This window comes from Campylobacter estrildidarum (assembly GCF_005406205.1).
In the GTDB taxonomy this organism is placed as follows: Bacteria; Campylobacterota; Campylobacteria; order Campylobacterales; family Campylobacteraceae; genus Campylobacter_D; species Campylobacter_D estrildidarum.
Window position 1 is genome coordinate 1 of record NZ_NXLZ01000004.1, and the last position, 56766, is coordinate 56766.

Here is a 56766-nt window from a genome sequence, read left to right on the forward strand (position 1 = left end):
ATCTCCTCTTTCTACTGTTTGAACTGTAGAGACTGATTCTTTTACAGCTTGGTTATCTTGTTCTAAACCTTGTTTAGTAGCAAGGATGTTTTCATTGATGATTTTTCCCATTTGTCCCAATTCATCATTATTATGAACTTCTATAGTTTTGACATCATTTCTTTTATGATTTAAGAAAAGGAAGAAATTTTCCAAAGAATGAAGTGTAGTTCCAATTCTTACAGTTACTAATTTCCTAACACAGATGTAAATAATTGCTAAGATAATAAATAAAAATACAATTGCTACTATTATTATTGCAAATTGAAGTTTATATAAAGGGGCCAAAACAGATGCTTTAGGAGTTGTTACTAGTATGCTCCAGTGACTTGAATTATTTATCGTACTAAAAGATACTACAGAAGCATAGCTTTCAAATCCTGTTGAAGTTAGAAAATTATCTAATAATAAATCTTTATTTGATCTTACAGCTTCTGCAATAGTTTTTGCAGTAGGAGCATGATTATATTCATCTAATTTTTGCAAAAGTGCTTTAGGATTTTCATGTATTACAAATTCAGCATCATTTGATAATAGTATTCTTTGATCTCCTTTATGAAAATCCAAAGATGGATCGAGTAAAACTTTTGCTATTTCTGAAAATTCTAAAGAAAATCCTATTGCTCCAATGTATTTTCCAGTTTTATTAAAAAGCGGCATAGCAAAATTTATACCTATAAATTCTCCGTTTCCAAAATTTAATTTAGTAACTTTGCCAAATGCAACTTTAGGATTATTTGCATTAGCTTGCTGTTGAATTGTTTCCAAAACGGAAATTTTTTGATAAGCATTGTCAAGGCGTATAATTTTAATACCACCAGTAACTCCTGGAGTTGTATCGTTTAATACCATTGAAAAAACACCATCTTTGCACATAAATTTTTCTTTATCGCCACCTGATATCACAGAAGGATCATTTAAATATAAGAAGGCGTATGTAGTATGCATACTACCATCTAAAGTATCCTTAACAAGATTTGTTAGAATATTCATGTCAATAAAACCATCATCTTTTATGGAATCTGTTATAGACATACCAACCGCTCTAGATAGCATTATAGGCTCATTTAATGAACCTTCCATATAATTTACGTATCTTTTTGAAGCTAACTTAACAGATTCTTCAGCTTGATATCCCATATTTGAAGAAACTTGAAAAGATATAAAAGCAATCATAATAGCTAATCCTAAAACAATACTTATTGCTGTAAATAAGATCAGTTTCGTACCAATGCTTAGAGATTTAAACATAATTTAACCCTTTCTGAAATTTAATAGTTTTTATATTCTAAAAAAATGAAAGAGTATATAATATCAAAAAAATTTTTAAAAATAAATAATTAAAAAGTAATAATAAATACATAATGTTTTATATTTAATTTATGGGTATTTAAAGATCAAAAATTTATAATATTTTTAAACTAAAAATTAATTTATTTTTTAGTAAAAATATTACGGTATTTATTATAGAGGTTTTATGCTAGATTAAATACATTTTAGAGTATGATAAAATTCAGCATTATTAAAACTTGGGGGAAATGGAACAGAAGCTGAAAATTCTTTGTAGGTATTTCCAGGAAGTTTATCTATGATTTCTATGGTATAAGAAACGCTTGTGTTTTTCATCTTAGCGTCACGGATGTTTTTGTCGTTGAAAATTTCTCCACCAATACGTTGTTTGTTGAAAATATTTAACATTAAATAGCATTTTCTAATATCAAATTTAGTAAGATTTTGAACTTTGCCTGCAACTATAACACTTTCATTTCTTAAGTCTCTTGTGAAGGTAAGATTGCTAAGATTGGCTTGAATGGTAAATTGATTGATAGTTAAAAAAACAGAATAGATTAAAAGTGCTGTAAAAATTGTTGATATACTATATGCGGTTAAAGCAATCTCTCTTTGTTTGATTTTTAAAAAAATTAATACGCAAATTAAAATAAAGCAAATAACTAAAATAATAAAAGCTATAAAATGATAGATGGTAAGTTGCATTAAAAGCACTCCGAAACTATACCTACAGTATAGTTGTTTTCATAATTAAAATTCTCAAAAGCAATTCTTTGAAATTGTGTTGTATTTTTTTTCAAATCTTTAAGCTCTTGACTCTTTTGTCTAAAAGGCACAAATTGATCTTTGTATTTATTGATAATATTATCTTTTGATAGGGGATTTTTAAAAATTTTAGCCGTAACTTTGCATTCTTTAAAATTATTTTTTGAAGTATTGGTTATATTAAAATCGACTATTAGATCCCCAGAAGTTTGCATCATTCTTTGAGCTATGATTTCTATTTTCCTACCTCTTACTTCGCGATCTATTAACTTATATCCAAAAATATAAATTACAAAGCAAAAGATTAAATTTATAGCAATGATAAAAAGTGCTATAACGGGTCTATGCCTTAGAAATACGCACAAAAAAGTAATACAAACAAAAAGGAAAAAAACAAATAAAATAAGCATAAAATCTACTAAATAGAGATGTGTAACATAAAAAAGCACAATTTCTCTTATTTTTTCCAAATTATTTTTTCCTTGATTTTAATTAAAATTTGTCGAACTTTGTTTTTTTGTATCTTTTGTATCTACCCAAATATTTGGAACTGCACCGCCTGGAGTTAGAAAGATTTTAGCATCTTTATTGATCTTTAAAGCCTCGTTAAATTCTTTTTGCGTTTCTATTTGTTTTAAGTTTAGCAAAGAGTTGTTTAAGCTATTGGCAATTTCTTTATTGGAATAAGCTTGTGCATCTGCTTCTATCTTAACAGCCATAGCCTTACCTTTTGCACTGATAATAGTTGCATTTGCTTCACCTTCAGCTAAAGCTGCTTTTTTTAAAGCTTCTTGGTTGGCTCTTTCGACTTCATATTTGGTTCTTTCTGCTTCTTGTTTGGCAATTTGAACTCGTTCGATTTGCTCTTTTACCTTCGAAGGCAGGATAATTTCTCTTAATTGGACTGCACGGAGTTCTACGGGCTCATTAGGTTGAGTTGCTATCGTTTTTCTTATACCTTCTTCGATTTGAGCGGCTATAGCATTACGATTAGTCGGTAATTCTTCAGCCGTATATTTTCCTACAACACTTCTTACAATATCTCTCACGACAGGATCGATGATTTTATTTTCCCAGTTTAAGCTCCAAGTAGCTATAGTTTGTGGCACTTGAGAAGGATTTAAGCGATATTGAACTGTTACATCTATAGATACAGGAAGTCCCCTTGAATCTAAAACAGAGATACTATTTTTATTGATGACACCTGATCCAAGGTTGAGATTTTCATTAGCTCCTTCAAAGGATGCGTAGTTGATTTGTCTTACTCTTGTGTCAATAATTGTGATCTTTTGTATAAAAGGTAGGAAAAAATGAAGTCCTGGCCCCAAAGGAGTAGGATCGTATTTACCTGTAGTTGATTTGATACCCATTTCTCCAGAATTAACTATGGTAAAGGGTTTTGCAATGGTTATAAATAGTACAAGTACTAAAATAGTGTAAATTATAGGAGAGAATTTCCCAAAACCCTTAAAATTAAATTCGGTTTTAAAATTAAAATTTTTGCGATTATTATTTTCAGAATTTCCATTTTTTTTATTAAAATAATCATTTAAATCAGCTGGCATTTTTATCCTTTAATATAAGTTAGCATAGATGTATATTTTTGATTACGTCCATAAACTATATCAAAATATGCATCTTGAATTTTTTTAGTTATAGAACCTCTCATACCACTACCTATGACTCTTGCGTCTATATTATTAATCGGAGTGATTTCAGCGGCTGTTCCAGTAAAAAATGCTTCATCGGCAGTGTAAGCTTCATCTCTAGAAACTCTTTGACGCAGTACAGTTATACCAAGATCTTGAGCAATTTTAATTACTGTATCTTGAGTGATGCTTTTTAAAGAAAAATCATTTGGAGGTGTAATTAAAGCTCCATCTTTTATCATAAAAAAGCACTCACCTGTTCCTTCTGCAATAAAACCTTCTTCATCAAGCATTAAAGCTTCTTCATATCCTGCTTCAATAGCTTCAAATTTTGCAATTTGTGAATTGAGATAATTTGCGCTTGCTTTAGCTTTACCCATACAAGATTTCACACTATTTCTTATAAAAGATGAAATTTTTACTTTTATGCCTTTTTCTAAGCTTTCTTCGCCAAGATAAGCACCCCATTCCCAAGCGGCTATGCCAACTCTAACAGGAGCTTTGGCATGATATAATCCCATAACTCCATCCCCTAAGAAAATCAAAGGGCGAATATAAACATTATTTTTAAATCCATTTACTTTTAAAAGCTCGATTTGCGCTTCTTCAAGCTCTTTTTGAGTAAAAGGGCAATTTAAAAGAGTGATTTTTGCAGACTCTAAAAGTCTTTTAGTATGATCTTCAAGTCTGAAAATCGCTAAACCTTTATCGGTTTTATAAGCTCTAGTCCCCTCAAAAATAGCATTGCCATAATGCAAAGAATGGGTTAAAAAGTGCAAAGTTGCGTCTTTAAAGTCAATTAATTTTCCATCCATCCAAATTTTATCTGCCGAGATCATTTTTGACCTTATTTAAGTTAAATTATTTTTATTTTAAAAAACTCTATAATTTTATCAAAAGTAGATTAATGATTAATTTTTTATATTGTTTTAATATTGAAAATTTTAAAACCATCAAAACATTAAATTAAGGTTTAAGTTATAGAAAGTTTTTGATTAAAGTTTTAAATTGAAACATATATTTTTGTTATAATTTTAAAAATTAAAAAAAAGGAGAAATGATGCCACTAGTAAATATAAAATTAGCCAAACCCGCATTGAGTAAAGAGCAAAAAGCTGAACTTATAGCCGATGTTACTCATCTTTTAAGTACAAAATATAATAAAAATAAAGAAAGAGTAGTAGTGGTGATAGAAGATGTGGAAAATTATGATATAGGATTTGGTGGAGAAAGTGTGGAGCAAATTAAAGCAAAGGCTGCAAAATGAGTGATTTAAAAATAGGAGATAAAGCTCCAGAATTTGAGCTTTTAAATCAAGATGGAATCAAAATAGCGCTTAAAGATTTTATCGGAAAAAAAGTAATTTTGTATTTTTACCCAAAAGATAATACCCCAGGTTGCACGACAGAAGCTTGTGATTTTAGTGAAAATTATGATCGTTTTAGCGATAAAAATGCTGTGATTTTAGGTATAAGTCCGGATAGCACTTCTAGTCATGAAAAGTTTATTTCTAAATTTGGTTTAAAACATATTTTATTGAGTGATAGTGAAAAAGAAGTAGCAAAACTTTATGGAGCTTGGGGGCTTAAAAAAAACTATGGCAAAGAATATGAAGGCATTATTCGTTCAACTTTTGTGATCGATGAGAATGGAAAAATTACACAAATTTATAGCAATGTGCGTGTAAAAGATCATGCTTTAAAAGTGCTTGAAAGTCTTTAATGCTTGTGCATATTTGTTGTAGTGTAGATAGTCATTATTTTATAGAAGAACTTAGAAAAGCTTATCCTGAGGAAGAAATTGTAGGTTATTTTTATGATCCTAATATCCATCCTTTAAGTGAATATGAATTGCGATTTTTAGATGTTAAAAGAAGTTGCGATAAGCTTAAAATTAAGCTTTATAAAGGGGAGTATGAGTATGAAAAGTGGCTTAATGCTGTGCGTGGATTTGAAAATGAGCCAGAAAAAGGTGCAAGATGTAAGATTTGTTTCGATTTAAGAATGGGATCTAGTGTAGAATTTGCTGCTAAATTGGGACAAAAAAAACTTACAACTACACTTTTAACGAGTCCAAAAAAAGATTTAGAACAGTTAAAAAATGCTTTACAAAAAGAATGTGAACCTTATGGAATAGAATTTTTAGCTCCAGATTTTCGTAAAAATGGAGGGACGCAAAGACAATTTGCTTTGGCCAAAGAGCAAAAACTCTATCATCAAAATTATTGCGGGTGTATTTATGGACTTAAAAAACAAAAACAGGATAAAAATTTTATTGATGAATTGATGTCCCCGATAAATAGACAAATTTTACCTGCAAGTATAGAAGCTAGAATTAAACTTTATAAAAAAGTGAATTTATTAGAAAAAAAAAGCATAAAATTTGAAATTATAAGGCAAAAATTTTTAAATTATAGGCTTTTGAGCGCCTTAATAAAGCTTGATAAAAAAGTAGTTAAAAGCTATATTTTGTTTTATTCTCATTTTAAAAATCATTACACAAGATTTTCTTTAGATGAAAATAATTTGAATCAAAATTTAAAAGATGGTTTTTATAAAAGCACAAAAGATGAAATGCTTTTTGTAGAATTTAAAAAATTTAATTCTTATTTTAAAAACAAATGGAAAAATTTTGAAGATTTTTTAAAAAATCCTTTAAGGGTGGAAGAAGAAATTAAATGGAGAAATAAATTTTTTGGAGCTTATGATCTTTCACCTATTATCATCCTTGAAAAGATTTTTCCTGCACGTTATGAAATCAGCGCCAAAAGTGAAATTTATTATGATACGAAAGAAATTTTAATTAAAAATTGAATTTTTAGTGTTATAAAAATTTTTTTATTAATACAATTTTTAATGATTTTTTTATATAATTAAGTTTTTAATTGTTTTTAAGGCTGATTTAATGATAGATGTAATGCAAATTCAAGAAATTTTACCCCATCGTTACCCTTTTTTACTTGTGGATAGAATCACGGACTTAAAAGTCAAAGAAGTGATTCGTGGATACAAAAATATTAGTATTAGTGATTCAGTTTTTACAGGCCATTTTCCAGGCCATCCTATCTATCCAGGTGTTTTAATTTTGGAAGGTATGGCGCAAACTGGTGGAGTATTAGCCTTTGAAAGTATGGATGATAAAGTAGATCCAAAAAGTAAAGTTGTTTATTTTACCGGCATTGATGGAGCAAAATTTAGAAATCCAGTACGTCCAGGAGATCGTCTTGATTACGAGATGGTTGTTATAAAGAATCGTGGAAATATGTGGGTTTTTAAAGGTCAAGCTTTTGTAGACGGAAATTTAGCCACAGAAGCTGAATTAAAAGCTATGATCGTGGATAAGTAATGAAAAAAATTCATCCGAGTGCAGTAGTAGAAGAAGGTGCAATTCTTGGCGACGATGTTACAATCGAGGCTTATGCTTATGTAAGCAATGAAGCAAAAATTGGAAATGCGGTAACCATAAAACAAGGTGCTAGAATTCTTTCAGATACTACTATAGGGGATCATTCTAGAATTTTTTCTTATGCTATTGTAGGAGATATTCCTCAAGATATTTCTTATAAGGATGAGCAAAAAAGCGGCGTTATTATAGGTAAAAATGCGACAATAAGAGAATTTGCAACTATAAATTCAGGTACAATTAAAGGAGATGGTTTTACACGTATAGGTGATAATGCTTTTATTATGGCATATTGCCATATTGCACACGATTGTATTTTGGGAGATAATATTATTTTAGCTAATAGTGCTACTTTAGCAGGCCATGTAGAACTTGGAGACTTTTGTGTTGTAGGAGGATTAACTCCTATTCATCAGTTTGTAAAAGTAGGGGAAAGCTGTATGATAGCAGGTGCGAGTGCATTATCTCAAGATATTGTTCCTTTTTGTTTAGCAGAAGGAAATCGTGCAAGTATTAGGAGTCTAAATTTAGTAGGAATTCGTCGTCGTTTTGAAAAAGATGAGATAGATAATCTTAATAAAGCTTTTAAATTTTTATTCAGACAAGGAGATTTAAAAGAAAATGCTAAACAAATGTTAGAAAATTACCAAAGTGAAAATGTAAAAAAGATGTGTGATTTTGTTTTAGCTACAAAACGAGGTATTCCAGTATATAGAGGTAAAAATAATGCCTAGAAAATGTAGCTTTTGTAACGAATTTGAAAATCCGCAAAGAAGAATTTTAGCCAACGAAAATGACGATTCTTTTATTTGTGAATGCTGTGTTGAAGGAGCTTATAGTATTATTTTTGGTGAAGAAAAAGATTATAAGGAAGCAAAACAAGATTGTAATGTAGACTTTAAAAATATCACACCAAAAATTTTAAAAGAATATCTTGATCGTTATGTTATTGGCCAAGAAAGAGCGAAGAAGGTTTTTAGCGTAGGTGTGTATAATCACTATAAAAGATTATTTAAATCAGAGTCGATTTTAGATGATACTGAGCTTTTTAAGTCTAATATTTTACTTGTAGGTCCAACTGGTAGTGGTAAAACTTTGCTTGCGCAGACTTTAGCAAAGTTTTTAGATGTGCCTATAGCAATTTGCGATGCAACTTCTTTAACTGAAGCAGGTTATGTTGGTGAAGATGTTGAAAATATACTTACACGTCTTTTGCAAGCTGCTGATGGAGATGTTGAGCGTGCACAAACAGGTATAGTTTTTATAGATGAAATAGATAAAATTGCTAGAATGAGTGAAAATCGTTCGATTACTCGTGATGTGAGTGGAGAAGGGGTTCAGCAAGCTTTACTTAAAATCATAGAAGGAAGTCTTGTTAATATTCCTCCAAAAGGTGGAAGAAAACACCCAAATCAAGATTTTATCCAAATAGATACTTCAAATATTTTATTTGTCTGTGGTGGAGCATTTGATGGTTTAGATCTTATATTAAAACGCAAATTAGGTGATAAGGTTGTGGGATTTTTTGATAGCACTCAAGAAGAAAAAAAAGCTTTGCTTGAAAAAATAGAACCAGATGATTTGGTTCATTTTGGTCTTATACCTGAATTAATTGGACGTTTGCATGTTATAGCATCTTTAAATGAACTTAATGAAGATGATATGGTGAGGATTTTAACCGAACCAAAAAATGCTATTATAAAACAATATCAAAAGCTTTTTGCTATTGATGATGTGAATTTAAAATTTGAAAATGAAGCCTTAAAAGAAATTGCTAAGTTAGCTTTGGAGAGAAAAACTGGGGCTAGAGGGCTTAGAAGTATCATAGAAGAAATGATGGTAGATTTAATGTTTGATTTACCAGAATATAAAAATTATGATATTATTATTACTAAAGAAGTGGTAAGAGATAATGCAAAGGCATTATTGATCAAAAAGAAAATAAGTTAAATCAAGAAAAAAGGGAGAAAATGATTTTAGATCAACTTATAGGATTTTTTTCAAGTGATATGGGTATAGATCTTGGAACAGCAAATACTCTTATTTTGGTTAAAGATAAAGGTATTGTTATTAACGAACCTTCTGTTGTTGCAGTTGAGCGTGAGAAATATGGTGCTAAAGCTAAAATTTTAGCCGTAGGAAAAGAAGCTAAAGAAATGGTAGGAAAAACTCCTGGGAATATAGAAGCAATTCGTCCTATGAAAGATGGAGTTATAGCGGATTTTGACATTACTGAAAAAATGATTCGTTATTTTATAGAAAAAACTCATAGAAGAAAATCTTTTTTACGTCCGAGGATTATTATTTCAGTCCCTTATGGTTTAACTCAAGTGGAAAGAAAAGCCGTTAGAGAAAGCGCACTAAGTGCTGGAGCTAGAGAAGTGTTCTTAATAGAAGAACCTATGGCTGCAGCCATAGGAGCAAATTTACCTATACATGAACCTAAAGGAAATTTGGTTGTCGATATTGGTGGCGGAACAACTGAAATTGGAGTGATTTCTTTGGGTGGTCTTGTTATTTCAAAATCAATTAGAACAGCTGGTGATAAACTTGATATGAGCATAGTAAATTATGTTAAAGAAAAGTACAATTTAATTATTGGCGAAAGAACAGGTGAAGAGATAAAAATAACAATAGGAACAGCAATTCAACTTCCAAAAGAACTTTCTATGGTGGTTAAAGGTAGAGATCAAGTAACTGGACTTTTAAGCCGTATAGAGCTTACAAGTGAGGATGTAAGAGAAGCAATGAAAGAGCAACTTAAAGAAATAGCAGATGCCTTAAAAATGGTTCTTGAAATGATGCCACCTGATTTAGCAAGCGATATTGTTGAAAATGGAGTTGTTTTAACCGGTGGAGGAGCTTTAATCCGTGGTCTTGATAAATATCTTTCAGAGATAGTTCGTTTGCCAATATATATTGCAGATGAGCCACTTTTAGCTGTAGCTAAGGGAACAGGTAAGGCATTGGAAGAAATTTCATTGTTGCAACAATTAACAAATGAAGAATAAACTTATTTTTGTTCTTATTTTATTTTTTTTAATATTTTTATCTTTTTATTATGGAGGATTGATTAAAAAAAACGTTCTCCTAATAAATGATGTTGTTATAGAAGAATTTTATGGAGTTAAAGATTTTATTTCCGAAGAATTTTCTAAACATTTTGATCAAGTGGAACAAATTGAGAAGTTAAAAGCTAGAAATCAAGAATTAGAATATATGGCGGTTTTAACTACAACTTTTGCAAATCAACTCAATCGTATCTTAGAAGATAAAAATTCAACTAAGTATTTACCTCAGGTTTCTTTAACTAGAGCTATTTCTTATGTGCAATTAAATGATTATAAAAAATTATGGCTTGATTTTGTTAAAGTTCCTCCTAATAAAAATAGAGGCTTAATTTATAAAGGATATACTGTAGGAATCGCTATAAATAAAGACAATAGGCCTATGGCAATTTTACAAGGAGATGAGCAATGTGTTTTTGCAGTGTATATAGGGAAAAATAAAATTCCTGGACTTATTAAAGGAGAAAATGGAAAAATATTGGTTAAATTTATTCCAAAATCTTTCAAAATACATATAGGTGATGAAATTTTAACTAGCGGACTTGATAATATATTTTTTTCTGATGTTCCTGTAGGTAGGATAATTCAAATTTATGATGGAGATATTTATCAAAGTGCTGAAGTAAAACCCTATGCTCAAATCAACATACCAGCTTATTTATATATGGTTGATAGTTTATAATTTATTCAAATATCAAGAAAATTTAAAAACCTCAAAGCTTGTCTAAAACTAAAATTTGTTATACTTAGTCCAAAATTTTGTTAGGAATATTTATGCCAAAGCGAACCGATATAAAAAATATTTTACTTATAGGAAGTGGACCCATTGTGATAGGTCAAGCTTGTGAGTTTGATTATTCTGGGACTCAGGCAGCTAAAACTTTAAAAGAATTGGGATATCGTGTAATACTTATTAATTCTAATCCTGCAACGATTATGACAGATCCAGAATTTGCCGATGCAACTTATATAGAACCTATTACAAAAGAAAATATCTTAAATATTATTAAAAAAGAAAAAATTGATGCCATTTTGCCTACTATGGGTGGACAAGTAGCGCTTAATGTCGCAATGGAAGTTTATGAAAGCGGACTTTTAGGGGATGTGAAATTTTTAGGGGCAAATCCTGAAGCGATTAAAAAAGGCGAAGATCGTCAAGTTTTTAAAGAATGTATGAAAAAAATTGGCATGGATTTACCAAAATCGATGTATGCGTATAATTATGATGAGGCCTTAAAAGCTGTTGATGAAATTGGTTTTCCTTTAATGATCCGTGCTTCTTATACTTTAGGTGGTGCTGGAAGTGGCGTTGTTTATAATATGGATGAATTTAAAGAGCTTGCTAATATGGCTTTAGCTTTATCTCCTATACATGAAATTCTTATAGAGGAAAGTTTGCTCGGATGGAAAGAATACGAGATGGAGGTAATACGCGATAAAAATGATAATTGTATTATTGTTTGCAGTATAGAAAATGTCGATCCTATGGGAGTGCATACGGGTGATAGTATTACCGTGGCACCTGCTCTTACTTTAACCGACAAAGAATATCAAGTTATGCGAAATGCTTCTTTTGCTATTTTGCGTGAAATTGGAGTCGATACTGGTGGTTCAAATGTGCAATTTGCTGTCAATCCAAAAAATGGTAGAATGATAGTAATTGAAATGAATCCAAGAGTTTCAAGATCGAGTGCTTTAGCAAGTAAAGCAACGGGATATCCTATAGCAAAAGTAGCGACTCTTTTAGCCGTTGGTTTTACCTTGGATGAGATAAAAAATGATATTACGGGAACTCCAGCTAGTTTTGAGCCTGTGATTGATTATATTGTTACAAAAATTCCTCGTTTTACTTTTGAAAAATTTCCAAATGCAAATACAACTTTAGGCACAGCAATGAAGAGTGTAGGCGAAGTGATGGCTATAGGTCGCACTTTTAAAGAGAGTATTCAAAAAGCACTTTGTTCCTTGGAGAGATCTTTAAGTGGATTTGATGAAGTCAAATTCGAAGATAGAAATGATCTTATATTTAAAATTCGCAATCCCAATGAAAAACGATTGCTTTTTATAGCACAAGCTTTTAGAGAAGGTTTTAGTATAGAAGAGCTTTATGAGCTTTGCAATATTGATCCTTGGTTTTTATCTCAAATTAAAGAAATTGTTGATTTTGAAAAACAAATCGATATGGATATTTTAAATGATAAAATTCTTTTAAGAAAAGCTAAAACTATAGGATTTTCTGATAAGATGATTGCTTTACAAGTTAATTTAAAAGACAATTTAGAACTTAGCCAAAATGATATTTATTATGCAAGAATGAAGCATAAGATTATAGCAGAATTTAGTGAAGTAGATACTTGTGCAGGTGAATTTGAAGCCTTAACTCCTTATTTTTATTCAAGTATTAATGTGAGTGAATTAACTCAAAGCAAACAAGAAGCAAGAGATAGAAAAGAAAAAAAAGTTATGATTATAGGGGGTGGACCAAATCGCATAGGACAAGGTATAGAATTTGATTATGCTTGTGTACATGCTTCTTTTGCCCTAAAAGATATGGGGGTAAAAACTATTATGTATAATTGTAACCCTGAAACTGTTTCGACTGATTATGATACGAGTGATATTTTATATTTTGAACCTATTGATTTTGAGCATTTAAGAGCTGTTATTGAGCGAGAAAAACCTGATGGAATTATCGTGCATTTTGGTGGTCAAACTCCTTTAAAATTTGCCAAACGTCTTAGTGTTTTTGGAGCAAAAATTATAGGTACAAGTGCAAGAGTGATTGATATGGCTGAAGACAGAAAGAAATTTGCTGAATTTGTCGAAAAATTAGGTATCAATCAGCCTAGAAATTCTACAGCAATTAATGTCGAAGAGGCAGTATTAAGGGCTGGTGAAATTGGCTACCCTATTTTAGTTCGTCCAAGTTATGTTTTAGGTGGACGTGCTATGCGTGTGGTTGATAATGAATCTGAACTTCGTCTTTATATGCAAGAAGCGGTAAGTGTAAGCGATAAAAGTCCTGTTTTAATTGATCAATATTTAGAAAATGCTACTGAAATCGATGTGGATGCAATTTGCGACGGGAAAGATGTTTATATTGCTGGAATTATGGAACATATCCAAGAAGCTGGAGTTCATTCAGGTGATAGTGCTTGTTCTTTACCACCTTGCAATATCGATGAAAAAATGCAAAATTTAATTTCAGAAAAAACTGCAGATATTGCTTTAAATTTAGGTGTAATTGGGCTCTTAAATATCCAATTTGCCATTTATAATAATGAGCTTTATATTATAGAAGTTAATCCTAGAGCGAGTCGAACTGTGCCTTTTGTTAGTAAGGCTACAGGTATTCCTTTGGCTAAAGTTGCAACACGTGTGATGTGGCAAGGTAATTTAAAAGAAGCTTTGAAATTTTATGATACTTTTAGCGTGGTGGATTTTAATGGTAAAATTTTACGTCCTAAAATTTCAAAGTATATTTGTGTAAAAGAAGCGGTTTTTCCATTTGCAAAGCTTAGCAGCAGTGATTTAGAGCTTGGACCTGAAATGCGTTCTACTGGAGAAGTAATGGGGATTAGTAAAGATTTTGCTAATTCTTTTGCCAAAAGTCAAATTGCATCTTTTAACCACCTACCAGAAAGTGGAGTTGTATTTATTTCTTTAAAAGAAAAAGATAAAAAATATGCTAAAAAAATCGCTACAGAATATGCTAAATTAGGTTTTAAATTAATGGCAACGAGTGGAACTTGTAAAGAAATACAAGCCAATGGTTTTGAATGTGAGCTTGTGTATAAAATTTCTGAAGGTCGTCCTAATGTTGAAGATAAATTAAAAAATGGTGAAATTAATCTAGTAATTAATACAAGCGATAATCATAGTTTTCAAGGAGATACGAAAAAAATTCGCGAAAATATCATACGCTTTAAAATTCCATACTTTACCAATTTACGTTCCGCTTTAGCGGGTGCTAAATCGATCAAAGCTATACAAGGAAAAACCTACTTGGAAATAAAAAGCTTACAAGAGCATTTAAAAGTTTAAAAGTTATGCAAAATCATCTTAATAAGGAAGCAACTATTAATTTAGGAAGTTATTATACACCTAGATTTTTAGTGAATAATGCTTATAGTTTGCTAGATAAATGGGTTGTTAAATTGCAAGATTATGTTTTTTTAGATAGTTCTTGTGGTTATGGTGATTTTTTTATTAAAAATTTAAATTATATCGGATGCGATATTGATAAGATTGCACTTAATAAAGTTAATAATGCAAAGATAATTCATACAAATTCTTTAATAAATGTAAGCAGAAAGAAATTCTATATCAAGAATGATGATAAGCTTATTATTATAGGTAATCCTCCATATAATGATAAAACCTCAATACTTCGCTCAAGCGTAAAGAAAGAACTTTTTTCTTGTGATAAAGAGTTACTTCATAGAGATTTAGGAATTTCTTTTCTTAGATCATATGAAGTTTTAAAACCGGAATTTATCTGTGTTTTACATCCTTTATCTTATTTAATCAAAAAAACAAATTTTAATGCTTTATCAAAATTTAAAAATAGTTATAGATTGATTGATGGTTTAATTGTTTCATCTGAAATTTTTACTCCAAAATCTAATACTTTTTTTCCTATTATTATTGCTCTTTATCAAAGAAATGAAAAAGGTATGAATTATGAGTATATAAAAAATTATGTTTTTAAAACCATAGAGGGTCACGAATTAATTTTAAAAAATTATGATAGTATAGCTAATTATGTTCCAAAATATCCAAATCAAAAAGATACAAGAAAAGCTATTGCTTATTTTCATACTTTAAGAGATATTAATGCTTTAAAGCGCAATCAAACTTTTATGGTTTATAAAAATTCGAATTCTATTAAAGTTTTTGAAGATAATTTAAAATATTATATTTATATTCATTTTTTTAAACAATATTCTTATTTACTACCTTATTATTTTGGAAATTTGGATATATTTATTAATAATGAGAGTTTTTTAAAAATAGAAAATGAGTTTTTAAATTTTTTTTATAAAAAACCATATAATAAAAATAAAATAGAAGAGTATTTTTATAATTTATTTGTAATGAAGGAGATAGAGTGAAATTTAAAATCGACTATGAGTTGCCATTGACTTCTGTTGCTGGAAAAATTAGAATAAAGCAAAGAAATACTTTTAATGATTACGGGCTTCCAGTAGCTCCAACAAAAATAATTATTAATATTCAACATTATATAGAATGGCAAATAGGGTATGATATTATAACAACAAAAGAGAATGGAAAATTTATTGGAGCAAATGGAAAAAATAAAGATCTTTATGAACTTAGTGATATTATTTTTCAATTTTTTAAACAAAATATTATTTCAAAAGAAAATCTATTACTTGTTAAAGAATTTTTAGAAACTAATGATGATTTAATAGAAGATAGAATGAGAATTAATAGGAGTAATTTTGTAAAAAGACAAATTGCTAAAATTAATTTTTTAGAATCCAATATATCTTATCCTTTATTAGTATATCAATTCAACAATGAAGATTTTTTAAGTGAAATTGTAATAAGAGAAAAGCAGAGGGCTGTTGGGGTTCAAGGAATGTTATATTTTTGCTTTCCTGTTTATTTACTTAAAAATAATACTGGAGAAAGAAATTTTTTAAATAGATGTATTAATAGTAAAGAAAAAGGATATTTAGAAGTTAATCAAAATAATATAAATATTTTTTTAGAAATGTTAAAAGTTTTTGGAATTTTAAGCAAGAATCACCGTTATGATGTTTTACAAATTATAAATTTTATTTTAGATAATAAATGATCTATCTAGCTCAAACGGATACAACGGCTGGTTTTTTAAGTAAAAATTTAGAAGAAATTAATATTTTAAAGGGCAGGGATAAAAATACGCCTTGTCTTATTACTTTAGCAAAATTAAGTGAGTTGCAAAAACTTACAAGAGTGCCAAAAGGTTTTAAGAATTTAGTGCGTCGTGTTAAAAAAACTACTTTTATTTATCCTAACAATCAAGCCATTCGCATTGTTAAAGATTGCAAACATGCTGAATTTTTATCTCAAAATGGCTTTTTTTATTCAAGTTCTGCAAATAAACATGGAAAAAAATTTGATGAAATTTGGGCTAAAAGTGTAGCCGATGTAATTTTAGATAAAAATTTTTTTGAAAGCGCTCCTTCTAAAATATTAAAAATTAGAGGGAATAAAAAATTAAAAATACGTTGATTATAAAGCCTTTAAAATTTCTTCAAAAGCAATGCAAAATTGTTCTAAACCTTCTTGTAGTAAAATATCACAAGATTGTTTCAATTCATCCTCTGTGATTATTTGATCAAGTTGTGTTTTAATTTCTGCATTATTTAGTGGATTTTTAAAATCAAATTTCCAATCAAAAGCCTTAATAGCATCAAGTGGAGCGGTGTTTACGCTATTTTCAAAAAGAAGTTCTTTGATGTAATAATCTTTTGATAGATCATCCCCTTTTACTCCAGTGCTAGCAAAAAGTGCACGGATATTAGGTTCATTTTGATTTATAATGTAGTTATAAGCTAAGTTTGCATTTAAAATACCTATGCGATTTTGTTCTTTTGTTTTTGGGTTTAAAAGTCTATCAAAACGACTCACAAAGATGCTGATTACAGCTTTTGGAGTATTTAATTTTTCTTTTAAATTCATATTGGTTTTTCTAAATTCTATTAAACCTTGATTAAGTGCTTCGAAACATTGCTTATTTTGCTCTTGTGAAAAAATTAGTGTTGCATTTACATTGATACCATTTTTCATGAGTTCATACATTACTTCATAAGAAGCTTTGGTTGCTGGAATTTTAATCATAAGATTTTCTTTAGCAATGGCTGTATAAAGCTTTTTTGCTTCTCCTAAGCTTAAAGCGGTGTTATCATAAAATCTTGGATCTATTTCTATACTAATAAAACCATCGTTTTTTTGATAAAACAAAGGAGCGAGTTTATCTGCAGCTTTTTGTATGTCACAAATAGCAAGTTCTTCATAAATTTCTTTTGCCTTTTTCCCTTTTAAGGCAGCGATTTTGCTTTGATAAATTGGAGAATTTAAAATAGCATTTTTAAAAATTGCTGGATTAGAAGTTGCACCATTAATTCCGAGAGACAATAAATTTAAAAAATTATAATCTAAAAAACTATTTTCGATAAAATCACACCATAAAGAAAATTTTTTCATTATATCGCCTTTATTATTTCTTTTAGGTCTTTTTTATCTATACAAATATCGGCTTTAGATTTTAAAGTTTCATTGGCGCAAAATGCAATTTTTAAGCCACTTTCTTCAAACATAGCAATATCATTAAAACCATCTCCAACGCACATAATTTCTTCGCTTTTTAAATGAAGCATTTTTTTGAGTTTTTGAAGCATTAATCCTTTAGAATTTAAAAACATCATTTCTCCGCCTACAAGACCACTAAGCACCCCATTTTTTTGATGTAAATGATTGGCAAAGCCCATATTAAAGCCAAGTTTTTCCATTGCTGGATTTATACCTTCATAAAAACCACCACTACAAATAATCAAAAGTATATTTTTAGATTTTAAAAATTCACAGAGTTCATAAGCTCCATTCATCAAAGGAAGTTTTTGTCCGATTTCTAAAACTTTTGTATACGGCATACCTTTTAAATAAGATACTTTTTTAAGTAAAGCTTCAAAGAAATCAAGTTTATTAGGACTGTGGGCGATATTTTTTACCTTATCACCCACTCCATGAAAATCAGCTAGAATATCTATAGTTTCGCCATCCATTAAAGTGGAATCAAAATCAAAAACGCAAAGTTTAATCATTAGAATTCACGTTTAAGCAAAGCTTCAACCTTTAGGATAGTCAGGATATTCTCATCCCTTTTTCCTATACCATAAATCATGCCTTTTTCTTTAAGTAAAGTTTCAGGTGGCGGATCAATGCGGTTTCTATGAATTTTTATAGCTTCAGTTAATCTATCTATAACAAAACCCGCATTGCCGGAAGCACTACTGCCTGTATCAGTTGAACCCCTTAAAACAATATAACGAGTTTGAGGAGTCATTTTTGAACTACCTAAATGGAAGCGCTGTGCTAAATCAATAAGTGGCATAACATTACCACGCATATTAAACACACCTAGAACATAATCAGGTACACTTGGAACTCTTGTATATTCTATAGGTTTAATAATTTCTTGAATATTGAGAATTGGAATAGCATATTCTTCGTCTCCAACCACAAATCCAACAAGTTGAATAATATCATCTTCTTTTTGATCGATATCAGGACCAGCTATCTGAGTTTGCTGTTTTTGCAATATTTGCTCTAATTTTTCATTACTCATATTCTTATCCTAGTTTTAAATTTTTTCTTACCACATTTTCCAAATATTCTGGAGAATAAGGTTTTGTAATATATTCAGTCATACCTACCTCTACACCTCTTAAACGATCTGTTTTGCTTGTTCTAGAAGTTACAGCTATAAGTGGTAAGTTGCGATATTTAGAATATTTTCTAATTTCTGCAGCTAAGGTATAACCATCCATTCTTGGCATTTCAATATCTATAAGCATAGCATCGATATCGTGTTCGCCAGATTTTACAATATTGAGTGCTTCAGCTCCATTAGTTGCTTCAATCAAGCTTACTCCAAGTGGTTCTAGTGCTTTTTGCATTAAAGTTCTATCCATCTTAGAATCATCCACGATTAAAACTTTATAATCACTTGGTTGCTCTTTAACTTTTTTAGAACTAGCTTCAAGTTGAGCTTTAATATCAACTTTGATTTCTTTAGCCATATCCATCATAGCACCTACATCAATGATTAAAGTTACTCTACCATCACCACGTATTGTAGCGCCAGCTATACCTTGAATATTTTGTAAATATTCTCCCATAGACTTAATAACAATTTCTTCTTGTCCTACAAGAGTATCTACTATGATACCAAGCTTACTTTCAGCCACGCCAATAACTACAACATAGGTTTGTTCGCCACTTTCAAGTACTTGTTTTACTCCAAATACATCAGAAAGTCTTACAAGAGATAGTACTTCATCTCTTAGACGTAATACATTTTTACCTTCGATGGTATATATATCATCAACTGGCACTCTAACGGTTTCAAGAACGCTTGCAAGTGGAATAGCATAAAATTCTTCTTGAGTTCCAACAAGCAAGGATTGAATAATAGCCAAAGTAAGAGGAATTTTAAGTTTGAAGGTACTTCCTTTTCCTAATTCGCTATCGATTTCAATTACACCATTGAGTTTTTCAATATTGGTTTTAACAACGTCCATACCGACACCACGTCCAGAAACATTAGTCACTTTAGCTGCAGTTGAAAAACCTGGTTTGAAAATAAGTGCAAAAGCTTCTTTGTCCGTCATTTGATCCGCTTCTCTTTCTGTGATCAAATTTTTCTCCATAGCTTTTGCTTTTAAGCCGTTTGGATCAAGTCCTTTACCATCATCGGTAATTTCAACTACTATATGATTTCCTTCGTTGTAAGCCTTAAGCTGAACGATACCTTTTTCAGGTTTACCATCAGCTGCACGAGTTGCTGGATCTTCAACACCATGATCACAAGAATTTCTGATCATATGCATAATAGGATCGCCAATTTCTTCAACAATAGACTTATCAAGTTCTGTTTCTTCACCAGAAATTTCAAGTTCTATTTGTTTGCCAAGCTCACGACTTAAGTCACGAACAACCCTTGGGAATTTATTGAAAACTTTTGCAATAGGTTGCATCCTAGTTTTCATAACCGCTAATTGAACATCGGTTGTGATAATGCTAAGTTGGCTTACAACTTGATTAAGTTCTTCAAGGAATTTTTCACCTTCATAGCGTTCTTCAACATCATCATAAATTTTAAGTAAGCGGTTTTTACCAAGAACAAGCTCTCCAATTAAATTCATTAAGTGATCTAGTCTTTTAACTTCAACACGAATAGTTTGATCCATACCGCCACCACTGCTTGATGCAGGAACTTTTTTGTCTCCACTGTCAGTTTTGGCTGGTTGTTTAGACTGAGCAGTAGGATTTTTCTTTTTTGCATCTCGACGAGCTTGATCTTCAGCCTTTCTTACTTTTAATAATCTTTCAATCTCAGCCTCTACTTCAGAATCACTTAATTGATTAACATCTACTTCTGGTTCCTGCACCGTCTCTTCTTTTGGTGCTTGTATCGGTTTTTCTTCTACTGGTGCTGAATTTCCAGCTGGAGCTTCCCCTTCAGAAATTGCAGTTAATCTTGTACAAATTGGTTCTATATCCATACCTATAGCGGTATCATTACCATTATCTCGTATAGAATTAAGCAACGTCTTCATTCTATCAATTGATTCTAAAACAACATCCATAATATCTGGAGTAATTTTTAATTCCCCATGCCTTGCTTTATTTAAAACATCTTCCATGTGGTGAGTTAACTTTGTTAAAACATCAAAATTTAAAAAACTTGATGAACCTTTTACAGTGTGTGCAACACGGAAAATCCTATTAAGTAATTCTAAATCTTCTGGATTTGATTCAAGTTCTACCAAATCATGGTCGATTTGCTCAACTAGCTCAAAAGCCTCAACTAAAAAGTCTTCAAGTATTTCTTGCATATCTTCCATATTTTACCCCTGTTCCTGTGATTGGTATTTTTTCAAAACTTTAGTCACTTCGCCAAAGAAATCACTAGCATTAAATTTAACTAAATAACCTTCTCCGCCAGCTTCTTTAACGCCTTTTTCATTCATAAATTCATTAGATAACGATGAATTAAAGACAATAGGAATATCTTTAAATCTTATGTCATCTTTAAGACGTGCTGCAAAATGGAAACCATCCATTTGAGGCATTTCAACGTCGCTAATTATAATTTTTAAAACACTACATAAATTTTCACCATAAACTTGGCTAAGTTCTTCAAGTTTATTTAAACCTTCAACTCCATCTTTAGCTTCAATAACTTGTAAACCAAGCTGTTGCATCATATCTTTTACGCGTTTTCTAGCGGTTAAACTATCATCTAAAATGAGAGCCGTTCCACTGAATTTTTCTAGTTTGTAATCAACATCGGTTTTAGGTGCGTAAATCCCTAATTCTTCTATAACACTTTCTAGATCGAGTATTAATAATACTTCATCATTTTCTATGCGTGTAACTCCGGTAATTTTACCTCTATCTAGAGTACCAGAACCTGTTGAAAAAGTTGCTGGTTCTATATCTTTCCAATTAATACGACGAATTCTTTTTGCTTCATGAACAATAAAACCTATAAGAATATTACTAAATTCAGTAATAATAACTCTAGGTTTTAGCATAGCACTTTCTGGCTCGACAATTTGCATCCATTTAGCAAGATTAACTACAGGAATAACGATACCACGAAGATCAAATATTCCTTCGATATAATCAGGTACTCCAGGAAGTTCTGTAAGAGTTGGAATTTTAATAATTTCTCTAACTTTAGAGACATTTACTCCATAAATTCCTTCATAAATCTTATCTTGTCCTTGCTTAAAGATACGGAAATCGACAAGCTCCATTTCATTTGAACCCGTTTTCACGATATTTTCATCAAACATTTTGACCCCTCAATTTCTGTTCTCGAAATTCAATTTCTTGTTTGTATTCTACTAAAAAAAAACTTTCCTTATGTGCAAAACTATCAGGATTAAAATATTTAATGTCTTTTTTGTTGAGAATAAAATTTTGATGATAATGCCCTTCACACACCCAAGAACTTAAATTTCTATATTTTAGATATCTTTTATTGGCTAAATTTTCAAAATTCCTTATCTTATAAAATAGATTTTTTTGATTTTGTTTTTTTAAGATTTTTTTTGATATAGCGTGAAAGCTGATTTGATTTATCCAGTTCAAAAATACAAGTAAATAATGATTTCTAAGGCTTTTGAGTGCAAATTGCAAGAGTGGAGATAAAAAAATATCACCATGTGCTAAAAAAATATAAGAATTTTCATTTTTAACTTTACTTGTGTGCAATTGAAGTTTTAAGGGTTGTATTTCTATGGGAAAAATTTTTACCTTTTTAAAAAAGCAAGAAAGATTAAAATCATGATTTCCTTCAAGATAAATGATTTCTATCTTTTGTGCTAGGTCTTCTAGTAAATTAATATAAGGTTTTGCAAATTCATGAGTAGCAGAAATTTCTCCAATGAGTAGATCGAAAATATCACCCATTAAGATGAGTTGAGGTGTGGAAATTTCATTATTTTTTAAAGCTTGTAAAAATTTCCAAAAACCTCTTCGTTGAGTATTTTCATGTGCATCGGCAATTAAAATTGCCTTATTTTGTAAGATTAATTCTTGCATCCTTAAAATTTCAAAGGTTCATAATTAATAGAAACGATTTCAAATTCGCTTTCACCTTTAGGCAAACGAACTTTAAATTCATCGCCTTCTTTCTTTCCAAGCATAGCTTTTGCTATAGGAGAAGCAATGGAAATATAACCCTTATCTAAATTTCCTTCACAAACTCCAACAAGGGTATATTTACTTTCTTTTTCAGTATCTAAATCCATAATGACAACACTAGATCCAAATTTCACACTATCATGCTCATAGCTTGCAGGATCTATAACTTGAGCACGAGCTAATAAATCACTAAGTTCTGCTATGCGACTTTCAATTAAAGCTTGTTTTTCTCTTGCTGCGTGGTATTCTGCATTTTCTTTTAAATCTCCATGACTTCTTGCAGTATCGATTTCTATGACGACTGCTGGGCGTTGATTGTCTTTTAAATCTTTTAATTCAGTGACTAATTTATCATATCCAAATTGACTCATTGGTTCTTTTTGCATAATTTATCCTTTTAATTTTCATCAAGTATTTTAGCTAAATTTTTTGCACTTCCAAATTTTAAATACTGTTTTAAAAAATCAACTTTAGCAAAAAAACTCTTATAATTATATTTAAGATAAGCTTGATATAAATTTTCTACACTGACTTCATTTTGCAAGAATTCAGGGTTTAACTCTTCTTTTCCTGCAAAATCGCAAAAAATATTTGCAAGGCCAATATGTTTTAATTTCACAAAAAGCCTTGCTATAAAAATATCAATAGCCTTTGCCTTATAAGCAAGGACAAAAGGAGCTCCAACTAATGCTGCTTCTAAAGTTGCTGTACCGCTACAAATAAAAGCAAAATCCGATTTTTTTAAAACTTTAGGCGTATTACTCTCTATTTTAAATTCGCTAACATCGCCATAAAGATCTATTTTATCGAGATTAAAAGGAGGAATGCAAAGAATTTTTTCACCTTGAAATTTTTTAGAAAGTTCTTTAAAAATAGGCATTAAGCATTTGATTTCACTTCTTCTTGATCCAGGTAAAAAAGCAATGATTTTTTCATTTTCTTTTTTTGAAAGTAGAACTTGTGCATCTTTTTCATCTTTAAATTCTTTGATTTCATCCAAAAGCGGGTGTCCAACGTAAATACTTTTACTAAAAAACCGATCATCAAAAGGTAAAATGGAAGCCAAAATATCAAAATGACTTTCTATAATGGGAATTCTTCCTTTTTTCCAAGCCCAAACTTGAGGCAAGATATAATAAATTCTTTTTATCTTAGAATCGGCTTTTTTTAAAGCTTTCGCAAAAGGGATGTTAAAAGCAGGAGAATCTATACATAAAATCGCATCTATTTTTTGCGTAAAACTTAATTTTGCTAACTCTTTTATGGCGCGTTTTGCTTTAAAGATAAGAGGTAAGATCTCTACAAAACCCATAGCACTAAATTCGTGCGAACTATAAAGAGGTTTTGAATTTAATTTAAACTCATTGCATAAACTCTCATCATAAATTCCCACTAAATCAAATTCTTTATAATCACTTTTATAAGCTTTTAAAACTTCTTTTAAATGTAAATTTGCTGATGGTTCTAATGCACAAACAAGAAAGGTTTTCAAGAATATCCTAAAAATTAATTTTTGAAAATTTTAACAAATTTCTACTTAAACAACTAAATTTTAATAAAAATTTAAGAGTGTCAACGACAAGAAATGTTTTAGCATGAGTTAAAAACCAGTATCTTTATAGCTTGAACTACTCAAAAGTAAAAGATTTAACATAAAACTTCCTTTAAAATAAAATTTTAATTAGAAATTATAACAAAAACAAATGATTTCGTTAAAAGATATTATAAAAATATTTTTGGTTTATTAATTATTTATGAAAAACTATAATTAATTTGCCTCTTTGGCAAATTAATTAAGTGGAGTAGCTTCCACGATGGCAGGGGTAAAAAATAACAATTGAAAAGGTTCAACAAATTCGTGAGGACCTCTAAAACACTCCTGAATACCTATGCGAGTTTCTAAAGGAATTTGTGGATTACGGAAGGTTGAAATACATTCAACTCCACCTAAAACTAAAGATCTAATTTGCACCGCAGAGCTTGTTGTCGGCATAATAGAAAAAATGGTTTCTAATTTTTCATCTTCTAAATCTTTTTTGCAAGATTTAGCACCAAAAAAGCCACTTTCTAAAATAGCTAAACATATATCATCATCGTTTGGATTTACAAATTGGACATATCCAAAAGGGAATTTATCAGCAAGAGTATCTTTTGCTTTTAATTTATCACTTAAAATAATTTCTCTTAATACCCAATTTTGATCTGTTAAGTCTTTAGAACTTTCCCTAAAAACACTTATAGAAATTCCAGTTTGAACAGATCTTATAGCAAACATAGGGGTATAATCAGGCAAATCTCCTTTAGAGGGTTGTATTCCAAAAACAGCACTTAGTGAAATCATAATTAATAATAAAATTTTTTTCATTCTCAATTCCTTAAAATCTTCTAAAATTAACTGGAAAATGATCAGAAGCTAAAAAAGTTCTAATACCCGCCAAAGCCAAAACAGCTGTGATAAAAGGTGGTCTATAAGCTGCTGCTTGATTTGAATTTCCTGTTATTGCGTAATCAATTGTATTGCCGGAAGTTTGCGTGAAAGAAGGAGGTGAAACAATGCGAATACGTCTTCTCAAATCAGGATCAAGTAATGGGGTGAGCTGATCAGGGTTGCGATTAAAATCACCCATAATCATCCAATTGATATCAGGTAAATTTCTAAAATGCATATCAACAGCTGTTACTATAGCACCTGCATCATTTCCACCCCTAGCTAAAGCATGGATATTTAAAAATACATCATTGCAAATTCGAATTCCTATAATAGGTCTTGAAGCTACCGTCGGAGGAGGTAAAACGATAACTTCATCCGCCCTTGTTCTGGTTACTATAGCCATATTAACACGATTTGCACCAACATCAATTCTTGAGTAGTAAATATAAACAATATTTGGGCGCGAGAAAGAGCCTAAATTCCATTCATATTCATGTATAGGAATTCCAACTCCTACAGGTTGAACTTGCCTTGAAGTCATTGTAGCGGTTGCAGGTAAAACACCTGCTTCTTGGATCGCTACAATATTTAAAGGATTTTCTCCAGTTACAAGTTGTCTAACACTAACATTCCATTTGCTTTCAGTCGAAGCTGAAGAACCTTGCATATTCCAAGTGCCTGTGGAATAATCCTCTAAAGCTCCGAAAACAAAACTAATATTAAAAACTAAAAATAAAATAATTTTTTTCATAATTTATTCCTTTTAATAAGGTGAATTAGCCCCATCGGCAGGTGTTGTGATATACCATTGCCTGTCTAAAGTTTTTTCACCTGGTTTAACGCAATTTGTTAGAAAAATTTTATAAGAACTGAGATTAAATTCATGCATCACATCTCTTACAGGAGTTTGTATGCATTGTTGGGTTGCAAGATTGCTAATTTGATATGCCCCATTACTCATAGGAGTAAGTTTCCAAAATTGCGCGTGATTGCTTTGATCGCAAGGGTAATGCACTATACCATTCCCATAAGCATTTAAACAAGTGCCAGTTTGAGCATTTTTTATCATAACAATATCATTTGTAAATTCGATCAATTGCCAAATTCTAGCATCCCCAAATTTTTGACTATTGTATAAACTATAACCCCATATCCAATTCCCTGGATTGGTTCCCCATATAGTAAGTGCTGCTCCATTTGGATTCATAATAGTTACAAAATCACTTGCATAACCAGTATTTCCAGCAACAGAAACATCGTTAAACCCGCCACTTGATTTTAATCTCGGTCTTGGAATTTGTGTCGAATTTGCATCTGCAGAATCAAAACGAATAACAGGAGGCACCAAAGGGATAGCTGGAAATTTTTGTCCTTCAACTAGGCTAGGAATAGTTTCTTTAGTAGGTTTGGTTGCCTCTTCTCCTATTTTTAAAGGATCGCCATCATACATTTCTCCATAAGATCGCCCTAAAGGATTGAGTTCTTTGGTAGAACAAGCCGAAAATATTATAGTAAAAGTTAGAAAAAATAAGCCATATTTAATTTTTTTCATAATGGAAATATCCTTAATTTTGATATTTGATATCATAACATAATTTAGAAAAATATCAAACTTTTTGATTAAATATAAAATTCATAAAATTGGAGATTCTTAAAATTCTATTTCAATTTTTTTGTAATTTTTTAAGTTTTAAAAAAATCTAAAAAATAACTTTGTATAATTTTAACTTACTTTTTGTGCCAAGTTTTATAAAAATTTTGGTTAAAAAAAAGAGACTTAATTCTAAGATTCTACAGGATGATAAAATTTTAAGTTTTAATTCAATTCTTTTCAAGGAAAATAATGAAAGAAATTCTTATTACTAACGATGATGGTTATGAAAGTGAAGGTTTAAAAAAACTAATAAAAATGCTTCAGAAAGAATTTAAAGCGAGAATAACTATAGTAGCACCTTCTAGTGAAAAATCAGCCTGTTCTCATTCTATCACTTTAGTAAGACCTCTTCAGTTTGTTAAAGTTAAAAAAAGATTTTATAAACTTGATGATGGAACTCCTGCGGATTGTATTTATTTAGCCTTACATGCTTTTTACAAGAAAAAATTACCCGATCTTGTCATAAGTGGGATTAATAAAGGTGTAAATGTGGGTGAGGATATTACGTATTCTGGGACTTGTGCGGGAGCTATGGAGGCTGTTTTACAAGGAGTTCCAGCTCTTGCTCTTTCGCAATTTTACAAAAAGAATGAAAAGATAAATTATGAAAATGCATTAAAGATTACTAAAAAACTTGTGAAAAAAATTTTTAATCAAGGATTTCCTTTAGATAAAAAAGAATTTTTAAATGTGAATTTTCCATCTTCAAAAACTAAATTTAAAGGGATTAAAATCGCTAAAGTTGGAAAAAGAATTTACAATTATAAAGCCCATTGTAATGTTAATCCTAGAGGAAAGAAGTATTTTTGGCTTGCAAGTTCTAGTTTGGATTTTGAAGAAGAAAAAAAATCCGATATTGCTCTTTTAAAGAAAGGTTATGTGACTATTACGCCTATAATGCTTGATTTAACAGCGTATAAAAAATTGAAAAAAACTAAAAAATGGCTTAAGGATAAAAAATGAACGATAGATTTACACGTATAAAGTGGTTAATTGGGGAAGAAAATTTAGAGAAAATTTCTCAAACTAAAGTTTTGGTTTGTGGTCTTGGAGGAGTCGGTGGAATTTGCGTTGATGCACTTTTTAGAAGTGGTTTTGCAAATCTTACTTTAATCGATGGAGATTGTTTTGAAATCACTAACCAAAATCGCCAAATTCACAGCGAGTATATAGGTGAAGAAAAAGTAAAAGTTTTTGAAAGAATTTATAAAGCAAAAGGGATAAAGGCTAAAATCGATCAAGATTTTCTTGATAATTTTGATTTAAGTCCTTTTGATTTGGTTGTTGATGCGATTGATGATATTCCAGCTAAGGTCGCTTTGGCTAATAGGGTTGATTTTAAAAAGCAAATTTTTGTTTCTTCTACAGGAGGTGCAAGAAAACTCGATCCTACGCGTATAAAAACGACAAGTATTTTTAAAACTTATGGTGATGCTTTAGCAAAGAAATTTCGTTATGAACTTAGAAAATCAGGCTTTAATAAAGATTTTGATGTGGTATTTTCAGATGAAATGCCTTGTTGTAAAGATCTTGGTTCTTTTATGGGGGTTACAGCTTCTTTTGGTTTAGCCTTGGCTTCCTTAGCCTTAAAAAAAGTTATAGAAAAAACATGCTAAGAATATTTGTTTTATTTTTACTTTTTCAAAATTTTATTTTTGCTAAGAATTTACCGAATTTTTTTAAAGAGCAAAATCTTAGCGGAGTGATGATTGTTTATGATGGTAAAGAGTTTTTTAGCAATGATTTTTTAAAAGCTAAAAAGCGTTTTTCTCCAGCTTCTACTTTTAAAATTTTTAATGCTTTAATCGCTTTAAATTCTCACGTACTTAAAGATACAAGTGAAGTTTTTTATCATTATAAAGGTGAAAAAGTGTTTTTACCTTCTTGGGCGCAAGATGCGAATTTAACTTCAGCTATAAAAAGATCTCAAGTACCTGCTTTTAAAGAACTTGCTAGAAAAATAGGCAAAATAAGAATGCAAGAAAATTTAAACAAGCTTGATTATGGTAATAAAAAAATTTCTAAGATAGATACTTTTTGGCTTGATAATACTTTGCAAATTTCAGCTAAAGAACAAGTCACTTTACTTTTTCAACTTGCCAATTTAAAACTTCCTTATTCTAAAAAAATTCAAGAAGAAGTTATTAAAACGATCGAGCTAAAACAAAATGATGATTTTATTCTTTATGGTAAAACAGGCTTTAATAATAGTATCGCTTGGATTGTAGGATTTGTTTATTTGAAAAAATTTCATTCTTATCAATCTTTTGCACTCAATGTTAAAATTTCAAATTTTAAAGATTTATATGAAAGAGAAGAAATTTTAAATCAATATTTAAATTATTTATTTAAGGATTTGAAAAAATAAGACTTTATTTTTTAAAGTAAATATCGGCAAATCAAAGGTTTTTTATGTATGAAATCGTTTATTATAATAATAAAATCACTAAATTTATAAATAGCCTTGAGTCAAGCTATAAAGAAAAAGCTTATAAAATGATACAAGAATTAGCCATAAACGGCAACAAGCTTGATGAGCAACACAGTAAAACAAGATGCGATGATATTTTTAAGATCAGATTAAAAACTCCAAGACATTCGATTAGAATTTTTTATGCTTTTGAAACGAAGTTATTTATTTTGCACGCTTATGCTAAAAAAGACAATGCAACCAAAAACAAAGATCTTGAAATTTGCGTTAAGAGATTAAAAGATATTAAAAGAATGCTTACAGTTTAAAGTTTAATATCCTTTATTATTTAATTTTCCCTACGATGATAGGATTAAAAGCTTTTATGGAAAGTAAAAGCGTATCGCCGATTTTTACATCTTGATAATCTTTTAAAAATTCTTCTTCGCTGAGTGTGATTTTAACGATATTTTGATTTAAAAGTAGGGTAAAAATAATCAAAATATCGCTTTTTGTAATCTCAAGCAAAGTCGCACTAAAGCGTAATTTTGCACTTAAATTTGCTTGTGTAAAAAATTCATTTTTAGGTAAATTTTTAATGATCTTGCCATTTTTAATTTCTATGATTTTATGGCTTAGCTTGTAAATTTCGGCTATATCGTGGCTTACAAATAAGGTTGTGATTTTAAAATGATGTAAAATTTTTGCAAGTTCATCTTGTAAATTCATACGCATTTTAAAATCTAAAGCACTTAAAGGTTCATCTAAAAGCAAAATTTTAGGCTCTCTTATTAAGGCTCTTGCTAGAGCAACCCTTTGGGCTTGTCCGCCTGAAAGTTCTTTAGGGTATGCTTTGGCTAATTCTTTTAAATTCATAAGCTCTAAAAATTCATTGATTTTTTTTTCATTTTTATTTGCGTAGCTTAAATTTTCTTTGACATTCATATTAGGAAATAAAGCATAATCTTGAAACATAAAACCTATTTTTCTTTTTTGTATGTTTAGATTGATATTTTTTTTACTATCAAACCAAATTTTATTATCTACTTCTAAGCGTCCGCAATTTGGTTTGATTAACCCTGCTATGATTTTAAGTAAAGTTGTCTTTCCAGCTCCGCTTTCTCCAAAAATAGCTGTGATTTCGCCTTGATCAATGTGAGTTTTAAATTCAAAATTTTTAGCATTGATTTGATATTTTAGATCTAGCTTTAGCATTTAATTTCCTAAAAATTCAACTTTTTATTGACAAAATATAGGCTTAAAAGTATGGCAAAAGAAAGGATGAAAAGCGTAAAAGCGTATTGGTGTGCTAGGGTGTAATTTAAGGTTTCAAGTTCATCATAAATTGCGATACTAGCGACTAAAGTTTCGCCTTGTTTGTGTCCGCCTATCATCATAACAACTCCAAATTCACCCATAGTATGGGCAAAACTCATCGCACAAGCTGAAAAAATCCCCGCTTTGCAATTGGGTAAGATGACCTTAAAAAGAGTGGTTATTTTGCTTTTGCCTAAAGTATAAGAAGCATCTAAGAGATTTTGATTGATCGATGAAAAAGCACTTTGTAAAGGATTGATCATAAAGGGTAAGGAAAAAACGATAGAAGCAAAGACAAGTCCCTCAAAGGTAAAAACCAAAGAAAGATGAAAATATTTTTGCAAAAATTCTCCTAAAAAAGTATTGGCTGAAAAACTGATCAAAAGATAAAAGCCTAAAACGCTAGGAGGTAAAACTAAAGGTAAATTGATACAAGTTTGCAATAAAGCTTTAAAAGGAAAACGAGTGAAACTTAAAATATAGGCTAAAAAAACACCTATAAAAAAAAGTATAAAAGTGGTTATAAAAGCTAGTTTAAGGGTTAGAAAAAGAGTTTGTAAAAAGACAGGATCAAGCATTGTTTGTCCTTAAAATAATATCATTTGCCTTGATAAAACAAAGCCATTCTTGATTTTGACAAAGTTTTAATTCCAAAGCTTTTTCTTTGGTGATCAAACTAGAAAGTTCTTGATTGTGGAATTTAAAAAATACATGATATAAGAGTTTTCCTTCTTTGATTTTTGAAATTTTTGCTTTAAAGGAATTTTCTACGCTTAAATTAGAATTTAGCGAGGCAAGACAAAGCTCGTGTTCTTTAAAAAGCATTTGGAGTTCTTGATCTAATTTGAGTTCTTTAAATGGAGCAAGCATTAAAACTTGAAAAATTTCATTTTCGCAATTTATTTTTACGAGTATCAAATCATCTTGATGACTAACTTCGCAAATTTTGCCTTTTAAAATATTCATGGGGTGTTAAATCCGTATTTTTTAAAAATTTCTTTCGCCTTAGTTGAGCTTATAAAATCACTAAATTTAAAGGCTAGTTTTTTATTTTTGGCGTATTTTGTGATCACAAAGCTTTGCTTTAAAGGGGTAAAATATTTTAAGTCAATAATGCTTGCGTGTCCTTTAGGGTGGTTAATAGGAGAAACTAAAGAATAAGCCACGATACCAAGTTCAGATGCTTTAGAATCAACATATAAAACCGGTTGTGCGATGTTATCACCTAGGATAATTTTATTTTTTAAGTTTTCATTTAGATCAAGTTTTTCTAAAATTTCTTTAGCAGCAACCCCGTAAGGAGCAATTTTTGGATTTGCTATGCTTAGATGATTGATTTTTGTTAAATTTTCTTTGAGATTTTCAAGATGGATTAAATTCGGGTCTAAACTATATAAGGCTAAAACACCTAAAGCATAAATTTTTGGTTTTTCTAAGGCGTTTTGATCTTTAAAAATTGCCTCAGCGTATTTTTCATCGGCTGAAAAAAATAAATCAAATTTTCGCCCTTGCTTTAAAAGTTGATAGTATTTTCCAGAAGCACCAAAAGTCATTTCTATATTATCATTTGGGTGAGTTTTTAAAAATTCATCTTTAATCGCACTCATAGCTTTTGAGGCCGAAGAAGCAACAAAAATACTAAGATTTTCTGCTTTAAGAGAAAAAAATAAAAACATACAAAAAAATAATATTTTTTTCATTTGTGATAGTTCCTAAGGAAATTTGCCCAGATTATAACAAAATAATTTTATATTTTTTTTACATAAATAAAAATAGGATGATAGGTGAGTTTGTTTTGAAATCTTTTTTCATAGTCTTTTAAAAAAGTTTTTGATAAGGCGTGATAACCTAAAGAATTTACCCCGCTTAATTTTAAGTGTCTAAAAACTTCTAAAGAGCTTTCAAATTCTAAGGTGATAAAATCTTCTTCTATAAAAATTTCAAAAAAATACTCTTGTAGGATTTTTTTTATTTCAAAAAGAGAAAGATAGTTTAAAGAAAATCCTGTGCTTTTTGCGATTTGTTCTAAATTTTTTTCACCAAAAGTAGATAAAAGTAAAATGCCTTCTAAGTTAAGCATGTTTTTAAGAGTAGGAAGAATTTTTTTTAGATCAAGCCATTGCAAGGTTGCATTAGAAGCAATAAGATCGAATTTTTGAGTGCTTAAAGGGTGGGAGGCAATATCATTCATATCAAAAATTTCAACTTTATCTTGAATTTTATAATCTAAAATGTCGTTTAAAATGTATTTTTGAAAGATGATTTTCTTTTTTAATTTTTGCGTGAATTCACCTTGCGCGCAACCAAATTCAAAGACTTGATCAAAAATTTTATTTGTAGGGATTTTTTCACAAAGCTTATTTCCCATCCAATCTTGCACTTTTGCAGCTTTTTGATAGCTTGATTTGGCTTTTAAAAAATTCAAAACTCATCCCAAGAATGAAAATGAAAAAATGCAAAATGAGGCTCATTTAGAAAAATTAAATTTTCAAAGCTTTTTTTTAAAGCATTTTGTGGAAAAATTTCATCTTGATTGCTTGAGTAAATTTTATCCCAAATTAAATTTTCTTTTTGCTCTTTTAGGGCAAATTCAAAAAGTATATTAAGCTCATTTTTCAAGGCATTTTCATCTTTAAAAATAAAATTTTTAGCCTTATCTTTATGATTTTTAAATAAAGAATTTTTAAAGCTTTCTAAATTAAATTTTTTTATGGTTTTACTAAAAAGTGCAGGATGGATACCTTTTTCTTTATCTATGCCTAAATTTGTGCCATTGACGGCGATTTTTTGATCAAAATCGTGTTCTTTTAAAAGATAATTAGCAAGACAAACTCCCATGGAAAAGGCTATTAATTTAATTTTTGAAAATGCTTTAAAATCAAATTCAAAATCTAAATTTTCAAAATCATAAAACAATACAACATTTTTTTCACTTTTCAAATGCAAAAAATGACTTGGATGGTTTGTAAATCCTCCAAAAACAACAATCAATTCATCGCAATTGGGATTTTTGCATAAAAAAGTATTTTTCATAATAACTCCAAAATTGGATTAAGATCGTTTTGATCAAGTCCTGCGTGTAAAGAAAAGCGAATTCTAGCTGTGTTTTTAGGTACGGTAGGTTCTTTGATCGCTGGAGCGAAAAAACCACCTTTTTCAAGTATTTGGGCTATTTCTAAGGCTTTTTTATTATCCCCTAAAATCAAAGAAACGATATAGCAATCCCCTAAAATTTGATATTTTTTTTCTTTGAGTTTATTTTTAAAATTTTGGCTTAGACGGTATAAATTTTCTCTTTTATTTTGAAATTTTGTCATATTTTTAAAAATAAAAAGCGTAAAAGCAACGTTGATAGGAGGTAAAGCCGTAGAATAGATAAAAGCACGTGCTTTATTGATGAAAAAATCTTTATATTTTTTAGTGCAAATCATACAAGCACCCATTGAAGCAATAGCTTTTCCAAAGGTAAAAACCAAAAAATCAATTTCATTTTCTAGACCAAGGAATTTTGCATATCCTAAACCCTTTTTATCAAAACACCCAACGCTATGGGCTTCATCAATATAGAGTTTTATTTTTGGATAAGTTTTTTTGAGTTCAACAAGGGCCTTTAGATCGCTAAAATCTCCATCCATGCTAAATAAAGCTTCGCTAAGTATGACGATATTTTCATATTTTTCATAGTGTTTCCGGATTAAGAATTCTAAATGATCTAAATCATTGTGTTTATAGCGAAAAAAATTAGTCCTATTAAGCCTTAGTCCATCGATCATACTTGCATGGATAAATTTATCGGCTAAAAAAAGAGTTTTATCTAAGCTTGAAAGTGCAGCTATGCAGGATAAATTTAAATGATACCCACTGTTAAAATGAAGTATTTCTTTATCTTTGAAATCTGCTTTTAAATAATCTTCTAATTCTTCATAAATTTCAAAATTCCCACTCAAACTTCTTGAGCTTGAGCTTGAAAAAAATAGATTTTCATCTTTTAAAGTGCTTAGAAATTCTTCTTTTAATTCTTTATCATAAGAGAGTGCTAGATAATCATTTGAGGCTAAATTTAAAAGCTTTTTGCCTTCTTTATAGACAAATTTTCCTTCATGTTTTAGATGAGGTAGGGATCTAAAATTGTGATCATCTTTTAAATCTTGTAAGATTTTTTCAACGGGCATTTTGTTCCTAAAAATTTAGAATTTTAAAGTATTATTTTGCCACATTATTTTTAAAAAAGAAGTTAGATGATGGATAATGAATTTTTAAAACAGCTTGATTTAAAACACATTTGGCATCCTTGTACTCAAATGAAAGATCATGAAAATGTGCCTTTAATCCCTATAAAAAAAGCTAAAGGGGTTTGGCTTTATGATTTTGACGATAAAAGATATTTAGATTGTATCAGTTCTTGGTGGGTGAATCTTTTTGGGCATTGTAATGAAAAAATTGCAAATGCTATTAAAAGGCAAGTTGATGAGCTTGAACATGTGATTTTGGCCGGTTTTACGCATGAGCCTATTATCAAACTTTCAGCTAGACTTTGTGAAAAAGTTGGGAGAGATTTTAATAAATGTTTTTATGCGGATAATGGATCAAGTGCGGTAGAAATAGCACTTAAAATGAGTTTTCACTATCATTTAAATCAGGGTTTGAAAAAAAATAAATTTTTATCTCTAAGCAATTCTTATCATGGCGAAACTTTAGGGGCTTTAAGTGTAGGAGATGTCGCGCTTTATAAAGATACTTACAATCCTTTGCTTTTAGAATGTCTTAATGCTCCTGTTCCAAAAAATAAAGACTATCAAGAAGAGCTTTTTGCTCTAAAAGGGATTTTAGAAAAGCATTCTAGTGAAATTTGTGCTTTTATCTTAGAACCTTTAGTGCAGTGTGCTGGAAATATGCATATGTATGAGGCAGGATTTATTGATGAGGCTATAAAGCTTTGTCATGAGTTTAATGTGCAAGTTATTTTTGATGAAATTGCTGTGGGATTTGGGCGAACTGGGACACTTTTTGCTTTACATCAATGCAAACAAAGCCCTGATTTTATTTGTCTTTCAAAAGGGATTACGGGTGGGTTTATGCCTCTTTCTGTGGTGCTTACTAAGGATGAAATTTACCAAGCTTTTTACGCACCTTACAAAGAATATAAAGCTTTTTTGCATTCTCATAGTTATACGGGAAATACTTTAGCGTGTGCTGCGGCAAATGCAGTTTTAGATATATTTGAAAATGAAAATATTTTAGAAAAAAATAAAATTTTAAGCACCTTTATACAGCAAGAGTTTTCAAGACTTAAAAAATTTGATTTTCTTGGCAATTTTAGAGCTTGCGGGATGATCAGTGCTTTTGATATTTTAAATGCAAAATACGAAAGAGCTGGACTTGAGGTTTTTAAAAGAGCTTTAAAAAAAGATTTGCTTTTAAGGCCGCTTGGAAATACGATTTATTTTATGCCCCCTTATGTGATTACAAAAGAGCAAATTTCTTATGTAGTGGATAGCTTAGAGCAAATTTTTAATGATTTTTGAAAGTTTTTTACAAACTTTATCATCAAATTCTATAATAGGAAATTGTGTGTATTTTTGTATAAAATCTTTACTAAAATTATCCTCGCTTTTTAAAACTAAGGCAAGGATAGGTATATCTTTTTGCTTTAAAGTTTCTATGCTTAAAATAGTGTGATTAATACTTCCTAGATAATCTTTTGCGACTAAGATAGTAGGACGTTTAAATTTTTGCATAAAATCAATCATGGTTTTTTCATCATCAATAGGCGAAAAAAGACCACCTGCAAGCTCTATAATGAGTTTATCGCTTTGAGGCAAAGCAATATCAAAAGCTTTATAATTTAACCCTTCTAAAGTTCTTGCTTTGTGAGGCGATACAGGAGTTTGTAAAAATATACCTTCTTTAAAAATTTTGGTTTTTGGGCTAAATTGAGCTATGATATCACTATCTTTTGGAGTGCCTGCTTGAATGAGTTTAAAATAATCAAAACCCAATTCTTTGCAAATTCTAGCACTTAAATACGTTTTTCCAACATCAGTATGAATACTACTAATATAAATTTGCATTTTAATCCTTTTAAGAAAGTAATTTCAAAGCTATAGTAGAAACTAAAATCACTGAAATAAAAAAGAGTTTTAAGAAATTTTTACTTTCTTTAAATAAAACCACACCTACTACAACGCTACCTACAGCACCGATACCTGTCCAAATAGCATAAGCAATACTCATAGTAATGCTTTGCATACTCAAACTCAAACTCATAAAAGAACACATAAAGCATAATATGAGAGATAAAAGATATTTTTTTGCGTGTGTATCGACGTATTTTTTCATGATGATAACACCTATAATTTCGCAAATTCCAGCAATGATTAAAAATATCCAAGCCATTAATTTTCTTTAGAACTGAATTTTAAACCTATCACACCGAGTAATAAAAGCAGTATGAAAAAGATTTTTAAAATAGAAAATTTTTCATGAAAAATGGCAATTTCAGCTATCACAATACCAGCGGTTCCAATGCCTACAAAAACACTATAAGCTATGCTGATTTCTATTTTTTTACATGCTTTTAAAAAACAATTAAAAGAGATAAAAATACCTATAGCGGTTAAGTAATAATGCCAAATTTCATAGGAGTATTTTAAACCACTCACCCAAAAACACTCTATCAAGGCTCCAAAAATAACCCATAGCCAAGCAGTATTTAATTCTTTTTTCAAAAAAATATCCCAAATACAGTTTTAAATCGTAATTATATACTTTTTTACTTTTAACTAAGCCAATATTTGCTAAAATTAAAGCTTATTTTTTTGAAAGGATAAAAAGATGTTAGAAGGTATCGTTAGAGAGAGTATCGGTAGAAAAGCAGCTAAAGCTTTAAAAAGAGATGGTTATCTAATCGCAAACATCTATGGTAAGGGATTGGAAAATATCCACGCTGCTTTTAAGGTCAATGAATTCATTAAAGAAGTTCGTAAAAAAACAACTTTAGCTTTTGATGTTAAAGTGGGTTCTCAAACTTTAAATGTTGTGGTTGTGGATTATCAAAAAGATCCAGTTACAAGTGATTTAAAACACGTAGATTTAAAAGTTGCACAAAAAGGTGTAATTTCTAAATATATGATTCCAGTTAAAATCACAGGAACGGCTATCGGTCTTAAAAATAAAGGTGTTTTAATCCAATCTAAGAGAAGATTAAAAGTTAAATGTAAAGCTGAAAATTTACCAAATTTCTTTGAACTTGATGTTAGCAAGCTTGATGTAGGTGATGCTTTACTTGTTCGCGATGTAGTAGTTCCTGAAGGTGTTACCATTTTAGACGCTGATAGGATAGCGGTTGTTGGTGTAGAAAAAGCTAGATGATCTTAGTCGTAGGGCTTGGCAATATAGGCGAAGAATACAAAAACACTCGCCATAATGTAGGCTTTATGCTGATTGATTTAATTTTAAAAGATCAAGATTTTACAAGTCTTGTTAATTCAAAATTTCAAGGAGAGCTGTTTAAGATCGGCTCCTCCTTACTTCTTCTTAAACCTAGCACATATATGAATAATTCAGGCATTAGTGTTAAAGCGGTTAAGGATTTTTATAAATGTGAAAGGCTTATAGTCATACATGATGATATCGATATAAATTTAGGAGCTTTGCGTTTTAAAAAAGGCGGTTCAAGTGGCGGACATAATGGACTAAAAAGTATTGATTCTTTGTGCGGAAATGATTACGAAAGAGTGCGTATAGGTGTAGGTAAGACAGAAAATGTCATCTCTCATGTTTTAGGGAAATTTAAAGACGAGGAAAAAATAGTTTTAGATAAAATTTTAGAACACTCTAAAAAAGCATTATTTGAACTGATTGAAAAAGATTTATCAAGTGTTTCGTCTTTATATAGTTTAAGAGCTTAAAATGTGGATTTTTTTTCGTTTTATTTCAGAAATTTATCTTAAAAATTTTTTCATAATATTTTTATCTTTAATTGGTTTTTATTGCGGTATTGATTTGCTTTTAAATTTTAAAGATTTACCACAAAGCGTTAATCTTCAGTTACTCTATGTAGTTTTTTTAGCTTGTTCTGCTGTGCCTTATATTTTGCCACTTTCTATAGTTTTTGCATTTGTTTTATCGTTAATTTCTATGATTAGAACAAATGAATTAGTTAGTTTTTATGCGTTGGGCATTAGTAAAAATTTAGTTGTAATTTTTCCTTTTTTATGGGCTTTATTTTTTTGCTGTGTTTATATTGGTTTAAATTTTACTTCTTTTGCTTATGCAAATGATTATAAAAAAAATATTTTAAAAAATGGGGTTTTAAATAAACAAAGTGGAGAAGTTTTTTTAAAATTTAATAATGATTTTGTCTATATTTCCAAAATCAATAATGGGCAAGATAGTGTTCAAAATATCAAAATCTTTGATCTTAATAATTCAACATTAAATTCTTTCTTTGAAGCTAAAAAAGCAACTTTTAAAGATGGAAATTGGATTTTAAAAGAAGGAAATCTAACCATACTCCCTAAAGAATATATTCTTGGAGCTAAAGGGCTTGATATACAAGATTTTAAAGAATTAGGTGCTTTGGAAGGTTTTAAGCCAAAAATTATTGAAAGTGTAGCCAGTAATAGTAGCTATTCTATTTTAGATGCTTGGGAGAGTTTGAGACTTTTTAAAAATCAAAATATTAGTATAGAAACGCTAAAAATAAATCTTTACAAACTCATATTTATGCCATTTTTTGCTCCTTTTTTAATGCTTATTATGTATTATTATTTTCCTGTTATTTCTAGATTTTTTAACCTTGCTTTTGTGGCTTTTGTGGCTTTTGTGATGACATTGCTATCTTGGGGATTTTTGTTTTTACTTTCAAGATTAAGTGAAAATGGTGTTATAATCAGTGAAATTGGTATTGTTTTGCCTATTGTATTATTAGGTTTTTTTGGTTCAATGAAATTTTATAAAAATCGCTGATGAGATATTAAAATTTAAAGAAGGAAAGTATGGATTATAAAAAACTTAAAGATGAATTTCAAACCCCTTTTTATATTTATAATTTTGATGCAATTAAAGAAAAATTTTTAGAATTAAAAAATGCTTTTAAAGCAAGAAAATCACAAATTTTTTATGCAGTGAAAGCTAATTCAAATTTAAGTCTTTTACAAATGCTTGTAAAATTAGATAGCGGGTTTGATTGCGTGAGTATAGGAGAAGTTAAACGTGCTTTAAAAGTTGGTGCAAAACCTTATAAAATCATTTTTAGTGGAGTAGGTAAAACCAAAGAAGAACTCAAACTTGCTTTAAAATATAATATTTTATATATCAATCTTGAAAGTGAAGCTGAAATGATGCTTTTGGAACAAGTAGCTAAAGAATTAAACACTAAAGCAAGAATCAGTATAAGGGTTAATCCTAATGTAGATGCAAAAACTCATCCTTATATTTCTACAGGGTTAAATGAAAATAAATTTGGGGTTGAAATTGAGAGCGCTAAGAAAATGTATATTTATGCAAATAATTCTTCTTTTTTAGAACCTATTGGAGTTCATTTTCATATCGGATCACAACTTTTAGATTTAAGTCCTATATATGAAGCAGCTAACATCGTTGCAAAACTTGCTAAAGAATTAAAGGCTTTAAAGATTGATCTTAAATTTTTTGATATAGGTGGAGGGCTTGGTATAGCTTATAAAAAAGGAGATTTAGAGCCTAATCTTTATGAGTATGCACAAGGAATTTTGGCTAATCTTAATGGACTTGATGTAACCATTGGAATGGAACCCGGACGATTTTTAGTGGCTCAAAATGGGGAATTTGTTTGTTCGGTTCTTTATGAAAAATATAATAAAACAAAGCGTTTTGTGATTGTTGATGGTGCGATGAATGATTTAATACGTCCGAGTTTGTATGAAGCTTATCATGAAATTTATATGCCTTATAATCGAGGAGAAGAAAGCCTATGCGATGTTGTAGGTGGAGTTTGTGAAAGCGGTGATTTTTTTGCCAAGGAAAGATTATTACCTCATACACAAAATGATGATATAATGGTAATTAAAAATGCTGGGGCGTATGGCTTTAGCATGAGCAGTAATTACAATACTAGAAATAAAGTTTGCGAGTTAGCTTTAGAAAATGGGATGATAAGACTAATTCGCCAAAGAGAAAGCTTTGAAGATCAAATTGCTTTAGAGGAGAAGTTTATAAAGGTTTAAAATGTTTTTTTTAGATGTTCAAGGAACGCTTATTTCAGATGTTGATAAATCTTTAATTTTCGGAGCTAAAGAATTAATTGATTTTTTAAATGCAAATAATCTTACTTATGTGATTATCACAAATAATACTAAAAAACTTGATTTTTTAGAAATTTTAAGACAAAAAGGTTTAAACATAAAAGATAATGCTTATCTTGATCCTTTTTATATCTTAAAAACTCTTTTTAAGCCTTGTAAAGTCGCTGCTTTTGGTGCTAATGAATTTTTGCAAAGTCTTGAAATGCTTGGCTTTAAGTTGGATTTTAAAAATCCAGAATTAGTTCTTATTGCTAGTTTTGATGATTTTAAATTTAATGATTTTGCCAGCATTATCGAAATGATTAAAAATGGAGTTAAGGTTGTGGCAATGCATGAAAGTAGCATTTATAAAAAGGATAACAAGTCTTATCCAGGAGTTGGAAGTATAATGGCTATGCTTAAAAATGCCATTCATTTTGAATACGATGTTGTGGGTAAGCCAAGTGTAATTTTTTACAATGAGGCATTAAAATTGTTAAAAATGCAAAATCAAAATGCTCGGTTTGAAGATATAAAAATAATCAGCGATGATTTTAAAGGGGATTTGCTTAAAGCAAAAGAATTAAATATGAAAACTTTTTTAGTTTTAAGTGGAAAATTAAATAATACTAAAGGTATTGATGTAAGCATTCTTGATGGAGTTTATCCTAGTGTTTTGGAAATTTTAAAGGAAGAGCAATGCTTGATTTAAAAGAACTAAGAGATAAAATTGATATAGTGGATGATAAAATTTTAGAGCTCTTAAATGAAAGAATGGCTTATGTTAAAAGCATAGGAGAGATTAAAAAAAGCCATAATAAAGAAATTTATTATCCTGAGAGAGAAAAAGCAATTCTTAATCGTTTAAAAAATAAAAATTTAAAAAATTTAGATCATGATGCAATAGAATTGATTTATGAAAAAATTTTTGCCGTTTCAAGAAATTTAGAGATAAAATAGCTTCTTAAATTTAAAAATCAAATTATTTCAATAAAAATTTGAAAGCTTTATTAAAATATTGCAATGATTTTATTTATGTAAATTTATGTTTTAGTATAAAAATGATAAAATTTCTAATAAAAAGAGCATAATAGCAATTAAGGAAACTTTTATAAATAGATAAATCATAGTAAAATTTGGTTTTGAATTTTGAAAAATTATTACATTTTTTATATAATTTTTACTGAATTTTAAAATAAAATTTCGGTTTATAGCTTAATTAAATATAAAAAATGATACAATATTAAGTTTTTGGACTTATCTTAAAAGAAGTATAAAGTTTTTAAGAAGTAATAATCATAGATTTGTAAGGGATGAGGACTAATGGAATTTAAAATGGATTTTAAAGAGATGTTGCATCAAGTTGGACAACTTTATCAAAAATTAACTCGCAAGCAACGTATAGTCATTGCCGCATCTATAGTTGTTGTGGTTGGATTTTTGGTATTTTTAACGCTATTTCGTGGAGGTGGAAGTGGTGCAAATGATGGTTATGCTATTTTAGTTGAGGATGTTAGCCCTAGTTCTTCTGCGGCAATTGTAGCCAAGCTCGAACAAAATAATATTCCTTATAAACTTGCTAGTGAAAATAAAATTTTAGTTCCCCAAGATCAAGTATATCGTCAAAGAATGTTTATAGCTAGTGAGGGTTTGATAAAAGATAGTCGTATAGGTTTTGAGGCTTTTGATCAACAACAATTTGGGGCGACTAATGAAGAGCAAAGAGTAAGATACCAAAGAGCTATTGAGGGTGAATTATCAAGGACTATTGAAACATTAGAACCAATCCGTAGCGCGGTTGTGCATATAGCTTTTCCAAAAGATACAGTTTTTACTGAAAGACAAATACCTCCAACTGCTTCAGTTGTGGTTAATGTTAAAGAAGGATTAAAACTTACTAGAAAACAAATCGATGGAATTAAAAATATAGTTTCAGCTGCAGTCCCTAAGCTTACAAAAGAAAATGTTAAAATCAGCGATCAAAGAGGTATTCCTTTAGATGAACAAGAAGCGTATGAAGATGATTTAGTGCGTGCTCAGATTAAATTTAAAAGCGATCAAGAAAAAGCATTAGAGGATAAAATTGTAGAAAATTTAGCTCCTTTCGCAGGTGGAACTGATAAAGTAAAAGTAAGTGTAAATATAGATTTTGATTTTTCTAAACAAGAATCTCAAAGTGAGATTTATGATCCAAATCCTGTTGTAAGAAGTGAACAGACTTTAAATGAGGAAAGAACTGGAAGAAAAGATCCAGAAATTCAAGGTGTTCCAGGTGCTGTTTCCAATATAGGTCCTGTTGAAGGACTTGATAATAAAGGGGAGATTGATACCTACAAAAAAAATCAAGTCACCACAAATAACGAGCTTTCAAAGACAGTTACCAATACCAAAAAACAATTTGCAACTATTCTTCGAACATCAGCGGCTGTAACTATTGATGGAAGATATGAGGATGTAGTCGACGCAAACGGAGAAGTTAAAAGCGAGTATGTTCCACTTACAAAACAAGAATTGGCTAGTATAGAAAGTATAGTTAAAAATACAATTAATTTTAATGCAACAAGAGGTGATAGCGTTGTAGTACAAAACTTGCCATTTCACCGCGAATCTATTCGAGTGGAAAGCAAAGTTAAAACCTTTTACAATCGTTTTGTTGAACCTTTTATTCCGCCTGTTAAGTATTTTATTGCAGCAATCTTACTTTTTATTTTTTACAAAAAGGTTATTACCCCTTTTATACAGAAAATGCTCGAAGATGTGGCTGCTCAAGAAGAGGCTCAAGAAGGAGGACTCAATGCCATTATTGATGATGCCGAAGATGCATTAGAGAAATTTAATGCAGCTAGAAAGAAAGTTGAAGAGCAACTTGGCTTTGGGGATAATTTCAATGAAGATTCTATTCAGTATGAGGTTTTACTTGAAAAATTACGTGGATTAGTAAGTGATAAAGGTGAAGAAATTGCTATTCTTTTGCAAAATTTAATTCAAAATGATAGTGAATTTAGCGAAAAGGACATATAAATGATAAAACTTAGCGAAGAACAAAAAATGGTCTATGATGATTTATCGATGCCTGAAAAAGTAGCGATATTTCTTATACAGCTTGGAGAAGATTCAACAACTTCAGTTTTTGCACATATGGAAATTGATGTTATTACGGAAATTTCTCGCTATATTGCTATGGCAAAAAATGTCGATAGAGCAGTAGCTACAGCAGTTTTAGAAGAATTTTATACCTTGCTTCAATCCAATCAATATATTAAAAGCGGTGGTTTGGAGTATGCTAAAGAAATCTTATTTCGTACTTTTGGTCCAGAAATTGCTAATAAAATTCTTGAAAAACTTACCAAAAGCATGGAAAATAATCAAAATTTTTCCTATTTGGCTCAAATTAAACCACAACAACTTGCAGATTTTATTGTGAAAGAACATCCACAAACTATCGCTCTTATTTTAGCACATATGGATTCAATCCACGCAGCTGAAACTTTAGAATATTTTAGTGATGAATTAAGGGCTGAAGTTGTAATAAGAATGGCAAATTTAGGAGATATTTCTCCAAGTATTATTAAAAGAGTTTCTGCTGTTCTTGAAAGCAAACTTGAAAGCCTTACTTCTTATAAAGTTGAGGTGGGCGGTCCAAGAGCGGTGGCTGAAGTACTCAATCGCTTAGGCCAAAAAGCAAGCAAATCTACCATAACCTACATTGAACAAAGTGACGAACGTCTTGCTGAGACTATTAAAGAACTTATGTTTACTTTTGATGATATCAGTAAACTTAGTACTAATGCAATTAGAGAAATTTTGAAAGTGGCTGATAAAAAAGATCTTATGATAGGACTTAAAGGAGCTAGTGAAGAATTAAAACAAAAATTCTTAGCAAATATGTCTTCGCGTGCGAGTGAAGCCTTTCTTGAAGAAATGGGATTTTTGGGGGCTGTGCGTGTAAAAGATGTGGAAGATGCACAAAGAAAAGTAGTTGAAGTGGTACAAAAATTAGCAGAGCAAGGTTTAGTGCAAACTGGCGATGCTGATGAGATGATAGAGTAGGTATAAAATGGCTAGTCGTAGTAATGTTATTTCAAACACAACTTCAGAGCAACATGTAGTTGAGGGTTATCATTTTAAAGTTATTTCTGAATTTGATAATATCGAGAAAAACTCTAATATGCAAACATCTAATGATGATAAAATTCTTAATTCCGTAAATGAACCCCAAGAGCAAGTTCAAGAAAAAACATCTGATTTAGAATCTGTAGTTAGCGAACCTAATATACCTACTTTTCAATCTAGTTTTGTAGAAGATCTACTTAAAAAAACAGATGAAATGTCGAGTAATATTATAAAACTTCAAATGCAAATAGAAAGTCAAGAAAATGAGTTCAATAATCGTTTGAATTCTGAACTTGAAAACGCTAAAGAAAAATTTTCAAAAGAAGGATATGAAAAAGCTAAAGTAGAATTTCAAAAAGAATTAGATGAATTAAAAGATAAATATTTAAAAAGTATTGCCAAGCTCGATGAAGCTTGTGTAAAATTAGATTCTTTTATAGAGAAAAATGAAAAAGAGCTTGCTGATACCGCTATAGATATAGCTAAAGAAGTCGTGATTAAAGAACTTGAGAATAATTCAAGTAAAATTGCATACGCTCTAGCACAAAATTTAGTGAGTGAGTTAAAAGGAGCAAGTTCTATTGAGATTAAAGTTAATTCTAGTGATTATGATTATCTAAAAGAACATTTTAGTGAGTTTTCTCATATAAAAATAAGTCTTGATGATGCTATTAGTAAAGGAAGTGTAATCATTTTAAGCGATAGTGGCAATATAGAATCTAATTTAAATTCTCGTCTTATAAAAATAAAAAAAATGGTAAATAATGAATAAAATTTTTTCTCATACTCAAATTGATTTAGAGTCTTTAAGTTTAGATGAGCTTGAAAATTTGGCTCAAAAAATCAGACAAGAGATTATAAAAGTTGTTTCTAAAAATGGGGGACATCTAAGTTCTAATTTATGTGCTGTAGAATTAACAATAGCTATGCATACGGTTTTTGATGCAAAAACAAACCCTTTTATTTTTGATGTTTCTCATCAATCTTACGCTCACAAGCTCTTAAGCGGAAAAGAAGAAATATTTCATACCTTAAGACAATTAGATGGTCTTAGTGGATACACAAAGCCTAGTGAAGGAGATTATTTTATAGCAGGGCATTCTAGTACTTCTCTTTCTTTGGCAGTTGGAGCTTGTAAAGCTATAGCTTTAAAGGGTGAAAAACGTATTCCTATAGCACTTATAGGTGATGGGGCTTTGAGTGCAGGAATGGCTTATGAAGCTTTAAATGAGCTAGGAGATTCTAAATTCCCTTGTGTTGTAATTTTAAACGATAATGAAATGAGTATTTCAAAACCAATAGGTGCTATTTCAAAATATCTTTCACAAGCAATGGCAACGCAATTTTATCAAAATTTTAAAAAGCGTGTAGCAAAAATGTTAGATAATTTACCTGATTCTGCAACCTATATGGCTAAGCGTTTTGAGGAAAGTTTTAAGCTTATTACTCCTGGACTTTTATTTGAAGAATTGGGACTTGAATATATAGGTCCAATTGATGGACATAATTTAGCAGAAATAATTTCTGCTTTAAAACAAGCAAAGGTGATGCAAAAACCTTGCGTGGTTCATGCTCAAACCTTAAAGGGTAAAGGTTATGCTTTAGCAGAAGGTCAGCATGCTAAATGGCATGGAGTGGGGGCGTTTAATATTGAAAGTGGAGAATCTTTAAAAAAAGGCGATTCAAAAAGTGCAACTGAAATATTTTCTCAAAAATTATTACAACTAGCCGAAAAATATCAAAACATTGTAGGTGTAACAGCTGCTATGCCTAGTGGAACAGGTCTTGATAAACTTATTGAAAAGTATCCTCAGCGATTTTGGGATGTGGCAATTGCTGAACAGCACGCCGTAACTTCTATGGCGGCTATGGCACGTGAAGGATTTAAACCTTTTATAACAATATATAGTACTTTTTTACAACGTGCTTATGATCAAGTAATCCACGATTGTGCCATTATGAATTTAAATGTTGTTTTTGCTATGGATAGAGCGGGTATAGTAGGTGAAGATGGAGAAACACATCAAGGTGTTTTTGATATAAGTTTTTTAGCTCCTTTACCTAATTTAAGCCTTATTGCTCCTAGAGATGAACAAATGATGGAAAATATTATGGAATATGCTTATTATCATCAAGGACCTTTAGCTTTACGCTATCCTAGGGGAAGTTTTATTTTAGATAAAGAATTCAATTCTTGTAAAATCGAATTAGCCAAAGCACAATGGTTGATAAAAAATGATAGTAATATTGCTTTTATAGGTTATGGTCAAGGCGTAGGAAAAGCTTGGCGAGTTTTAATAAAAATGCAAGAAATGGGGCGAGAAATAAATTTGATAGATTTAATTTTTGCTAAACCTTTAGATGAAGTGCTTTTGAAAGAGCTTGCCGATAAGAGTCGGCTTTGGTTTGTATTTAGCGAAAGTGTCAAAATTGGAGGTGTGGCAAGTTTACTACAAGCTTTTATGCAAAAATATGATTTAAATATTAAAATTATTTCTTTTGAATATGAAGATCAATTTATAGAGCATGGTAAGACAAACGAAGTTGAAAGAAAATTAGAACTTGATGAAGAAAGCATTTTTAAAAAAATACAAAAACATATTTAAACTCGTCTAGAACTCGTTTTGTTCAATTTTATCCTTATAAATCCAATTATTCTTTTATTATTTAATAAAAAATATTATTTAATATAAACTTTTTTTAATGAAAATTTTATTACTATTGTCTTTTTAAAACATTTAAGGATATTGATATGGAAATATTAAAAATGCTTAAAAAACACGATTTAAAAGCTACTCCGCAAAGATTGTGTGTTTTAAAAATTTTAAAAAGACATGAACACCCAAATATAGAAGAATTATATTCAGAAATTAAAAAAGAATATCCTTCTATATCGCTTGCTACGGTTTATAAAAATTTAAATACTTTACAAGAGCAAGGATTGGTTGTTGAAATTAATGCTTTAAATCAAAAAACTTGTTACGATATTTATGAGGAAGAACATATTCATATAGTTTGTTCCAAATGCGGAAATATAGAAGATTTAAGTTTTAAAGATATTAAGCTTGACGAATATCAAGAATTTTTAGAGAAAAAAATAGGAAATTTGATTAATCATTTATCAGTTTGTGCTTATGTGGATGGTTGTAAAAATTGTCATTAAGGAAAATAAAGTTAAAATAATCTATATATTTTAGAGGCTATTTTAATGGTTCATGAAATTCAAAAAAATTTTTTGCTTTCTGACGCTACTCTTTTAATGAATTTTCAAAAAGATGGAATTTTATTTAAAAGTTCTGAGTTTGAAATTTTTTATACCAAAATAACTTGTTCTAAGAGTATAAAATTTAAAAATATTGATGGTAGTTTTTATAAAGTTATTAGAATCAATGATGAAATTCTAGAGCAAAATTACGAAGAAAAAATATCCAAAAAAGAATTTATAAAAGCTCGTAAGAATCGTATAGGGAAAAGTATCAAAAAAAAGCGTTATGAATTTAAGTTTTGCTCTTTAAAAAGCTTTATTGATGTATATAGCAAGCCAGAAATTTGCATTTTAAAAGTTTTTTTCCCTACCTTAGAAGAAGCTCGTCGTTTTAGCTTACCGAATGAATTTAAAATTCAAAAAGAATTTGACTATATTTTAGATTCTAAGTTTATGATACTTTATGGATGTGATTTTTTTAAGTTTGATGTTGAAAAATATTTTAAAAAAATTGAAAAAAATCAGGATATAATTTTAAAATTTCCAAATTTAATTAATGCTTTTAAGGGATATAGAATTTTTTTATTTTATTTATTTAAAAAGCTGAAATTTTATTGGAATTTAGCTTTAGATAAGAAACAAAAGGAATATTTTTGTGAGTTTATTTCTTATGCTAATAAAATTCATGTTATTTTAGTTGCTGCAAGTGGAGTTTTTAATCAAAATTTGAGTAAAGATTTAATTTTTAGATTTAAAGATTTAATTGAAAAATTCAGTCATTTTTATAAACAAGATACATATGAAGATTTACTCTTATTTTTAAGCGGTGAATTTATACAAAGCTTATTTAGCGATTTTGATTTTTTTATAAAAGAGAATTCATTTTATGAAGGTGAGAAAAAAGATAAACTTTTTAAGCAAGCTATTGCGATAGAATTTAGAAAAAAATTAATTTTTTTTAAAAAGAATTTATTGAAAGATTTTGAAAAAAGTTTTTTAGAACTGGGTATTTTTTTAGAATACTTTTGTGATTTTTTTGATATAAAGTCTCTAAATAAATTATATAAAAAATACTTTATTTTAAAATCTAAAAAAGAAATTCTTTCTAAAATAGGAAATAAAAAAGAGAAATTTGATAAATTAATTTCTCGGTCAAGCAAAGAATTAAAAATTTACAAAGGGTGTTAATGCAAAAACAAGATAAAATCATAGAAATGTTTAATGAAATTGCCCCAAGCTACGACAAAGCCAATAGAATTTTAAGTTTTGGGGTTGATATAAGTTGGCGTAAATTCGCTTGTAAAAAGGTTTTAAAGTATTACAAACCTGATTTTATCAATATAGTTGATGTTGCTTGTGGAACGGGTGATATGATCGCTATATGGCAAGAAAAAGCTAAAATGCTTTCTAAAAATATTGCAAGCATTAAAGGCATTGATCCAAGCGAAGGTATGTTAGAAATTGCTAAGCAAAAATTTCTAAATATTGATTTTATACAAGCAAAGGCTCAAAATTTACCTTTAGAGAGTCAAAGCGTTGATATTGTAAGCATAAGTTATGGAATTCGCAATGTAGTAGAGAGAAAACAAGCTTTAAATGAATTTTTTAGAGTCTTGAAAAAAGGCGGAATTTTTGTTGTCTTGGAATTTACAAAAAGAGAAAAAGGCGGATTTATAGCAACTCTGAGGGATTTTTATTTGAAAAATATTTTGCCAACTTTAGGTGGAATTATCAGTAAAAATAAAAGCGCGTATGAGTATTTGCCTAATTCTATTGATGAATTTTTAAGCAAGGAAGAATTTATAAAAGAATTGAGTGACTCTGGTTTTGAAATGATAGATTTTAAAAGCTTTAGTTTCGGTGTTAGTTCAATGTTTATAGCTAAAAAATTATGACTCCAAGTGAATTAAATTTAAAAGCTAAGGCTTTATTAGAAACGCATTTTGTTGATATTGTGCTTAGTGGTGAAATTTCAAAAATTACTATACATGGTTCAGGACATTGGTATTTTGATTTAAAAGATGAAAAATCAAGCATAGCTTGTGTTATGTTTAAAAATAATAATTTAAAAGTTCATTTTAAGCCTGAAGTAGGGGATTTGCTAGAATTAGTTGGCAATGTTAGTTTATATCCTGAAAGTGGAAGGTATCAATTTGTTGCTAATAGTATGAAAAAATCTGGATTTGGTGATTTAGAAAGTCAATTCATTGCCCTAAAAGAAAAATTGCAAAAAGAGGGTATGTTTGATAGTATCCATAAAAAAGCTTTGCCTAAATTTCCAAAAAAAGTAGGAATCATGACTTCAAAAACTTCAGCGGCTTTGCAAGATATGTTAAAGCTTATTGATCAAAAAGAATATTTTTTGGCCAAAATTTATATTTTTAATGCTTTAACCCAAGGCAATACAGCACCAAACTCTTTAATCAATGCTTTAAGAAAAGCCGATGCTATGGATCTTGATATTCTTATTATAGCTAGAGGAGGTGGCAGTCGAGAAGATCTTTTTTGCTTTAATGATGAAAATTTAGCAAGAGAAATTTTTAAAGCTAAAACCCCTATTGTTTCAGCTATTGGACATGAGATTGATTATGTTATTAGTGATTTTGTTGCTGATTTTAGAGCACCAACTCCTTCGGCAGCGATAGATTTTTTATTTTATTCTAAGTTAGATTTAGAGCAAAATTTGGATCACTTAGAAGAAAATTTTAGAAAAACGATGAATCAAAAGATGCAAAATTACCAAGACTTGCTTTTAAATTTGTATCAAATTTTTAAAGCTAAATCTTTAAAAAAAACTATAGGGGATAAACAAGATCAAATTTCACTTTTAATGAAACAAATCAAGCTTTTAATTAAAAATAAATTAGAAAAAGCAAATTTAAAATTAGAAAAAATAGAAAATTCTTTTTTTCAGCATGAAAATTTTTTAAAAAAAAGTGAAAATTTAATTTCATTAAGTCAAAATGGTAAAATCGTAAAATTGCAAGATTTAAAAGATGGTGATACCGTGCTTTTAAGCTCTCAAACTGTGCAAAAACAAGCAAAAATTTTAGAGGAGTGAAAGATGAGAAAGATTAATTTTAGCGCAGGTCCTTCTACCTTGCCTTTGGAAATTTTAGAGCATGCAAGAAATGAATTATGTGATTATCAAGGCAAGGGATATTCTATTATGGAAATTTCACATCGCTCTAAAGTTTTCGAAGAAATACATTTTGGAGCTATGAAAAGAGCAAAAGAAATTTATGGTTTAGATGATGATTATGAAGTTCTCTTTTTGCATGGAGGCGCTAGTTTGCAATTTGCAATGATACCGATGAATTTATCTTTGGGTGGAATTTGTGAATATGCTAATACAGGGGTTTGGACGAGTAAAGCTATTAAAGAAGCTCAAATTTTAGGAGTCGATGTTAAGGTAGTTGCTAGCAGTGAAGATGATAAATTCAATCACATTCCAAATATTGATTTTAGTGATCATGCTGATTATGCTTATATTTGCTCTAATAATACTATTTATGGAACACAATTTAAAGATTATCCTAAAACAAAAAGTCCTTTGATTGTAGATGCATCAAGTGATTTTTTTTCTAAAAAAGTTGATTTTTCAAATATAGCTCTTTTTTATGGTGGAATACAAAAAAATGCTGGAATTTCTGGTTTGAGTTGTGTTTTTATACGTAAAGATATGATCGAAAGATCACGTCAAAAAAAATTAACTAGCATGCTTAAATATGCTATCCATGTTGAAAATCAATCTTTATATAATACGCCTCCAACTTTTGCTATTTATATTTTTGATTTGGAAACAAAATGGATTTTAAAACAAGGCGGACTTGATCAAATATATGATAGAAATTTAAAAAAGGCTATAATGCTTTATGATTGCATAGACTCAAGTGAAGGATTTTATCAAGGACATGCCTATAAAAAAGATAGATCTTTAATGAATGTTAGTTTTTCAATCAATAAAGACTTAGATCCTATTTTTGTTCAAGAGGCCGAAAAAGAAGGATTAATAGGTTTAAAGGGTCATAGAATTTTAGGTGGAATTAGGGCAAGTATTTATAATGCCATCACTTTAGAACAGGTGCAAATTTTATGCGAATTTATGAAAGAATTTAGAAGGAAATATCAATGATAAAACGTTATGATGAATGTCAAAGAATGTCCCAAGTTGTTGTTTATGATGGTTATTTTAAAACAGCAGGACAAGTAGCTTTTGATCCTAAAGGTGATATTAAAAAACAGACCCAAGAAGCTTTGCAAGAAATTGAACTTTTGTTTAAAAAAATAGGTGCCAATAAAAATTCTCTCATACAAATTCAAATATGGCTTGCTAATATGGATGATTTTGAAGCTATGAATGAAATTTATGATAAATGGATTAAAGATTACGCTAAACCTGTAAGAGCTTGCGTTCAAAGCACTTTAGCAGAAGGCTATCTTGTGGAAATTCAAGCTTTTGGAAAAATAAGTAATAATTAATTATTGCTTATAATTTTCTCCGCCAAATTTTAATAAAGCAGAGCCCCAAGTAAATCCTCCTCCAAAGGCATCAAGCAAGATCAAATCTCCTTTTTTAAGACGTCCTTCTTCATAGGCATCATTCATAGCCATAGGTATAGATGCTGCTGAAGTATTGCCGTATTTATGGACTGTAATAACACACTTTTCATCACTTAAATTTAGTCTCTCTTGAACAGCTTTGATTATGCGCAAATTAGCTTGATGAGGTATAAAAAGATCTATATCTTTAGAATCAATATTATTTTTTGCTAAAATATTAACAACATCATTGCTAAGCGTTTGCACTGCTATTTTAAAAACTTCATTTCCTTTCATTTGCATTATTAGAGGATGGCAAATGCTAGATTTTTGGGCTCTTTGAGTCATTAAAAGATTTCCAAAATTACCATTGCTTGCCGTATGGATATCAAGGATGGTATTTTGATCATCAAGACTTATAACTCCAGCTCCGGCGCCATCTCCAAAAAGGATACACATGCTTCTATCGCTATAATCAATAATAGAACTTGTTTTTTCTGTTCCTATAATAAGAACATTTTTTTTAAGACCACTTTCTACAAAAGCTTTAGCTTGCTCTAATAAATAAATAAATCCAGTGCAAGCAGCTGAAACGTCAAAGGCTGTAACATCTTTAAGTCCTAAATTTGCAGCAATTTTACAAGCTGTAGATGGCATGGTAAAATAATCAGGGCTTAAAGTTGCAACGAGTAAGGCATCAATATCCTCGATTTTTAAATTTGCTCTTTCGACAGCTTTTATAGCTGCTTTTGTTCCTAAATCACTAGCTTGCTCATCATCATTAGCAATTCTGCGTTCTTTGATTCCAGTGCGTTTAACAATCCATTCATCGGTTGTATCTACCATTTTTTCAAGATCAGAATTACTTAAAATTTTATTAGGTATATAAGAAGCTATACTTTTTAAACTTGCTTTAGGCATTGTATTTCTCTAATTCATTTTCTATTAAGGTGTTAATATTGGATTTCTCAAAATTAATCGCTTGAAAAATAGCATTTTTAATTGCTCTAGCATCACTTTTTCCATGACTAATGATCACGCAACCATTGACTCCTAGCAAAGGTGCTCCTCCATATTCTTGCCAATCCATATGTTTTTTAAGTTTTTTAAAGCAAGGTTTCATCATCAAAGCACCTATTTTTGCAAAAATTGATTGTCGAATTTCCTTTTTTAAAATTTGAAAAATAGCTGTTGCTGCACCTTCGCATGCTTTTAAAATTACATTGCCATTAAATCCATCACAAATTAAAATATCAATTTCTCCATTAAAAATATCTCTACCTTCAGCATTTCCGATAAAATTTGGAATTTGTTTCATCATTTGATGTGCTTCTTTTGTGAGTTCATTTCCTTTGCATTCTTCTTCTCCATTGGATAACAATGCTAAGCGAGGTTTAGAAATTTTCATTAATTCTTTAGTGTAGATATCTCCCATAATGGCAAATTGAAATAAATGTTCAGCTTTGCAGTCTGTGTTTGCTCCAACATCTAAAAAAAGAGTTTTACTGACTACATTTGGCATTAAAGTAGCGATTGCGGGTCTTAAAATCCCTTTTAATCTTCCAAGCCTTAAAGTGGCTAAAGACATGCTCGCCCCACTATGGCCAGCTGAAACAACAGCTTTAGCTTTACCATTTTTGACTAATTCTATGGCTTTGTAAATTGTAGTATCTTTGCGTTTTAAAGCTTCAGTTGCATTTTCATCCATAGAAAAAACTTCACAGGCTTCTTCGTATCGGATATATTGTTCAAAATCTTTTGGAATTAGAGGTTTTAAAATTTTAGAATCACCTACAAGTATAGCATTAAAAGGTTTTTCCTTTAATGCTTCAATAACGCCTTCTATAATAGGCTTTTCTCCAAAATCTCCCCCCATTGCATCAATAGCAATGCTTATCATTGATTTTAATATTCCTTAGTATTTGGGTTTGCACGATGTGGCATTTTATAACTGCCGTCTTTATCTTTTATAGGCATAGGAAGGCTAACTTTATAGTGAGTTCTTCTTTTTGCTGCGCGAGTTTTACTTACTCTTCTCTTAGGTACTGCCATTTTATCTCCTTTTTAATTTAATTAATTTTTATTTTTACAGTGATTACAATAAAAATAATCACTCAAATAAGCCTCAAGTTCACTAATTGCAACTTCTATTAAGTCTATTTGCCCATCGAAAAATTCTATGGTATTGCTTAATTCATTATTTTCATCTTTAAAAATACCATCACTTGCAAAAAGCTCTAGATTTTCATTAATAGAAAGTTCTAATTCTTCACCACAGCTATCACAAGGTCTATAAACAAAACCTTGCATCGTTGCACTTATTTTAACAAGTTTTGTATTTATTTTTGCTAAATTTCCTTCAAAAATTATATTTTCAAGATTAAGTTTAAAAGGATAGTTTGTATTATTAATCTTTGAAAAACTAATTTTCATTTAGCAAATTTCGTTTGATTTAAAGAAAAACTCGATTTCGTTTTTCGCATTTTCCAAGCTATCACTTCCATGAACAGCATTTGCATCAATGCTTTGTGCAAAATCTGCTCTAATGGTACCTGATTTAGCTTCTTTTGGATCAGTTGCTCCCATTAGTTCTCTATTTTTTAAGATAGCATTTTCACCTTCTAATACAGAAACAACAACAGGACCGCTGATCATAAAATTCACTAAATCTTTAAAAAAAGGTCTTTCTTTATGAATAGCATAAAAATTTTCTGCTTGTTCGCTTGTAAGTTGAATTTTTTTTAATGCAATAATTTTAAGTCCATTGCTTTCAAAACGATCTAAAATTTTACCTATAAGACTTTTTTTAACAGCATCTGGTTTAATAATTGATAAAGTTCTTTCCATGATAAACTTACTCCTAAAATAATACCAAAATAATTAAGATTTATTTTTATTATACTAAGCAAAGCTGAAATTATACTGGATTTTTTTTAAAAAAAATTAAAGAAAAGCTAGCAAGAACTAGCTTTTTTATTATAGATTAAGCAAAAACAGGAGTGTCGCCATTTCTCATATCTGAACCGATATTATCACGACTTGGTTGTCCAGAAGCAACTTCACTCCATACTATACAACCATCAGTTGGGCAAGCACTTGCACAGGCTGGCTGATCATTATGACCTACACATTCAACACATTTATTTGCATAAACATAATAACTATCTTGTCCATCTGGATTGTTAGCATCATCAACAATAGCACTAACAGGACACTCATCAATACAAGAACCACAAGCAATACAAATATCTGTAATTTTTACTGCCATTTTCTCTCCTTTTAATAATTGTTTATGATTTTTCAAAACTCAAATATTCTACCATTAGTATTCTTAAAAAAACTAAAATTTTGATAATCAATAAAATATATATTTTGATAAAATATTGATTTGCAATGTATATATTGTTTATGGTTAGAGTTTTCGGAATAGTATATGATATTAAAGTTAATAAAATTTTATAGTTTATGTTAAAATTTTAAAATCTTTTAAAGATTTAAACGATATAATTTAGCCGTAAATAAAATTTATTATTTGGGAGAAGACAATGATAGTTACAAAAAAAGCTTTAGATTTTACTGCTCCAGCAGTATTAGGTAATAATGAAATTGTTCAAGATTTTAATCTTTATAAAAATATAGGACCAAAAGGTGCAGTTGTATTTTTTTATCCAAAAGATTTTACCTTTGTATGTCCTTCAGAAATTATCGCTTTTGATAAAAGATATCAAGAATTTAAAGATCGTGGTATTGAAGTTATTGGAATTTCAGGAGATAACGAATTTTCTCATTTTGCTTGGAAAAATACCCCGATTAATCAAGGTGGTATCGGTCAAGTTAAGTTTCCACTTGTTGCAGATTTAACAAAACAAATTGCTAGAAATTTCGATGTTCTTTACGCTGAAGCAGTAGCACTTAGAGGTTCTTTTTTATTGGATGCTGATGGAACAGTTCGTCATGCAGTGATTAACGACTTGCCATTAGGTAGAAATATTGATGAAATGATTAGAATGGTAGATACTATGCTTTTCACAAATGAACACGGAGAAGTTTGTCCTGCTGGTTGGAATAAAGGCGATGAAGGTATGAAAGCCAACCCTAAAGGTGTTGCCGAGTATCTTAATAAAAATGAAAACAAGTTATAATTAATAACATCTCTCCACAAAAAG

General features: G+C 29.7%; 64 protein-coding genes and 2 pseudogenes. 34 read left to right on the top strand and 32 right to left on the bottom strand.

Features of this window, described 5'->3' with window-relative positions; translation table 11 throughout:
- The 5 genes and pseudogenes from CQA69_RS02940 to ilvE all read right to left on the bottom strand — a co-directional run.
- A pseudogene (locus tag CQA69_RS02940) lies at window positions 1-1290 on the bottom strand (cache domain-containing protein); the annotation flags it as partial.
- Between the two features lie 234 nt (window positions 1291-1524).
- Window positions 1525-2034: a DUF2393 family protein gene (locus CQA69_RS02945; RefSeq protein WP_137620340.1), complete on the bottom strand. Its 510-nt coding sequence runs from the start codon at window positions 2032-2034 to the stop codon at window positions 1525-1527.
- Complete coding sequence (locus CQA69_RS02950; protein WP_137620341.1) at window positions 2034-2564, bottom strand: DUF2393 family protein; 531 nt, start codon at window positions 2562-2564, stop codon at window positions 2034-2036. The genes CQA69_RS02945 and CQA69_RS02950 overlap by 1 nt, the downstream gene beginning before the upstream one ends.
- Before the next feature lie 18 nt (window positions 2565-2582).
- The gene (locus tag CQA69_RS02955) at window positions 2583-3659 is read right to left on the bottom strand and encodes a prohibitin family protein (protein WP_137620342.1); all 1077 of its coding nucleotides are present in this window, start codon (window positions 3657-3659) and stop codon (window positions 2583-2585) included.
- Between the two features lie 2 nt (window positions 3660-3661).
- Entirely contained in the window at window positions 3662-4582 is a 921-nt protein-coding gene (gene ilvE / locus CQA69_RS02960) for a branched-chain-amino-acid transaminase (protein ID WP_137620343.1), read from the bottom strand.
- A 221-nt stretch (window positions 4583-4803) separates the two neighbouring features.
- On the opposite strand from ilvE, the gene CQA69_RS02965 reads away from it, so the two are divergent.
- The 12 genes from CQA69_RS02965 to CQA69_RS03020 all read left to right on the top strand — a co-directional run bounded on the left by CQA69_RS02965 (window position 4804) and on the right by CQA69_RS03020 (window position 16456).
- A complete protein-coding gene (locus CQA69_RS02965) occupies window positions 4804-5010 on the top strand; it encodes a tautomerase family protein (RefSeq protein WP_137620344.1) in 207 nt (68 codons plus the stop codon).
- A complete protein-coding gene (gene bcp, locus CQA69_RS02970; RefSeq protein ID WP_137620345.1) occupies window positions 5007-5465 on the top strand; it encodes a thioredoxin-dependent thiol peroxidase in 459 nt (152 codons plus the stop codon). Before CQA69_RS02965 ends, bcp begins: the two co-directional genes overlap by 4 nt.
- A complete protein-coding gene (locus CQA69_RS02975; RefSeq protein ID WP_137620346.1) occupies window positions 5465-6556 on the top strand; it encodes an epoxyqueuosine reductase QueH in 1092 nt (363 codons plus the stop codon). Before bcp ends, CQA69_RS02975 begins: the two co-directional genes overlap by 1 nt.
- Window positions 6557-6647: 91 nt before the next feature.
- Window positions 6648-7088: a 3-hydroxyacyl-ACP dehydratase FabZ gene (gene fabZ / locus CQA69_RS02980; RefSeq protein WP_137620347.1), complete on the top strand. Its 441-nt coding sequence runs from the start codon at window positions 6648-6650 to the stop codon at window positions 7086-7088.
- Window positions 7088-7879 carry an acyl-ACP--UDP-N-acetylglucosamine O-acyltransferase gene (lpxA, locus tag CQA69_RS02985; protein WP_137620348.1) on the top strand — a complete coding sequence of 264 codons (792 nt, stop codon included), beginning with the start codon at window positions 7088-7090 and terminating at the stop codon, window positions 7877-7879. The genes fabZ and lpxA overlap by 1 nt, the downstream gene beginning before the upstream one ends.
- On the top strand, window positions 7872-9095 hold the full coding sequence (gene clpX / locus CQA69_RS02990; protein WP_137620349.1) for an ATP-dependent Clp protease ATP-binding subunit ClpX: 1224 nt from the start codon (window positions 7872-7874) through the stop codon (window positions 9093-9095). Before lpxA ends, clpX begins: the two co-directional genes overlap by 8 nt.
- Before the next feature lie 20 nt (window positions 9096-9115).
- Window positions 9116-10156, top strand: a complete 1041-nt coding sequence (locus CQA69_RS02995; protein ID WP_137620350.1) for a rod shape-determining protein — start codon at window positions 9116-9118, stop codon at window positions 10154-10156.
- Window positions 10146-10895 carry a rod shape-determining protein MreC gene (mreC, locus tag CQA69_RS03000; protein ID WP_137620351.1) on the top strand — a complete coding sequence of 250 codons (750 nt, stop codon included), beginning with the start codon at window positions 10146-10148 and terminating at the stop codon, window positions 10893-10895. Before CQA69_RS02995 ends, mreC begins: the two co-directional genes overlap by 11 nt.
- 92 nt (window positions 10896-10987) lie before the next feature.
- Entirely contained in the window at window positions 10988-14257 is a 3270-nt protein-coding gene (carB, locus tag CQA69_RS03005) for a carbamoyl-phosphate synthase large subunit (RefSeq protein ID WP_137620352.1), read from the top strand.
- Window positions 14258-14292: 35 nt separating this feature from the next.
- Window positions 14293-15327, top strand: a complete 1035-nt coding sequence (locus tag CQA69_RS03010; RefSeq protein ID WP_407924066.1) for a DNA methyltransferase family protein — start codon at window positions 14293-14295, stop codon at window positions 15325-15327.
- Complete coding sequence (locus CQA69_RS03015; RefSeq protein WP_137620354.1) at window positions 15324-16037, top strand: R.Pab1 family restriction endonuclease; 714 nt, start codon at window positions 15324-15326, stop codon at window positions 16035-16037. The genes CQA69_RS03010 and CQA69_RS03015 overlap by 4 nt, the downstream gene beginning before the upstream one ends.
- Entirely contained in the window at window positions 16034-16456 is a 423-nt protein-coding gene (locus CQA69_RS03020; RefSeq protein ID WP_137620355.1) for a Sua5 YciO YrdC YwlC family protein, read from the top strand. The genes CQA69_RS03015 and CQA69_RS03020 overlap by 4 nt, the downstream gene beginning before the upstream one ends.
- Here the strand turns inward: CQA69_RS03020 and CQA69_RS03025 are convergent, their stop codons facing one another.
- The 11 genes from CQA69_RS03025 to CQA69_RS03075 all read right to left on the bottom strand — a co-directional run bounded on the left by CQA69_RS03025 (window position 16457) and on the right by CQA69_RS03075 (window position 26646).
- The gene (locus tag CQA69_RS03025; RefSeq protein ID WP_137620356.1) at window positions 16457-17431 is read right to left on the bottom strand and encodes a transaldolase; all 975 of its coding nucleotides are present in this window, start codon (window positions 17429-17431) and stop codon (window positions 16457-16459) included.
- Window positions 17431-18048: a phosphoserine phosphatase SerB gene (gene serB, locus CQA69_RS03030; RefSeq protein ID WP_137620357.1), complete on the bottom strand. Its 618-nt coding sequence runs from the start codon at window positions 18046-18048 to the stop codon at window positions 17431-17433. Before serB ends, CQA69_RS03025 begins: the two co-directional genes overlap by 1 nt.
- Window positions 18048-18572, bottom strand: a complete 525-nt coding sequence (locus CQA69_RS03035; RefSeq protein WP_137620358.1) for a chemotaxis protein CheW — start codon at window positions 18570-18572, stop codon at window positions 18048-18050. Before CQA69_RS03035 ends, serB begins: the two co-directional genes overlap by 1 nt.
- Window positions 18573-18576: 4 nt before the next feature.
- Window positions 18577-20853, bottom strand: coding sequence for a hybrid sensor histidine kinase/response regulator (locus CQA69_RS03040; RefSeq protein WP_137620359.1), 2277 nt, complete (start codon window positions 20851-20853; stop codon window positions 18577-18579).
- A 3-nt stretch (window positions 20854-20856) separates the two neighbouring features.
- Window positions 20857-21810 carry a chemotaxis protein gene (locus CQA69_RS03045; RefSeq protein ID WP_137620360.1) on the bottom strand — a complete coding sequence of 318 codons (954 nt, stop codon included), beginning with the start codon at window positions 21808-21810 and terminating at the stop codon, window positions 20857-20859.
- Window positions 21803-22561 (bottom strand): UDP-2,3-diacylglucosamine diphosphatase, encoded by a 759-nt coding sequence (locus CQA69_RS03050; RefSeq protein WP_342773383.1) that lies wholly within the window; start codon window positions 22559-22561, stop codon window positions 21803-21805. Before CQA69_RS03050 ends, CQA69_RS03045 begins: the two co-directional genes overlap by 8 nt.
- Before the next feature lie 2 nt (window positions 22562-22563).
- On the bottom strand, window positions 22564-23049 hold the full coding sequence (greA, locus tag CQA69_RS03055) for a transcription elongation factor GreA (protein WP_137620361.1): 486 nt from the start codon (window positions 23047-23049) through the stop codon (window positions 22564-22566).
- A gap of 11 nt (window positions 23050-23060) precedes the next feature.
- Window positions 23061-24155, bottom strand: coding sequence for a lipid-A-disaccharide synthase (gene lpxB, locus CQA69_RS03060; protein ID WP_137620362.1), 1095 nt, complete (start codon window positions 24153-24155; stop codon window positions 23061-23063).
- 297 nt (window positions 24156-24452) lie between these two features.
- Window positions 24453-25028 carry an RICIN domain-containing protein gene (locus CQA69_RS03065; RefSeq protein ID WP_137620363.1) on the bottom strand — a complete coding sequence of 192 codons (576 nt, stop codon included), beginning with the start codon at window positions 25026-25028 and terminating at the stop codon, window positions 24453-24455.
- Between the two features lie 10 nt (window positions 25029-25038).
- On the bottom strand, window positions 25039-25845 hold the full coding sequence (locus CQA69_RS03070) for a cytolethal distending toxin subunit B family protein (protein ID WP_137620364.1): 807 nt from the start codon (window positions 25843-25845) through the stop codon (window positions 25039-25041).
- Between the two features lie 12 nt (window positions 25846-25857).
- The gene (locus CQA69_RS03075; protein WP_137620365.1) at window positions 25858-26646 is read right to left on the bottom strand and encodes an RICIN domain-containing protein; all 789 of its coding nucleotides are present in this window, start codon (window positions 26644-26646) and stop codon (window positions 25858-25860) included.
- Between the two features lie 291 nt (window positions 26647-26937).
- On the opposite strand from CQA69_RS03075, the gene surE reads away from it, so the two are divergent.
- The 4 genes from surE to CQA69_RS03095 are packed head-to-tail and all read left to right on the top strand — an operon-like array spanning window position 26938 to window position 29487.
- On the top strand, window positions 26938-27711 hold the full coding sequence (surE, locus tag CQA69_RS03080) for a 5'/3'-nucleotidase SurE (RefSeq protein ID WP_137620366.1): 774 nt from the start codon (window positions 26938-26940) through the stop codon (window positions 27709-27711).
- Entirely contained in the window at window positions 27708-28364 is a 657-nt protein-coding gene (locus CQA69_RS03085; protein ID WP_137620367.1) for a tRNA threonylcarbamoyladenosine dehydratase, read from the top strand. Before surE ends, CQA69_RS03085 begins: the two co-directional genes overlap by 4 nt.
- Window positions 28358-29116 (top strand): class D beta-lactamase, encoded by a 759-nt coding sequence (gene blaOXA, locus CQA69_RS03090; RefSeq protein WP_137620368.1) that lies wholly within the window; start codon window positions 28358-28360, stop codon window positions 29114-29116. Before CQA69_RS03085 ends, blaOXA begins: the two co-directional genes overlap by 7 nt.
- Window positions 29117-29160: 44 nt before the next feature.
- Entirely contained in the window at window positions 29161-29487 is a 327-nt protein-coding gene (locus tag CQA69_RS03095) for a type II toxin-antitoxin system RelE/ParE family toxin (RefSeq protein ID WP_137620369.1), read from the top strand.
- 16 nt (window positions 29488-29503) lie between these two features.
- Here CQA69_RS03095 and CQA69_RS03100 read toward each other — a convergent pair whose 3' ends face one another.
- Genes CQA69_RS03100 through CQA69_RS03130 form a run of 7 tightly spaced genes read right to left on the bottom strand, consistent with a single transcriptional unit; the run spans window position 29504 to window position 34647 of the window.
- Window positions 29504-30373: a sulfate/molybdate ABC transporter ATP-binding protein gene (locus CQA69_RS03100; RefSeq protein ID WP_137620370.1), complete on the bottom strand. Its 870-nt coding sequence runs from the start codon at window positions 30371-30373 to the stop codon at window positions 29504-29506.
- Between the two features lie 8 nt (window positions 30374-30381).
- Complete coding sequence (modB, locus tag CQA69_RS03105; RefSeq protein ID WP_137620371.1) at window positions 30382-31053, bottom strand: molybdate ABC transporter permease subunit; 672 nt, start codon at window positions 31051-31053, stop codon at window positions 30382-30384.
- Window positions 31046-31441, bottom strand: coding sequence for a TOBE domain-containing protein (locus tag CQA69_RS03110; RefSeq protein WP_137620372.1), 396 nt, complete (start codon window positions 31439-31441; stop codon window positions 31046-31048). The genes modB and CQA69_RS03110 overlap by 8 nt, the downstream gene beginning before the upstream one ends.
- Window positions 31438-32175 carry a molybdate ABC transporter substrate-binding protein gene (gene modA, locus CQA69_RS03115; RefSeq protein ID WP_137620373.1) on the bottom strand — a complete coding sequence of 246 codons (738 nt, stop codon included), beginning with the start codon at window positions 32173-32175 and terminating at the stop codon, window positions 31438-31440. Before modA ends, CQA69_RS03110 begins: the two co-directional genes overlap by 4 nt.
- 47 nt (window positions 32176-32222) lie before the next feature.
- Window positions 32223-32900: a methyltransferase domain-containing protein gene (locus CQA69_RS03120; protein ID WP_137620374.1), complete on the bottom strand. Its 678-nt coding sequence runs from the start codon at window positions 32898-32900 to the stop codon at window positions 32223-32225.
- A complete protein-coding gene (locus CQA69_RS03125; protein ID WP_137620375.1) occupies window positions 32897-33508 on the bottom strand; it encodes a pimeloyl-ACP methyl esterase BioG family protein in 612 nt (203 codons plus the stop codon). Before CQA69_RS03125 ends, CQA69_RS03120 begins: the two co-directional genes overlap by 4 nt.
- Complete coding sequence (locus CQA69_RS03130; protein WP_137620376.1) at window positions 33505-34647, bottom strand: aminotransferase class I/II-fold pyridoxal phosphate-dependent enzyme; 1143 nt, start codon at window positions 34645-34647, stop codon at window positions 33505-33507. Before CQA69_RS03130 ends, CQA69_RS03125 begins: the two co-directional genes overlap by 4 nt.
- 69 nt (window positions 34648-34716) lie before the next feature.
- Here CQA69_RS03130 and CQA69_RS03135 point away from each other — a divergent pair, with 69 nt between their 5' ends.
- Window positions 34717-36000, top strand: a complete 1284-nt coding sequence (locus CQA69_RS03135) for an adenosylmethionine--8-amino-7-oxononanoate transaminase (RefSeq protein WP_137620471.1) — start codon at window positions 34717-34719, stop codon at window positions 35998-36000.
- On the opposite strand, the gene bioD is transcribed toward CQA69_RS03135, so the two are convergent.
- The 3 genes from bioD to CQA69_RS03150 are packed head-to-tail and all read right to left on the bottom strand — an operon-like array spanning window position 35974 to window position 37203.
- Window positions 35974-36546, bottom strand: a complete 573-nt coding sequence (bioD, locus tag CQA69_RS03140; protein WP_137620377.1) for an ATP-dependent dethiobiotin synthetase BioD — start codon at window positions 36544-36546, stop codon at window positions 35974-35976. The genes CQA69_RS03135 and bioD overlap by 27 nt on opposite strands.
- Window positions 36547-36556: 10 nt before the next feature.
- Window positions 36557-36871: a DMT family transporter gene (locus tag CQA69_RS03145; protein ID WP_137620378.1), complete on the bottom strand. Its 315-nt coding sequence runs from the start codon at window positions 36869-36871 to the stop codon at window positions 36557-36559.
- Entirely contained in the window at window positions 36871-37203 is a 333-nt protein-coding gene (locus CQA69_RS03150) for a DMT family transporter (protein ID WP_246023109.1), read from the bottom strand. The genes CQA69_RS03145 and CQA69_RS03150 overlap by 1 nt, the downstream gene beginning before the upstream one ends.
- A gap of 106 nt (window positions 37204-37309) precedes the next feature.
- On the opposite strand from CQA69_RS03150, the gene CQA69_RS03155 reads away from it, so the two are divergent.
- From CQA69_RS03155 to CQA69_RS03230, 16 genes and pseudogenes are all read left to right on the top strand, one after another.
- Window positions 37310-37846 carry a 50S ribosomal protein L25/general stress protein Ctc gene (locus tag CQA69_RS03155; protein WP_137620380.1) on the top strand — a complete coding sequence of 179 codons (537 nt, stop codon included), beginning with the start codon at window positions 37310-37312 and terminating at the stop codon, window positions 37844-37846.
- Complete coding sequence (pth, locus tag CQA69_RS03160) at window positions 37843-38385, top strand: aminoacyl-tRNA hydrolase (RefSeq protein WP_137620381.1); 543 nt, start codon at window positions 37843-37845, stop codon at window positions 38383-38385. Before CQA69_RS03155 ends, pth begins: the two co-directional genes overlap by 4 nt.
- A gap of 1 nt (window position 38386) precedes the next feature.
- A complete protein-coding gene (locus tag CQA69_RS03165; RefSeq protein WP_137620382.1) occupies window positions 38387-39445 on the top strand; it encodes an LptF/LptG family permease in 1059 nt (352 codons plus the stop codon).
- Window positions 39446-39474: 29 nt separating this feature from the next.
- Window positions 39475-40683: a diaminopimelate decarboxylase gene (gene lysA, locus CQA69_RS03170; RefSeq protein WP_137620383.1), complete on the top strand. Its 1209-nt coding sequence runs from the start codon at window positions 39475-39477 to the stop codon at window positions 40681-40683.
- Window position 40684: 1 nt separating this feature from the next.
- A complete protein-coding gene (locus tag CQA69_RS03175; protein WP_137620384.1) occupies window positions 40685-41452 on the top strand; it encodes an HAD-IIA family hydrolase in 768 nt (255 codons plus the stop codon).
- Window positions 41440-41694, top strand: a pseudogene (gene pheA / locus CQA69_RS03180) (chorismate mutase); the annotation flags it as partial. The gene CQA69_RS03175 and the pseudogene pheA, both read left to right, overlap by 13 nt.
- Before the next feature lie 381 nt (window positions 41695-42075).
- Window positions 42076-43761: a flagellar basal-body MS-ring/collar protein FliF gene (fliF, locus tag CQA69_RS03185; protein ID WP_137620472.1), complete on the top strand. Its 1686-nt coding sequence runs from the start codon at window positions 42076-42078 to the stop codon at window positions 43759-43761.
- A complete protein-coding gene (gene fliG / locus CQA69_RS03190) occupies window positions 43762-44790 on the top strand; it encodes a flagellar motor switch protein FliG (protein ID WP_137620386.1) in 1029 nt (342 codons plus the stop codon). It begins immediately after the preceding gene.
- A gap of 7 nt (window positions 44791-44797) precedes the next feature.
- A complete protein-coding gene (gene fliH / locus CQA69_RS03195) occupies window positions 44798-45625 on the top strand; it encodes a flagellar assembly protein FliH (RefSeq protein WP_137620387.1) in 828 nt (275 codons plus the stop codon).
- On the top strand, window positions 45618-47459 hold the full coding sequence (gene dxs / locus CQA69_RS03200; RefSeq protein ID WP_137620388.1) for a 1-deoxy-D-xylulose-5-phosphate synthase: 1842 nt from the start codon (window positions 45618-45620) through the stop codon (window positions 47457-47459). Before fliH ends, dxs begins: the two co-directional genes overlap by 8 nt.
- A gap of 146 nt (window positions 47460-47605) precedes the next feature.
- Window positions 47606-48016, top strand: coding sequence for a peroxide-responsive transcriptional repressor PerR (gene perR, locus CQA69_RS03205; RefSeq protein ID WP_137620389.1), 411 nt, complete (start codon window positions 47606-47608; stop codon window positions 48014-48016).
- 45 nt (window positions 48017-48061) lie between these two features.
- Window positions 48062-49246 (top strand): CYTH domain-containing protein, encoded by a 1185-nt coding sequence (locus CQA69_RS03210; protein WP_137620390.1) that lies wholly within the window; start codon window positions 48062-48064, stop codon window positions 49244-49246.
- Entirely contained in the window at window positions 49246-49953 is a 708-nt protein-coding gene (ubiE, locus tag CQA69_RS03215; RefSeq protein WP_137620391.1) for a bifunctional demethylmenaquinone methyltransferase/2-methoxy-6-polyprenyl-1,4-benzoquinol methylase UbiE, read from the top strand. Before CQA69_RS03210 ends, ubiE begins: the two co-directional genes overlap by 1 nt.
- A complete protein-coding gene (gene xseA, locus CQA69_RS03220) occupies window positions 49950-51119 on the top strand; it encodes an exodeoxyribonuclease VII large subunit (protein WP_137620392.1) in 1170 nt (389 codons plus the stop codon). Before ubiE ends, xseA begins: the two co-directional genes overlap by 4 nt.
- A gap of 3 nt (window positions 51120-51122) precedes the next feature.
- A complete protein-coding gene (gene serC, locus CQA69_RS03225) occupies window positions 51123-52193 on the top strand; it encodes a phosphoserine transaminase (protein WP_137620393.1) in 1071 nt (356 codons plus the stop codon).
- Window positions 52190-52540: a RidA family protein gene (locus tag CQA69_RS03230; protein ID WP_137620394.1), complete on the top strand. Its 351-nt coding sequence runs from the start codon at window positions 52190-52192 to the stop codon at window positions 52538-52540. The genes serC and CQA69_RS03230 overlap by 4 nt, the downstream gene beginning before the upstream one ends.
- Here CQA69_RS03230 and CQA69_RS03235 read toward each other — a convergent pair whose 3' ends face one another.
- The 6 genes from CQA69_RS03235 to CQA69_RS03260 form a co-directional block, all read right to left on the bottom strand.
- Window positions 52541-53521 carry a beta-ketoacyl-ACP synthase III gene (locus CQA69_RS03235; RefSeq protein WP_137620395.1) on the bottom strand — a complete coding sequence of 327 codons (981 nt, stop codon included), beginning with the start codon at window positions 53519-53521 and terminating at the stop codon, window positions 52541-52543. It abuts the gene before it with no gap.
- A complete protein-coding gene (plsX, locus tag CQA69_RS03240) occupies window positions 53514-54500 on the bottom strand; it encodes a phosphate acyltransferase PlsX (RefSeq protein WP_137620396.1) in 987 nt (328 codons plus the stop codon). The genes CQA69_RS03235 and plsX overlap by 8 nt, the downstream gene beginning before the upstream one ends.
- Window positions 54501-54505: 5 nt before the next feature.
- Window positions 54506-54652, bottom strand: a complete 147-nt coding sequence (gene rpmF, locus CQA69_RS03245) for a 50S ribosomal protein L32 (protein ID WP_002778205.1) — start codon at window positions 54650-54652, stop codon at window positions 54506-54508.
- 21 nt (window positions 54653-54673) lie between these two features.
- Window positions 54674-55033 (bottom strand): DUF177 domain-containing protein, encoded by a 360-nt coding sequence (locus CQA69_RS03250; protein ID WP_137620397.1) that lies wholly within the window; start codon window positions 55031-55033, stop codon window positions 54674-54676.
- Window positions 55034-55447 carry a nucleoside-diphosphate kinase gene (gene ndk, locus CQA69_RS03255; RefSeq protein WP_137620398.1) on the bottom strand — a complete coding sequence of 138 codons (414 nt, stop codon included), beginning with the start codon at window positions 55445-55447 and terminating at the stop codon, window positions 55034-55036. It abuts the gene before it with no gap.
- A 136-nt stretch (window positions 55448-55583) separates the two neighbouring features.
- The gene (locus tag CQA69_RS03260) at window positions 55584-55868 is read right to left on the bottom strand and encodes a 4Fe-4S dicluster domain-containing protein (RefSeq protein ID WP_137620399.1); all 285 of its coding nucleotides are present in this window, start codon (window positions 55866-55868) and stop codon (window positions 55584-55586) included.
- Between the two features lie 277 nt (window positions 55869-56145).
- Here CQA69_RS03260 and CQA69_RS03265 point away from each other — a divergent pair, with 277 nt between their 5' ends.
- Entirely contained in the window at window positions 56146-56742 is a 597-nt protein-coding gene (locus CQA69_RS03265) for a peroxiredoxin (RefSeq protein ID WP_137620400.1), read from the top strand.
- Window positions 56743-56766 lie beyond the last annotated feature (24 nt).

Bases quoted from the DNA above. Each gene is read 5' to 3' on its own strand.
- CQA69_RS02945 (WP_137620340.1), bottom strand. From the start codon at position 2,034: ATGCAACTTACCATCTATCATTTTATAGCTTTTATTATTTTAGTTATT.
- CQA69_RS02955 (WP_137620342.1), bottom strand. From the start codon at position 3,659: ATGCCAGCTGATTTAAATGATTATTTTAATAAAAAAAATGGAAATTCT.
- ilvE (WP_137620343.1), bottom strand. From the start codon at position 4,582: ATGATCTCGGCAGATAAAATTTGGATGGATGGAAAATTAATTGACTTT.
- CQA69_RS02965 (WP_137620344.1), top strand. From the start codon at position 4,804: ATGCCACTAGTAAATATAAAATTAGCCAAACCCGCATTGAGTAAAGAG.
- bcp (WP_137620345.1), top strand. From the start codon at position 5,007: ATGAGTGATTTAAAAATAGGAGATAAAGCTCCAGAATTTGAGCTTTTA.
- CQA69_RS02975 (WP_137620346.1), top strand. From the start codon at position 5,465: ATGCTTGTGCATATTTGTTGTAGTGTAGATAGTCATTATTTTATAGAA.
- fabZ (WP_137620347.1), top strand. From the start codon at position 6,648: ATGATAGATGTAATGCAAATTCAAGAAATTTTACCCCATCGTTACCCT.
- lpxA (WP_137620348.1), top strand. From the start codon at position 7,088: ATGAAAAAAATTCATCCGAGTGCAGTAGTAGAAGAAGGTGCAATTCTT.
- clpX (WP_137620349.1), top strand. From the start codon at position 7,872: ATGCCTAGAAAATGTAGCTTTTGTAACGAATTTGAAAATCCGCAAAGA.
- CQA69_RS02995 (WP_137620350.1), top strand. From the start codon at position 9,116: ATGATTTTAGATCAACTTATAGGATTTTTTTCAAGTGATATGGGTATA.
- mreC (WP_137620351.1), top strand. From the start codon at position 10,146: ATGAAGAATAAACTTATTTTTGTTCTTATTTTATTTTTTTTAATATTT.
- carB (WP_137620352.1), top strand. From the start codon at position 10,988: ATGCCAAAGCGAACCGATATAAAAAATATTTTACTTATAGGAAGTGGA.
- CQA69_RS03020 (WP_137620355.1), top strand. From the start codon at position 16,034: ATGATCTATCTAGCTCAAACGGATACAACGGCTGGTTTTTTAAGTAAA.
- CQA69_RS03025 (WP_137620356.1), bottom strand. From the start codon at position 17,431: ATGAAAAAATTTTCTTTATGGTGTGATTTTATCGAAAATAGTTTTTTA.
- serB (WP_137620357.1), bottom strand. From the start codon at position 18,048: ATGATTAAACTTTGCGTTTTTGATTTTGATTCCACTTTAATGGATGGC.
- CQA69_RS03035 (WP_137620358.1), bottom strand. From the start codon at position 18,572: ATGAGTAATGAAAAATTAGAGCAAATATTGCAAAAACAGCAAACTCAG.
- CQA69_RS03040 (WP_137620359.1), bottom strand. From the start codon at position 20,853: ATGGAAGATATGCAAGAAATACTTGAAGACTTTTTAGTTGAGGCTTTT.
- CQA69_RS03045 (WP_137620360.1), bottom strand. From the start codon at position 21,810: ATGTTTGATGAAAATATCGTGAAAACGGGTTCAAATGAAATGGAGCTT.
- CQA69_RS03050 (WP_342773383.1), bottom strand. From the start codon at position 22,561: ATGCAAGAATTAATCTTACAAAATAAGGCAATTTTAATTGCCGATGCA.
- greA (WP_137620361.1), bottom strand. From the start codon at position 23,049: ATGCAAAAAGAACCAATGAGTCAATTTGGATATGATAAATTAGTCACT.
- CQA69_RS03065 (WP_137620363.1), bottom strand. From the start codon at position 25,028: ATGAAAAAAATTTTATTATTAATTATGATTTCACTAAGTGCTGTTTTT.
- CQA69_RS03070 (WP_137620364.1), bottom strand. From the start codon at position 25,845: ATGAAAAAAATTATTTTATTTTTAGTTTTTAATATTAGTTTTGTTTTC.
- CQA69_RS03075 (WP_137620365.1), bottom strand. From the start codon at position 26,646: ATGAAAAAAATTAAATATGGCTTATTTTTTCTAACTTTTACTATAATA.
- surE (WP_137620366.1), top strand. From the start codon at position 26,938: ATGAAAGAAATTCTTATTACTAACGATGATGGTTATGAAAGTGAAGGT.
- CQA69_RS03085 (WP_137620367.1), top strand. From the start codon at position 27,708: ATGAACGATAGATTTACACGTATAAAGTGGTTAATTGGGGAAGAAAAT.
- blaOXA (WP_137620368.1), top strand. From the start codon at position 28,358: ATGCTAAGAATATTTGTTTTATTTTTACTTTTTCAAAATTTTATTTTT.
- CQA69_RS03095 (WP_137620369.1), top strand. From the start codon at position 29,161: ATGTATGAAATCGTTTATTATAATAATAAAATCACTAAATTTATAAAT.
- CQA69_RS03100 (WP_137620370.1), bottom strand. From the start codon at position 30,373: ATGCTAAAGCTAGATCTAAAATATCAAATCAATGCTAAAAATTTTGAA.
- modB (WP_137620371.1), bottom strand. From the start codon at position 31,053: ATGCTTGATCCTGTCTTTTTACAAACTCTTTTTCTAACCCTTAAACTA.
- CQA69_RS03110 (WP_137620372.1), bottom strand. From the start codon at position 31,441: ATGAATATTTTAAAAGGCAAAATTTGCGAAGTTAGTCATCAAGATGAT.
- modA (WP_137620373.1), bottom strand. From the start codon at position 32,175: ATGAAAAAAATATTATTTTTTTGTATGTTTTTATTTTTTTCTCTTAAA.
- CQA69_RS03125 (WP_137620375.1), bottom strand. From the start codon at position 33,508: ATGAAAAATACTTTTTTATGCAAAAATCCCAATTGCGATGAATTGATT.
- CQA69_RS03130 (WP_137620376.1), bottom strand. From the start codon at position 34,647: ATGCCCGTTGAAAAAATCTTACAAGATTTAAAAGATGATCACAATTTT.
- CQA69_RS03135 (WP_137620471.1), top strand. From the start codon at position 34,717: ATGGATAATGAATTTTTAAAACAGCTTGATTTAAAACACATTTGGCAT.
- bioD (WP_137620377.1), bottom strand. From the start codon at position 36,546: ATGCAAATTTATATTAGTAGTATTCATACTGATGTTGGAAAAACGTAT.
- CQA69_RS03145 (WP_137620378.1), bottom strand. From the start codon at position 36,871: ATGGCTTGGATATTTTTAATCATTGCTGGAATTTGCGAAATTATAGGT.
- CQA69_RS03155 (WP_137620380.1), top strand. From the start codon at position 37,310: ATGTTAGAAGGTATCGTTAGAGAGAGTATCGGTAGAAAAGCAGCTAAA.
- pth (WP_137620381.1), top strand. From the start codon at position 37,843: ATGATCTTAGTCGTAGGGCTTGGCAATATAGGCGAAGAATACAAAAAC.
- CQA69_RS03165 (WP_137620382.1), top strand. From the start codon at position 38,387: ATGTGGATTTTTTTTCGTTTTATTTCAGAAATTTATCTTAAAAATTTT.
- lysA (WP_137620383.1), top strand. From the start codon at position 39,475: ATGGATTATAAAAAACTTAAAGATGAATTTCAAACCCCTTTTTATATT.
- CQA69_RS03175 (WP_137620384.1), top strand. From the start codon at position 40,685: ATGTTTTTTTTAGATGTTCAAGGAACGCTTATTTCAGATGTTGATAAA.
- fliF (WP_137620472.1), top strand. From the start codon at position 42,076: ATGGATTTTAAAGAGATGTTGCATCAAGTTGGACAACTTTATCAAAAA.
- fliG (WP_137620386.1), top strand. From the start codon at position 43,762: ATGATAAAACTTAGCGAAGAACAAAAAATGGTCTATGATGATTTATCG.
- fliH (WP_137620387.1), top strand. From the start codon at position 44,798: ATGGCTAGTCGTAGTAATGTTATTTCAAACACAACTTCAGAGCAACAT.
- dxs (WP_137620388.1), top strand. From the start codon at position 45,618: ATGAATAAAATTTTTTCTCATACTCAAATTGATTTAGAGTCTTTAAGT.
- perR (WP_137620389.1), top strand. From the start codon at position 47,606: ATGGAAATATTAAAAATGCTTAAAAAACACGATTTAAAAGCTACTCCG.
- CQA69_RS03210 (WP_137620390.1), top strand. From the start codon at position 48,062: ATGGTTCATGAAATTCAAAAAAATTTTTTGCTTTCTGACGCTACTCTT.
- ubiE (WP_137620391.1), top strand. From the start codon at position 49,246: ATGCAAAAACAAGATAAAATCATAGAAATGTTTAATGAAATTGCCCCA.
- xseA (WP_137620392.1), top strand. From the start codon at position 49,950: ATGACTCCAAGTGAATTAAATTTAAAAGCTAAGGCTTTATTAGAAACG.
- serC (WP_137620393.1), top strand. From the start codon at position 51,123: ATGAGAAAGATTAATTTTAGCGCAGGTCCTTCTACCTTGCCTTTGGAA.
- CQA69_RS03230 (WP_137620394.1), top strand. From the start codon at position 52,190: ATGATAAAACGTTATGATGAATGTCAAAGAATGTCCCAAGTTGTTGTT.
- CQA69_RS03235 (WP_137620395.1), bottom strand. From the start codon at position 53,521: ATGCCTAAAGCAAGTTTAAAAAGTATAGCTTCTTATATACCTAATAAA.
- plsX (WP_137620396.1), bottom strand. From the start codon at position 54,500: ATGATAAGCATTGCTATTGATGCAATGGGGGGAGATTTTGGAGAAAAG.
- rpmF (WP_002778205.1), bottom strand. From the start codon at position 54,652: ATGGCAGTACCTAAGAGAAGAGTAAGTAAAACTCGCGCAGCAAAAAGA.
- CQA69_RS03250 (WP_137620397.1), bottom strand. From the start codon at position 55,033: ATGAAAATTAGTTTTTCAAAGATTAATAATACAAACTATCCTTTTAAA.
- ndk (WP_137620398.1), bottom strand. From the start codon at position 55,447: ATGGAAAGAACTTTATCAATTATTAAACCAGATGCTGTTAAAAAAAGT.
- CQA69_RS03260 (WP_137620399.1), bottom strand. From the start codon at position 55,868: ATGGCAGTAAAAATTACAGATATTTGTATTGCTTGTGGTTCTTGTATT.
- CQA69_RS03265 (WP_137620400.1), top strand. From the start codon at position 56,146: ATGATAGTTACAAAAAAAGCTTTAGATTTTACTGCTCCAGCAGTATTA.